The sequence below is a fragment of the Collinsella sp. TF06-26 genome, from assembly GCF_002232035.1.
In the GTDB taxonomy this organism is placed as follows: Bacteria; Actinomycetota; Coriobacteriia; order Coriobacteriales; family Coriobacteriaceae; genus Collinsella.
Genome location: NZ_NKXR01000003.1, coordinates 115,343 through 171,808 on the forward strand (window position 1 = coordinate 115,343; position 56,466 = coordinate 171,808).

Consider the following 56,466-nt stretch of genomic DNA (forward strand, 5'->3'; position numbering starts at 1 on the left):
CATCTTCGTCAACGGTTGCTTTTGGCACCGCTGCCCCAAGTGCAACCCAAGCCAGCCCAAGCGCAACGTTGAGTTTTGGGAGGCAAAGTTCCGTCGCAACGTCGAGCGCGACCGTGCTGCTGTGGCAGCGCTCACTCAAATGGGCTGGACGCCCATAACCATCTGGGAATGCGAACTCAAAAAAGACCGCATCGACGCCACGATGGAAAAGGTCATCGAGCAGGTGCGCGCCACAGAGCCGCAGCGCTAACAGCGAGCATTCACACGCTACGCACGTCCGCGCCACATCCACGTCACAAACCTTAGAAAGCCCTTAAGCTCAAAACCTTTCAAGAGTGTTACTCGATACCTCTGACCTGCAGTTTCATCGTAACACCAAACCAGGTTAAGCCTTTCTTTAGCGCTTCTTTGCGGCAGCCGCGGCATAATGTAGCCAGCGCACGGGACCTAGCAGCAAACCCCGAGCGCATCCTTTTGGTGGATATCGAGGAGGCCGCATAAGCATGCATTCTTCCAATGACGCAGCACAGCAGCCATCCCTAAAACATGCAAACCTTTTCTCCTTCCCCCCGACACAGAGAAACGGCCTCCTCGACTCCCCCACCACAAAAACCAAGCGCTCAGCCGATCAGAGCCTCAACTTACGAGCATCCTTCGAAAAGCTCCAAGCATCCCTAGACAAGGCGTTCCCCGAACAGGCAAGAGCAATCTAAGCCCATCGCGCTTTATACTGATGCCATGCGAAACATGGATCACATAGAATTGCACCGCGGAGGACGCGAGGAAGCGTTTCCCGAGACCGCCGAAGACTGGCCCTATATTGCCGAACGCGCAGAATTCGCTCGCTATCCGGGCAATTCCGTCCCCTGGCACTGGCATTCCGAAGTTGAGCTTTTCTACATGGAGCAGGGAGCGATTGACTATCGAACGCACGCGGCTCATGAGCACGTACGCTTTGAGGAAGGGTCCGCCGGCTTTATCAACGGCGGCGTTTTGCACAGCACGCTGCAATCACCCAATTCGGCGCCAGCCATTCAAATGCTGCATATCTTTCAGCCGTCGATGCTCGGCGATCCCGCGGGCCGTCTCCAAAAGCGCTACATCAACCCATTGCTTCAATGTCGAGGCGTCGATGTGCTCAAATGGTCGCCCACCAATCCCGACGATATGCCCTTTATCGATTTGCTGAAGAGCTCCTTTAGCCACGACCTTCAACGGCCGCAGAACGAGATGGCGCTTCGAAATAGTTTGTCAGAGCTCTGGATTCAGATTAACGCCAAGGCCGAACCGCTCTTTTCTTCCGACGGCGCCTCTTGGATGACCAGCCGCGACGTACAGTTCAAGGCAATCCTGGACTTTATCCGCGCAAACTATGCAGCCGCTATAGATGTGCCCCAGATGGCATCTGCAGCCGGCGTAAGCGAAAGAGAGTGCTACCGCATTATCAAAACTTGTGCAGGAACGACCCCGGCGGCATATCTACGCGCATACCGCATAAACCGTGTTTGCGAACTTTTGGCACACACCACGCGAACGGTACAGACAGTCGCGCGCCAATGCGGATTTATAACAGCAAGCCATCTTGGCCAGGTATTTAAAGAACAAATGGGGTGCACTCCTTCGAGCTATCGAGCAGCGAGGCAGAATCTCGATAGCACCAGGCAGAAATCCCGCTAACCCTTCTTCTGTCACTGCATCAAACTTGCAGGCAAACAACAGAGAGGAGTAATCATATGAAGCACTTTGACCATATTGTATTTGACGTTGATGGGACATTGGCAGATACAGAAGAAAGCGTTCTGTCATCGCTTGTCCAGATTGTCCAAGAAGAGACCAGCAAAACGCTTCCCCGACACGAGCTTGACTTTGCCCTCGGCATACCCGGCAAGGATGCCCTTGAGAAACTTGGGATCTACTCGCAGGCAACGTTGGATCGCTGGTGCCAAGTTGCCGCCAGCTTTAAAAGCACCATCAGCGTGTTTCCAGGTTTGCTTGAAGTCATCGCAACACTCGCCGATAGCGGCTGCAAACTTGGCATCGTCTCCTCACGTGCGCGCGACGAATACGCAAAAGAAATTGCACCCCTTGGTTTCGATAAGTATTTTGAGCACATCATCCTTGTCGAAGACACAACCGAACATAAACCCGCACCCGCACCCATGCTCGAATATCTCCGACGTGCGGGCGCGAATCCTGGCAACGTCGTCTACGTTGGCGACACCGTCTACGACGAACAATGCGCAACTTCAGCAGGGGTCAGTTTTGCCCGAGCAGCATGGGGATCACACCAAGATATCCCAAACGCCACCTACAACCTCAAAACCCCCAACGACCTACTAACCCTAACAACCAAATAACCCACGCGCCCCACCCTTTCAGCCCTAACGCCACAAGGGCGATTGAACAGGACAGCTTGGGCGGGCCCCCGCACTTAGTTTCCAAAATCATTCCGCAGCGCGAAGGCTTCTTATTATTTTCCGCCCTAACGCCACAAGGGCGACGACCTCGAGTAAGTCAACCTGGGAGGGACGAGGGCTTAGTTCCCCAATCTTTCCGCAGGGGGCAAAAAGCCTCGCCGCACGAAGTGCGCAGCGAGGCTTTTTGCATGCCCGAGGACGATTGGGGAACTAAGTTCTCGTCCCTCCCCGGGATATGTAGCGAGTCGGAGTACCCTTGCTGTTACTCTGCTTTGCCCACAGAGTTGAGGTTGGTCATGCGGATCTTAACCAGCTCGGTGATCTCGCGCATGCCCTCCTTGGCCGGCTTCTTAGGATCGAAGCAGGCGGGGTTCTCGGCCATGTAGGCCATGAAGCCCTTGGTGTAAGCCTGACGCAGCTCGGTGGCGTAGTTAACCTTGCAGATGCCGTTCTTCACAGCCTCGGCAACCTGCTCATCGGGCACACCGGAGGTGCCGTGCAGGACCAGCGGCACGTCGACGGCGTCGCGAATGGCCTTGACCACGGACTGCTCGATGTGAGGATCGCTCGTGTACACGCCGTGGCTGGTGCCAACGCCAATGGCCAGCGAGGTGCAGCCGGTGCGCTCAACAAACTCCTTGGCCTCGGCAGGATCGGTGTAGGGGCTCTCGCCCTCAACCGCGGGACCGTCGTCCTCCTTGCCGCCAACCTTACCGAGCTCGGCCTCGACGGGCACGCCCATGGCGCGGCCAGCATCGGCGACGGACTTGGTCAGAGCGATGTTGTCCTCGAAAGACTCGTGCGAACCGTCGATCATGACGGAGGTGTAGCCCGTGCGGAAAGCCTGCATGCAGCGGTCATAGCCATCGCCGTGATCGAGGTGCAGGGCAACGGGCACGGAAGCGCGCTCGGCGGCAGCCTTGACCATGCCGTAGAAGTAGTCCAGACCAGCGGTCTTGATGGTGCCCGGGGTGGTCTGCATGATGACGGGGGACTTGGTCTCCTCGGCAGCGGCCAGAACGGCCATAACGAACTCGAGGTTCTCGACGTTGAACGCGCCGACGGCGTAGTGGCCGGCCTGAGCGTCCTTGAGCATCTTTTCGGTGGTAACAAGTGCCATGAGCGTTTGCTCCTCTCCCTCGCCCGCATCTGGACATCGGGCGTAGTTGTTCACAAGGTGTTTTACCTTGCGTTTTGCTGCGCTCATTGTATGAAATTCAGCGGGTATGCATGTGCGAGATATTGTCATCGCGCGAGGTCCAACCTTCATTTTTGAAAAGCAAACGGAAGGGGTCGAACCCGAGCGTGCGTGTTCGATATTGAATTTTGGGCGTTAAGCGTCTTTCTTTTATAGAAAAGATAAGTAATCGAAAGGCGTTTTCTTACTCAAAAAGAAAATGAACGAAAATGGACTCAACACAATTCCTGCAAATTTCAGACGATGATGGAGCAGATATGGCCCACGCAACAACCCGAGCTTTCGCCGACGAGCGTCGTTCCGCCATCATGGAGATGCTCGATCATAATGCCTCGGTGCAGGTAGCAGAAATCGCCCAGACCTTTGGCGTGTCCTCCGTCACCGCCCGAGCCGACCTGGACGCGCTCGCGGAGTCCGGCAAGCTGCGCCGCACGCATGGCGGTGCCGTATCGCTCCACAAACGCCTGACCGTTTCCACGCAGGATCGCCGCATCAATGTCAACGTCGCCGCCAAGCAGGCCATCGCGCAAAGCGCCATTGAACTCGTCGGCAATGGTGACACTCTGCTCGTCGACTCGGGCACCACAGCGCTCGAGTTCGTCCGGCTCCTCGACCAGCGCGATGGCATCACCGTCATCACGGCCGACATTACCATTGCCGATTACATCGACGAGAGCATGCCCTTAGTCGATGTCGTCATGCCGGGCGGGGCGCTGCGCAAAGGCCATCGTTATCTGTACGGACCGCTCACTATGCAGGCGCTCCAAATGGTCCACGCCGATCTTGCCGTCATGTGCCCTGGAGCTTTTGTTCCCGGCTGCGGCTTTACGACCGACTTTCCGCAGATGGCCGAGACCAAAGCGGCTATGGTCGGTGCCGCCCGTCAAAGCGTCGCCCTTATGGACGCCAGCAAGGTTAACGGACGCGGCATGTACCGCTTTGCCGAGCTGACCGATGTCGACACCATCGTGATGGACCGTGATCCCGATGGCGCCGTCGCCACCTCAATCGCCGAGACCGCCGACGACGCCCGCCCAAATCTCGTCATCGCCGGCGCTTAAACAAAAACCACCACAAAGGTGCCTTTGTGGTGGTTTTCACATCAAAAGCTAACAAATCGCTACTTGGAAAGCTCGTCGGCGAGGGCCTCTATCTGAGCGCGCGAGGTGTCGTTGAGCGAACCCAGGACGGTCACTTTGTTCTGCGTCAGGGTGATGTCCTTCATGCCCTCGAGCTCCTTGGTCATAACCTTAGCGGCGGCAGGTGCCCAGGAGCCGGCCTCGACGAGTGCCACCGTACGGTTCTGATAGGCGTGCTCGGCAAGCGTGTGGATAAAGGTGCTCATGAACGGGAAGATCTCGCCCTGATAGGTGATGGAAGCGAGCACCAGACGGTCGTAGCGGAACGCATCCTCAACGGCCTCGGCCATGTCGTCGCGAGCCAGGTCAAAGACGGAGACCTTCTGACCGCGAGCCTCAAGCGCGGATGCGAACTCCTCAACGGCAGCCTTCAGATGGCCGTACACGCTCGCATAGGCAATCGTGATGCCCTCGTCCTCGGGCCGATAGCTCGACCAGGTGTTGTAGGTGTCGAGGTAGTAGCCCAGGTTCTCGGTCAGCACGGGGCCATGAAGCGGGCAGATGATCTGGATGTCCAGATCGGCGGCCTTCTTAAGCACGGCCTGCACGAACTTGCCGAACTTACCAACGATGCCAAAGTAGTAGCGGCGAGCTTCGCAAGCCCACCCTTCCGGATCCTCGATGTCGTTGGCGCCAAACTTGCCAAAGCCGTCGGCACTAAAGAGCACTTTGTCGGTGGCCTCGTAGGAGAAGAGCACCTCGGGCCAGTGAACGTTGGGAGCGCCAACAAAGGTCAGGCTGTGGCCGCCCAGGTCGAGCACATCGCCCTCTTTGACGACCATCTTGCGCTCGGGGAAATCGGTGCCAAAGAAGTTGACCATCATGCGGAAGGCGCCCATGCTGGCCACGATCTGTGCCTGGGGATAGCGCTCCATAAAGGCGGCGATACCGGCGGAGTGATCGGGCTCCATGTGATGGACGACCAGGTAGTCGGGCGTACGGCCGTCGAGCGCGGCCTCGAGGTTGCCGAGCCATTCGTCGACAAAGCCAGCGTCAACCGAATCGGCGACAGCGATTTTATCGCCCAAGATAACATAGCTGTTGTATGCCATGCCATTCTCGGACACGTCGTACTGGCCCTCGAACAGGTCAATGTCGTGATCGTCGACACCGATGTAGCGGATATCCTTGGTGATCTCCATCAGGCAAAGCCTCCTAGATAGACAAAAGAACCCGTCTATCATAACACTCGGTAGTATCCCAACTGTTATCTGCCGGCATCCATACCGATTGTTATTGAAATACGATAAATCGCCGTTTACCTGCGCAAACTATGAGCGTGGTATCGCCGTGCTATGTCGAATAATGAGCTGGCCGGGAATACGAATGGCAACGGTTTTGCCCGCCGTACCCGCCTCGGGAACCGCATGCTCGAATACCTCGCGTCCGCGCTGATGTAGATCGAACCGCACGGTCGTGAGCTCGTTATGCGCGACAAAATCATCGAGCGAGTCATCGACGCCCACCACGCTCACGTCCTCAGGCACGCACAGACCGCTATCACGCAGCGCGGCAATCGCGCCATTTGCCATCTGATCGTTTGCCGCATAGATCGCCGTCATGGTGCGATCGTGCTCGGCCAGGTACCTGCCGGCCTCGTAGCCGCTGTTAGCAGACCAGTCGCCCTCGAGCGGTTCTGCCGGCGCGATGTGTTTACGCTCGAGCGCATCCTGCCAACCGGCGCGACGAAATTGCTCGTCGACCGAGAACGACGGGCCGCCAATATAGCGAATCTGCTCGTGCCCCAGCTCAAACAGATGATCCATAAGCAATAGCGAGCAGCCGTAATGGTCGGAATCGACCGTGGTCACGCGCGGATGCGCGTACATGGTAACGATGACCGTTCCAATGCCCGGCAACGGATCGAACGTCTCAAAATCGGGCGCCATGCGACTCATGCCGATGATGATACCGTCCACGGGCAGCGCGGCCATACGACGCGTGGCCTCGGCAAGCGAAAACTCCTCGGTCTTGGACATCTCGACCAGCGTGATGGCGCAGCCGCGCTCGCGGGCCGCGCTGGCAATGCCGTCAATCATCGTAAGGTTGCCAAACTTGGTGACATCGTTGACGCACAGGCCGACCGAATGGTAACGGCCGTCGCGCAGCGAGCGACCGGCATAACTCGGACGAAAGCCAAGCTCTTGCATAGCGGCCTGCACGCGCTGGCGCGTCTGTTCGTTAACGTTGGGCAAGCCGTTGGCGACGCGCGAAACCGTCTGCTGCGAAACGCCAGCAGCGCGGGCGACGTCGGCCATGGAGACCGGACGCGAACTGGTATCGTTGGACGGGCGCCTTGCCACAGGATCACCTTCACCCTTGAGAGATCTGAATAGCGTGAATGCCGGCCCGGGCAGAAATACATCCCGCGCCGAGGCCCGCTATCGTCGGACGCATGTTAACGTACTCTACTTTTTCTATCTGCATCTCTTCTGCTTTATAAGTCCATACGGCAGTACCGTTCACGGCTGAATTTCTACCGATTACCAGATTCTCAAAAAGTGATAAGTGTTGTGTTATGAGTACGTTAACATAGCCCGTAACGTGCGGCATCGTAGATGCTGAGTTTATGCCGCTTCAGATTGTTAACGTACTCACTACGACGGAAAACTCGTCAGTATGCGCCAAGGAAAGGACCCTCATGACCACCCCCGACGAAAAGACACTCGCCACACTCACCAAGCTGTTTGAGGAGGAGTTTGGCCCCATCGGCGACCGCCAGGTGCTCTACGTGCACGCGCCCGGCCGTTCCGAGATCAGCGGCAACCACACCGACCACGAGGGTGGCCACGTTATCGCCGGCTCGCTCGATGTCGCCGTTGACGGCATCGCCGTGGCAACCGATTCCAACAAGGTCCGCGTTGCCGACGAGGGCTATCCCACGTTTGAGATCACGCTCGACACGCTGGATGTTCAGGAGTCCGAGAAGGGCACGTCCGCAAGCCTCGTGCGCGGTATGGCCCACGAAATCGCTGCTCTGGGCGTTGAGCCCCAAGGCTTCGACTTTGCCTTTACCTGCTCCGTCCCCTCGGGTGGCGGCCTTTCTAGCTCCGCCGCTGTCGAGGCGGCTTACGGCCGCGCCATGGAGACGCTCTGGGGCGCGCCCGCCATTGAGCCCGTCACGCTCGCCCAGATGAGCCAGCGCACCGAGAACAACTATTACGGCAAGCCCTGCGGTCTTATGGATCAGGCGGCTGTGTGCCTGGGCGGCCTCGCCTACATGGACTTTGAGGATCAGGCTCGACCTAAGACCCAGAAGCTCGAGCTCAACTTTGAGGATCACGGCTATGCGCTCGTGCTCGTTAAGGTCGGCGCCGACCACGTGGCGGCTACCGACGACTACGCCGCCGTTCCGCGCGAGATGCAGGACGTCGCCGCCGAGTTTGGCAAGGCACGCCTGTGCGAGGTCGACGTTGCCGACTTTGACGCCAAGCTCCCCGAGCTGCGCGCCAAGCTGGGCGACCGCGCCTGCCTGCGCGCCGTTCATTACTGGTACGAGAACGGCCTGGTCGATAAGCGCTGGGCGGCCCTCAACGCCGGCGACATTGATCGGTTCCTGGTCCTGACACGTGAGTCCGGTGCCAGTTCTGCCATGTACCTGCAGAATGTCGTCGCCAAGCTGGGTTCCGAGCAGCCTTCCATGTATGCCCTGGCACTGGCCGAGCACGTGCTCGACGGCCGCGGCGCCGTGCGTATCCACGGCGGCGGCTTTGGCGGCACCATCCAGGCCTTCGCGCCGCTCGACCTCGTCGACACCTTCATTGCCAAGATGAACGACTGGCTGGGCGAGGACTCTGCCCGCCACTACGCGATTTCTGACAAGGGGGCTTACGCGGCATGGCTGTAATGATTGATGTGCGCGAAGCCGCGCAGAACCTGATCGAGTACGCCATTCATCGATCGATGATCGGCCAGGACGATCGCATCTGGGCATACAACACCATTCTGGAGTGCATCGGCGCCACGGGCCCCGCACTCGACATGGCTTGGGCACTCAAGACCGAGAAGATTTCGCTCTTGCACCCCGATACACTCCCCAACTTTGACCTGGAGGGCACGCTTGCCGCGCTTGCCGAGGCCGCCGTTGCCAACGGTGCTGCCGAGGACACGGCATCGGGGCGCGACCGCATCGCCATGCGCATCATGGGCGCGCTCATGCCGAGGCCTTCGGTTGTAAACGAAGAGTTCAATGGGCGTATGGGCGTCAACGAGCCCCGCGCCGCGACCGACTGGTTCTACGGCCTGTGCTGCGATGCCGGCTATGTGCGCCGCGCCGCCATCGCACGCAACATCAAATGGAGCACCCCCACCAACTGGGGCGATCTTGAGATCACCATCAACCTGTCAAAGCCTGAGAAGGACCCGCGCGACATTGCCGCGGCCGGCGCCGCAAAGAACACGGGCGAGAAGTATCCCGCCTGCCAGCTCTGCATCGAAAACGAGGGCTATCCCGGACGCTCCGCCGCAGCCGACGGTGGCGCTCACCCCGCCCGTCAGAACCTACGCGTTATTCCCATTCAGCTTAATGGCGAGCGCTGGGGCTTCCAGTACAGCCCGTACGCATACTTTAACGAGCACTGCATTGCCATGAGCTCCGAGCATCGCCCGATGCACGTTGACCGCAAGGGCCTGACCTGCCTGCTCGACTTTGTGGACCTGTTCCCACACTACTTTATCGGCTCCAACGCCGACCTGCCCATCGTAGGCGGCTCAATCTTGTCGCACGACCACTTCCAGGGTGGCGCGCACGAGTTCCCCATGATGCACGCCGCCGAGGTCTCGCAGTTTAGCGTGCCCGGTTTTGACCAGGTCAGCGGCACCGTGCTGCAGTGGCCGCTCTCGGTGCTGCGCCTGCGCACGCATGACCGCGCTCAGCTGCTCGACGCTGCCGAGAAGATTATCCTCGCCTGGCGCGAGTGGACCGACGAGTCGGTGGGCGTCATCGCGCACACAGCCGATGGCATGGCGCACAACACCGTGACGCCCGTCATCCGCCGCGTGGACTCCCGCGGCAACGCCGGCGGCGAGATTTACGAGGCCTACCTGGCGCTTCGCTGCAACATCACGACCGACGAGCATCCGCTGGGCGTGTTCCACCCGCATGCCGAGTATCACCACATTAAGAAGGAGAACATAGGCCTGATCGAGGTCATGGGCCTGGCCATTCTGCCGCCGCGCCTGGTTCCCGAGCTCGGCGCTGTTCGCGAGCACCTGCTGGCGGCCAAAGCCGATGCCAGCTACGATCTTGCCGGCGCTCTCGAGAGCGACGACCTTTGCCGCAGCCACGCCGCATGGGCTGAGGACGTCTACGCCCGCCGTGCCGACGAGCTTACGGCGGACAACGCCATCGATATCCTGCACGAGGAGGTCGGCGTGGTGTTTGGCCACGTGCTCGACAACGCCGGCGTCTTTAAGTGGGACGAAGCCGGCCGCGCCGCCCAGCAGCGCTTTATCGACTCGCTGTAGCATACGAGTTCGAGCCTCATCAGCGGCCACGACACAACCGCCCACACGACAACGACGCCCGCCGGCAACATCGCCGACGGGCGCCGTTTTATTGGCTAGTCATTGGGGACGTTCTTAAACGACTAGTCAAACAAGAACGTCCCCAACGACTAATGACTCGAGCGTGGAAAATCTCCCACTTTGAGCTCGTATGGGCACCAAAAGCGGGAGATTATCCACGCTCATTCTATTAGAAGTCGCAACCGCTACAACTCTACGACCTCAACGTTGTTGTAGATCTCGTCCCAGCGGTCCATGACCAGGTGGCCGGTCTTGGGATCCATGGCGTTGAGCTTGCCGCAGGTATTGGCGGTCTTGAGCACCGTGACATCGTCGGCACCAGCAGCAATGGCATGCGCAAAGCCGGCGATGGTCGAGTCACCGGAGCCCGTCGCGTTCACAGCTGCAATCGCGGGTGTCTTGGCGCGGAACGCGCGACCCTCATGGAAGCCCACCGACCCGGCAGCGCCCATCGATACGACAACCCAGGGGATACCGGCAAAGCGGCCATCGGCGGCAAGCGCCTCGCGCAGGGCATCGACATCATCGGTCGTAAAGGACGTACCCAGTAGGCCGTTAATCTCGGTCAGGTTGGGCTTTACGAGCTCAGGCTTAGCGTCGGACTCCAGCGCGGCCTCCAGCGATGCACCCGAAGTGTCGAGCAGCACCTTGGCGCCCGCCTCCTCGGCAATCTTGACGAGCTCGGCATAGTAGCCAGCATCGACGCCACGCGGCAGCGAACCCGAAAGCGTCACGACGTCCGCCTTCGCTGCAAGCTCGGCGAACTTTGCCGTAAAGGCCTCGAGCTCGGCAGGCGCAATCTGCGGACCGCTCTCCAACAGCTCGGTCTGATTACCCTCGTGCAGAATATTCAGGCAAATGCGCGTCTCACCGGCGATGGGCACAAAGTCGTTCTTGACGCCGTCGGCATCCATAAGCTCGGCCATATAGGCACCCATGTGGCCGCCGAGCAGGCCGGTCGCGAGCACATCGTCGCCCAACTGCAGCAGCACGCGGCTCACGTTGAGGCCCTTGCCGCCAGCGGTCTTTTCGGGCGTCACGCGGTTCACGTCGTCGATGATCAGCTTGTCGAGTTGATAGCGCGTATCGATCGACGGGTTCATGGTAACGGTCAGAATCATGTTGAACTCCTGTTTCCGGGGGGCATGACCCACCCCAAACATACGATAGCTCGTTAAAGGATCTCGATCTCAAAGCCGCGGGTGACGGTCTCCCCCGGCTTGGCAACCAGGCAGCCACGCTTGTGCTCCAGAATATCGTCCTCGTCGGAGCAGGTAGACAGGCCACCCCACGGTTCCACGGCCACAAAGTCGCCCTCGGGCTTGCTCCACACAATCAGGTATGGCATATCGGGGAACGTCAGGCGCACGCCCTTGTCCTCGGTTTTCTTGGTCAGCGTAACCACGCGGCTCTCGAGCACGTCAAAGATGGTCTCCGCGAAGTCGAAGAGTTCGTGGGTCAGCGGCAGGTTCTGGTCGATCATAGGGTTCTTGCTGCGATCCTCAACATCAATCAAGCCCGTCGAGGGAACGGCAGTACAGAGCTCGGCGGCCTCACGCTGCTCAAAACGGAGCTCGTAATCGTCATAGGACTCGCCCTCGTCGAGCGGGCACTTAAAGCCGGGGTGACCACCCACAAAGAATGGCATATCCTCGGTACCCTCATTGGTCACCTCGTACGACACAGCCACCTTTTCCGAATCGATCGTGTAACGAGCAACGATCTTAAACGGATACGGGTACTGCTCGAGCAACTCGGCATGGTCGGCAGAGCTTAGGCTCAGCGCAACCATGTTATCGCCCTGCTCCTCGAGCTTCCACTCCTGCTTGCGGGCAAAGCCGTGGCGGGCGAGCTTGACCCCGCGGCCGCCCATGGTCATCGCGCGGCCGTCACGAAGGCCGCCGCAAATCGGAAAGCAAATGGGTGCCTGGCCCGACCAGACCGAAGGATCGCCCTGCCACAGGTACTCGCGACCGTTGGCTTTAATCGAAGTGAACGATCCGCCAGCCGTGCTCAGTGCCACGCGAACAGAACCGTTATCAAGAACAAACTCCATAGGAGCCTTCCCTTTCTTACGCCAGCCCGCCGAGTGAATAGGGCTGATAGAAAACCGGCCCGCGCCCCCTCACAGAAACGCGAGCCGTCAATTGAAAAGCTGCAGAATGCCGGGTACCGCCAAAACGAAGCGCACAAGCTCAGCAAGCAAACGTGTTATCGGAGCAACTTGCCATACCAGAACGCTTCGCAACAACAGCGGTAACCCCACAGGTCACTCAGACATCAGCGAGAAGCCAGCTGGCGAGGCAAGGTGCCGTGAAGCGAGACGGCATTGACCTTCTGGTCATGCCGTCGAAGCTGAGCGGCAGATTGCCCGCCAGATGGCTTCGCAGCGTCGACCGGTCCGGCGTTTGTTAAAACGCCGGAACCCCCTTAGTCATGGTATTCGCCGCGGTCCCACTTCTCGAGGAACTCGTCAAAGAAGTGCGGGTCAGCCTGAGCCTCGGCGTCGGCCTTATTGCAGGCATCGATCTTGGCGATCAGGGCATCGTGCTCGGAGGTCTTCTCGTAGGGCTCCTCCAGGAAGGCAAGCATGATATCGGCCATCAGGAACTCGCCGGTAATCTTGCCGCCAAAGCCCACGATGTTGGCGTTGAGCTCGCGACGGGCATACAGGGCAGAGGTCATGTCGCGAACCAGGGCGCAGCGGGCGCCGGGAACCTTGTTGACGGCGTTGGTGATGCCGATGCCGGTGCCGCACAGGGCCACGCCAAAGTCGGCCTTGCCGCTGGCAACGGCCTCGCCCACGGCCTTGCCGTAGATGGGATAGTGCGTACGGGTGTGGCTGTAGGTGCCGCAGTCGAGCACCTTGTAGCCAGCCTGCTCCAGGCGGTCGGCCAGATAGATCTTCTCGTCCGTAACGATATGGTCGCAACCGATTGCGATGGTCTTCTTCATCAGAACGTCCTTTCGTCTGAATTCACAAGTTGAGGTAGAAGTTCGAGTTCTCGGTGGCTCTCGTTAGGCCATCTTGTTGAGCATGTCGACACGGATCTGGTGACGGCCGCCGGCGTACTGGGCGCGCAGGAACTCGCGGGCGATCTTCTTGGCGACCTCGGTGCCCACAACGCCCGGGCCCATGGTGACCATGCGCGAGCCGTTGTGCTCGCGGGTCATGTAGGCGGAACGCTCGTCGGAAATGTTGGCGACGACCATGCCCTTGATCTTGACGGCGGACATATAGGAGCCGACGCCGTACTTATCGAATGCGAAGCCCTGGGAATCCTTGTGCTCCAGCAGGTCCTTGGCAACGGCAGTCGCGGAATCGACAAAGTCCGCAGCAGGGGTCTCGGAATAGTCGACGACCTCGTGACCGTCGGCGATGAGCATCTCCTTGATGGACTCCTTCATCGACATACCGTCGGCATCGGAAGCGATTACAACCCTCATGACATCCTCCTTGAGAGATACGCAGGTGCGTAGTTTCTGTTTGGAAGTGTTGAATCGCGCTCAGGTCCGGGCATCTGAATGTGCGGTTCTTCACTGTTCATGTTTATTTGAACACATTCGAACATAGGTTGCAACCATTATTTGTTTAACTTTGTTCTTTTTTGAACAAATACCGTTCACGGATGATTGCCGACCGTTTGAGCCCGGCGCAGACGTAGCGACCATGTGTTCAACAAACAAAAGGGCGGCCGAGAACGTGTCTCGGCCGCCCTTCGGCGGTATGCCCCAACAAATGCGGCTGTTTTAGTTACTCGGACTGCCCACCTTTTTGGTGTGCTTGGACGAAGTACTCAGAAAACGGCCCGTCAAATAGCTCGCTGGACCGGAAATATCGATTCCCAGCAACGTGTGTCCCAGCCACAAAAACGCTGCGAGCACCAGCAATGGGATAACGCACGAGGTCACGATCATCACGATGACGCCTTCGATCAAATCGGTCACCTGCTGCACGATCTCATCGGTCATCTGCTTGGCGCCGCTGGTCACCGACGCGACGAGACCCGAGGCGCCGTCGGCAAGCTGCTCAAGCACGTTCTTGGACTCTGTGGTCTCGGTCTTTTTCTTGCTTGCTTTGGAGCTATCGCTCTCTGCCGTATCCGCAGCGTCGGCTGCCTTTTGCTCGGCAGCCTCGATGCTCACTCGATACGTTTCGTCGACCTTTTGCGACACCCATACGCTTGCAGGCACCAACGCCATGCCGATCATGGCGACCACCAACACGCGAGTCGCCACGCGGCGCAGGACGGTACTCGTGCTCCAGCGCCCATGAATGCCAAGCGACACCGCAAAGAGCACCAACGCAAACGGGATTAAGATGCCTAGGCCAACCGACCACAAAATAGTCAGCAGATATTTCTCGAGATAGAGCACGGCAAGCACGATGCCCAAGTTGCCTGAAAGCTGCGCGAGCTGCTCGGCAACCGGCGTTCCCGTATCACCCGGCAGCGCGGTAATGCCCGCAGACAGCGCCACGCACGAGGTCGTGAGCGCCAAAACATTGCCCTTCTTTTGATCGATGACCTCGACGGTGGAGTCCCAAGTCTTGGTATCGGCAAAATGCGGACGAGCTACAAAGCCCGACAGCAGCGCCAGCACCACGAGCGCAACGATAAAGCCAATCTGCAGCTTTTTGTTTGCGCACACGACATCGGACAGGCTGGGCTGCAGCTCGGTTACCGTCGTATGCTCGGTTATCTGGACAGGACGCCCATGAGCCATCTCATACGCGTCTCTTTTTTGAATTGATCCGTTGTCCGGCATTTGGATACCTCCTCATTCCGGCCTGTATTGCGGATGGAAGTATACCCACCCATCGAAAAACCGAACGGCAGGAGGCGCAACAAGCTGCTGCATGATCCGCCCGCCATGAAATGGGCCCATCTACTACGTTTAACCGCCCATCCCCGACCATGCCACAAAGCGAAAAAACAAAACCGCAGGTAGAAGTCCTGCGATTTTTCATGAAACGCGGGTGTGTTCGAGGGTATCGGGTTAAACGTAGTAGATGAGCCAGTTTCGTGGCGAGCGCTGCCAACCGATCCTCCGGGGACGGGAAAAGCGGGTCATTTGGGGCTGTCGACCTCTATTTCGCCGCAACCTAGATAGGTGGGATACAGAAAAACCCTGCCGCGGATAGCGGCAGGGTTTTTGGAAGGGGACGAGGTTGTGCGAGCTCGTTAGGCGAGCTTAGCCTCGAGTGCGGCGATGCGCTTGTAGGCATCGATGGTAAAGCGGGTCTGCTTCTCCAAGATCATGGTGGTCATGAGGGTGTCCTGAGCGTGGGCCATGATGAAGGTCATCTCCATCTCGCCGCCGCCGGCCTCCTGCGAAAGCAGCTTGGTCTGCGTGTCGTGGGCGCCAATGAGTGCATCGCTCGCATCCTTGTGCAGCTGTTCGGCCTTCTCAAAATCACCCTCGCGAGCAGCATCGAGCGCTGCAAGCAGATCAGTCTGGGCGTCACCCGCGTATGCGACGATCTCGAATCCAACCATCGAGATTTCTTCTTTGGTTGCCATATTGCGTTCCTTTCACATATGAACCAATGGAGAGCATCGCGTCCGGGCATGCGCGCTGCGTTGTGTATGACAGAAACATTAACATTCAAACAAAACAGAACAATGCAAAACGCAATTTCGAGCTATGAACGGTCGATTTTCGCCCGTGAACGGTTTTTAAACCAATCTGAACAATATCGAACACAATTAGTGGCAACCCAAACAGGTCCACACCCTAGCGCAGGCAGCGTACCGTATCGCCCTCTACGAGCATACCGGGGATCAGCATGTGCTCCACGCCAGACGCACCCCCCCTCGGCGCCGGCAATCTTGTCGACCGCCCACATGCCGACACGCCTGTTGTTAAAGCGCACCGTGGTCAGGCGACGGTCGGGCACGATGTCGCCCAGGCTGTCGTCAACACCCACTACGCTCACGTCCTGGGGCACGCGTTTCCCGCGCGACTCGAGCCCGCGAATGCAGCCGTAGGCCATGGCATCGTTGGAAGCATAGATGGCGGTACAGGTCGGATCGTACGCTAGAGCCTGACCGGCAGCATATCCGCTCTGTGCCGTCCAATCGCCACGGACGAGTCGCGGCGGCTCAATACCATGTGCGCGCAGTGTCTCACGCCAGCCTTCCTCGCGCTGCATGCCCGAAAGCGAGCGCTCGGGGCATGAGATAAAGTGCACGGTCTTGTGCCCCTGCTCCAACAAGTACTCGACCACCTGGCGCGAGCAATCGAACTGGTCGTTATCGACCGTTGAACAGAGCGGGTGCTCCAGCATGGTAACGAGCACCGTCTGCATGCCGGGCAGCGGCTCGAAGGTGCCAAAGTCCGCCGGCATGCGATTCATGATCACAACCATGCCATCCACCGGCAGCGCGCTCATGCGCGACGATGCACTCTCGAGGGTATACGGATGCCCGTCTACTTTAGTTAGGGTGATGGCATAGCCATGTTTGTCGGCCGCGGCGGCAAAGCCCTCCATGCGGTCGAGGTTGCCGGTGCCGGTAATGTTGAACATGGCGACGCCGACGGTCTTAAACTTGCCGCGGCGCAGCGATCGACCGGCAAAATTGGGTCGATACCCCAGCTCGCGCATGGCGGCACGCACGCGCTCCTTGGTCTCGGGGCGCACGCTGGGCGAATCGTGCACGGTGCGCGAGACCGTCTGCTCCGAGACGCCCGCGAGACGCGCCACGTCCTTAACGGAAACCGATTTTTTAACAGCGGCCATAGGTCGATCTTTCTATGTCAACGATGCCATTGGCGGCACCCTACGCAGTCAAATGAACGCCTTCAAGTATATCCAACACCTCCCCCACAATACGTTTACCACCCAAAACCTACCGTTCACCGACAATCTTGCTTCCCCGAACGGCTTTTGTCGCCCAAATGTTAACGTTGCCATTGCGCAACCACAGAGCCACCGGGCGGCTCAAACGTTTACGCGTAAGGAATCGATGGTTCGCAGGCACAGGAACCACTGGTTCGCGTCTTTTTTTGTGTCGCAAAATGGCAACGTCAACATTTTGGCAACCGAACGCCAAAAGCTACCATCGTTGCTAACCCACCGACTCTTAGGAGCTTTGCATGGAGCAACTCATCGCCATCATCGAAAAGGGCCAGCCCTTTTTCAACGCGATCGCCCGCAACAAGTACCTCAAGGCGATCCGCGACGGCTTTATCTCCGTCATCCCCATCATCATCTTCTCGTCCATCTTCTGCCTGGTAGCCTCGGTCCCCAACATCTGGGGTTTCTATTGGCCCGATGACATCAACAACGCCCTGTGGAAGTGCTACAACTACTCCATGGGCATCCTGGCCATCGCCTGTGCCGCCACCACGGCCAAGCACTTCGCCGACGCCCAGAACCGCGACCTGCCCAAGAACAACCAGATCAACTTTATCTCGTGCATGTGCGCGGCCATCATCGGCTTCTTGCTCCTTTCGAGCGACACGATCGCCACGGACGCCGCCAGCGGCTTCAACACCACCTATCTTGGTTCCAAGGGCCTGCTAACCGCCTTCATCGCTGCGTTTGTGACCGGCATCATCTACAAGTTCTTCATCAAGCGCAACATCACCGTCAAGATGCCCGAGCAGGTTCCGCCCAACATCTCGCAGACCTTTAAGGACATCATCCCCTTCTCCGTCTGCATCACCGTCTTTTGGGTCTTTGATATCGTCTTCCGTGCTGCCTTTGGCTTCTGCTTTGCCCAGGGCGTCATCCAGGTGTTCCAGCCCCTGTTCACCGCCGCCGACGGCTACATCGGCCTCGCTGTGATCTACGGCGCTATGAGCCTCTTCTGGTTCGTGGGCGTCCACGGCCCCTCGATCGTCGAGCCCGCCATCGCCGCCGCCCTCGTCGCCAACATGACCGACAACCTGGCTGCGTTCCAGGCCGGCCAGCACGCTTCCGCTGTCCTGACCCAGGGTGCCCAGTACTTCGTCGTCTGCATGGGCGGCACCGGTGCCACGCTCGTCCTGGTCTTTATGTTCTGCTTCCTGGCCAAGTCTCAGGAGATGCGCGCCGTCGGTAAGGCAGCCATCGTCCCCGTGTGCTTTGCCGTCAACGAGCCGCTGCTGTTCGCCGCGCCTATCGTGCTCAACCCCGTCTTCTTTGTCCCGTTTGTTTTTGCCCCGATCGCCAACATCTGGATCCTCAAGATCTTTATCGACTTCTTGGGCATGAACGGCTTTATGTACACCCTGCCCTGGACCGTCCCCGGCCCCATCGGCACCATCATGGGCTTGGGCTTCCAGCCGCTCGCCTTTGTGATGCTCGCCCTCATCTTGGTCGTCGACTTTGTCCTGTACTACCCGTTCTTCCGTGCCTATGACGCCCAGAAGTGCGCCGAGGAGGCCGAGATCTCCCAGGAGGAGCTCGCCGCCAAGAACGCCGAGAAGGCCGCCAAGCTCAACGACGCCTTCCAGGGCAAGGCCGATGCCAAGAGCGTTGCCGCCGGCGCTGCTGCCGAGGCCGTGAAGGCCGACGCCCCTGCCGCTTCTGCAGCACCCGCTGCCGAGGCAGCGACCGCCAGCGACCTCAACGGTAAGCGCGTGCTCGTGCTCTGCCAGGGTGGCGGTACCTCGGGTCTGCTCGCCAACGCGCTGGCCAAGGCTGCCAAGGAGCGCGGTATTAACCTCGAAACCGCTGCCGAGGCCTATGGCAACCACGTGGACATGCTCCCCGACTTTGACCTAGTCGTCCTGGCCCCGCAGGCCGCAAGCTACCTGGCCGACCTGCAGAAAGACTGCGAACGCGTGGGCAACAAATGCGTCGCCTGCCGCGGTAAGCAGTACATTGAGCTCTCCCAGAACGGCGACAAGTCTCTCGCCTTCGTCTCCGAGCAGCTTTCGAAGTAAGTAACGCCCAGGGCCAGCCGACCATCAACAGCCGGTTGGCCCTTCGATTTAGACGATTGGATCATCATGTCCGTTAATCCTGCTAGCGTCACCAATCCGCCTGCGCAGTTTCCCGAGGACTTTGTCTTTGGCGGCGCCACTGCTGCCTACCAGGTAGAGGGCGAGACCCGCACTCACGGTAAGGGCAAGGTTGCCTGGGACGACTTTCTGGAAGCCCAAGGCCGTTTCTCCCCCGATCCCGCTTCGGACTTCTACAACCAGTACCCCGTCGACCTGGAGCTGTGCGAGGAGTTTGGCATCAACGGCATCCGCCTCTCCATCGCCTGGAGCCGCATCTTCCCCAACGGCACCGGCGAAATCAACCCCGAGGGTGTCCAGTTCTACCACGATCTCTTCGCCGAGTGCCACAAGCACCACGTTGAGCCGTTTGTCACGCTGCATCACTTTGACACGCCGCTGCCCCTCTTTGAGAAGGGTGACTTCCTCAACCGTGAGACCATCGACGCCTTTGTGGACTTTGCCACCTTCTGCTTTAAGGAGTACGCCGACCAGGTGACCTACTGGTTCACTTTTAACGAGATCTGGGCTGACGCCTCCAACACCTACATCGAGGGTACCTTCCCCGGCGGCGTCAAAGCTCATCTGGCCGAGGCCTTCCAGTGCGAGCACAACATGATGCTTGCCCACGCCAAGGCTGTGCTGGCCTTCCACAACGGCGGCTTTAAGGGCAAGATCGGCGTCATTCAGTCGTTGGAGTTCAAGTACCCGCTCAACGAGAACGACCCCGCCGACATCAAGGCCGCCAACAACGAGCACGTGCTGCAAAACCAGTTCCTGCTCGACGCCACCTTCCGCGGCGACTATGCCCCCGACACCCTCGAGTGCGCCAACCGCCTGGCTGCCGTCTCGGGCGGCACCATCGAGATCCTGGACAAGGACCTCGAGATTATGCGCGAGGCCGCGCTCTACAACGACTACCTGGGTGTCAACAACTACCAGTGCCGTTTCCTCAAGGCTTACGACGGCGAGAACGACCTGCACCACAACGGTACGGGCGAGAAGGGCACCGGCCGCTGGCGCGTTAAGGGTATTGGTGAGCATGTGAACAAGCCCGGCATCCCCACCACCGACTGGGACTGGATCATCTATCCCGAGGGTCTGTTCGATCTGCTCGTCTACATTAAGCAGCGCTACCCCAACTACAAGCAGATCTTCATCACCGAGAACGGCATGGGCTACAAGGACCCCTACAAGGACGGTTTTGTGGACGACCAGCCGCGCATCGACTACATCGAGCAGCACCTGCGCTGGTTGCTCAAGGCCATGGAGGTGGGCGTCAACGTGGGCGGCTACTTCCTGTGGAGCCTGCAGGATCAGTTCTCCTGGACCAATGGCTACAACAAGCGTTACGGCTTCTTCTACGTTGACTTTGAAACCCAGAAGCGCACGCCCAAGGCAAGCGCCTACTGGTACAAGCACGTGGCGCAGACCCGTCGTCTGGACTAGCGACTTGCGACGAGCGGCCAGCGGAATTGCCCCGCTCACATAACTTGTCCCCATTTCTCAACCGGGGGCGGCACGTCACACGGCGCGCCGCCCCCGGCCTTTTTGTGCAGGTCGGAAGCCGTTCGTCTCGATCTGTAATATTTAGCCGAGTTTTTCGGTCTTACCTGTTACAGATTGAGACAAACGTGAAGGCCGGGCCGAAATATCTCAATCTGTAACACTTAACCCGGTTTTGGACGTCTAGTTGTTACAGATTTAGATAAACGTGCGAGCCAATCCCTTCAATCTAAATCTGTAACAACTAGCTTGTGTTTTCGCCCCTAGCTGTTACAGATCGAGACAAATAAAATAGACCGGGCTGACAATCTCAGCCGCATGCCCCCTTTTTGGCCGCATTCCACCGATCAGATAAAGATCGTCATATACAGAGGTAGATATATCCTATGCCCTTCAGCCCTGAGCTGTTTTGGATGAAGAACTATCTCTTCTCCGACTCGTCGTTCGAATCGTCTGCCAAAATCGTCAAGCGAGATTGTTGAATACGATTTGGAGGATTTAACTTCAACAGGAGTGACCCGCGGTTTTCCAGCCGCGTCTTCAAAGCCGCGTGAAGCAAGAAAATCAATTTCACGCGTTCTGGGCCGACTCCCCTCCGTTTTGGAAGGCTCCTGCCAGCTGTAATAAAAAAGCGAATGCCCCAAACTCTTAAGCTGCTGCGCCACGATGTTCTCGATTAGCATTCCTTTATTAATTGAAATTCTTCCAAATTGAATGTCTCTATGGACGTCCATAAGGTCCGGACCATCATCAAACGCCAAGCTCACGAGCAATCCCGTGTCCGCCATATAGCATTTAAGCGAAGACGCGTCTTCGTGCAAGCGGTAACCCACGCTCGGATCACTGCACAAAAAGCAACGGTTAATTAGTCGCGCATCCTCAAGCCAAATTAACGCCGACTCATATGTCTCAAAACGGGACCCCTTCTCCAGGCTGTCAAATTTAAACCGTTTGTTTGCCGCAGATAATTGACCCGGAATGTCATCATAAACCGCCCGCGCACGTCTAGCGTCCGAACCTCCAAACTTGGCAATGTCCTCCCTGTACAGTGCGATAATCTGCCGTTTAACCCTGTCGCATCCTCTAAAATCATTCTCTGCCACAAAGGAGTCGACCGACTGAGGCATACCACCGACAAGCATATACTCATCAAATAATCTCATGCACGTCGCATGAACGCCGTCCGGAAGCGCGGTCCGAGATTCGCGCGCTTTACGGATCTCTTCTGCATAAAGATCTTTTCCGGTCGCCCAAAGATACTCCTCAAAATCGAGGGGCTCGAGAGGGATTCTTTCTTCCTCTGACGGTATGACAATGCTATCGACATTCTTTTTGATGGAGACAAGAGAGCCTGTCTCGATGTAATCAAATCTGCCGTCTTCTACAAGATGCTTTATGTATTCGCGCGCGATGGGAAACCGCTGCACTTCATCAAAAATGACCAGCGACTCTCTCGGTTCGAGGGCCTTACCATACTGCAGCTGAAGCATGCGTAAAAAAAGATCGACATCTTCACGATGGTTCAGAAATATATCGAGCGTGGCTTTGCTAGCAGCCGAAAAGTCAATGTACAGATAATCCTTGTATTCATTTTGCGCGAAGCACTTGACGAGCGTCGTTTTGCCAACGCGTCTTGCACCCTCAATAAGCACCGCAGTGCGCCCTTGCGAGCGTTCTTTCCACTCCTGCAGACGATCATATGCCTTCCGTTTAAACATAATCTCACCTCAGCATAATTTACGTGCTAGTTTACAAAAATACCGACCTTCAGATATATCTAATAATACAAAAATACCGAGCTTTAAATGAGCTTATAGTTACAAAAATACCGACCATTGCAATGGTTGAGACATACAGTAATACCGAGCTTTACGCATAACGGATGCTATGCCGCACCGTAAAACAGCTGCAACTCATCGCACAGGGAAACCTGCAATCTGCACGCGCACCTATTATGCGTCGTGATGATGTAAATGCTCCGCAATGGCAGGGGCAAAAGTATCTCCCACAACGCTGGCTAGCAGATGACCTGCGTGTGTTCCTCGATGGCAGCGCGGTCCTCGTCGGCAATATCCGGCTCGCACACCACGGCGTCCAAGCTGTCCAGGCGACAGAAGGTATAGAAATCGCGCTTGCCGATCTTGCTGGAGTCGGCGATCAGATAGCGCGAGTCCGCCTTGCTAAAGGCGAGCTGCTGGATACGGCCCTCGTCCATGTTGGACGTGGATACGTCACCGTCCAAGATACCGTTGGCGCCGATAAACGCCGCATCGATGCCCAGCGCACGTAGGGTATCCTCGGCCGTCGGCCCCACAAAAGCGGCAGTGCGGCGGCGGTACATACCGCCCACGAGGCACAGTTCGCAGTCTTCGCGCGCCTCGAGCAGGTTAAACACCGAAAGCGAATTGGTCACAATGCGCAGGCGAAACGTCGGCAGCATCGAGGCCATCTGCTCAACCGTGGTGCCCGTGCCCAAAAAGATGGTCGAGCCTTCCTCGATAAGCTCCACAGCGCGGCGCGCGATCTGCAGCTTTTCCTCGGCATGCTTAGTACGCTTTTCACTGTGCGAATACTCATGGCGCAGCATAGCGTGCGGACGGCCCTGTGCACTGCGGGCTCCGCCGTGCACGCGCTCGATCTCGCCTAGGCTCGCAAGTTCTTCGAGGTCGCGGCGGATCGTCATGTCCGATACGCCCAGCGCATCCGAGATCTCCTTGACCGAGACCGTGCCCTGCTCCTCGAGCAGCTGACGAACCTTATCCTGTCGCTCTGCCTTAATCACGATGAATCCTCGCTGTTCTTTGCGCGCATATCATTCAAACAGTAACGAACAAATTGTATCAGACTCGTACGCGTCAGAAATGAACGTCCACACAGCTCCAATCATCACTTTTTTGAGAAAAATACCCCCTGCTTTAGTGGGGTGTAGTGATAATTTCGCCTGTTCGCGCTACAGTTTGTGCGAAATACCTCGATGTTAGGAACCAAATGATCACTTCCGAGCTTTTCGGCACCGCGCCGTGCGGTACCCCCGTTCATCGCTACACCCTCAACGGTCCCGAGATCTCCGTTCGCATTATGGACTTTGGCGCCACCGTGCTGGGCATCGACGTGCCCGACATCCCCGGCAACGTGCGCGATGTGGTGCTGGGCTTTGATAAGCTCGAGGATTACTTTGACAACCCCGCCTGCTTTGGCGCGACCATCGGCCCCGTGGCAAACCGCACCGCAGGCGCCACGATCACCATCGACGGCACGGACTGGCATATGCCCGCCAACGAGGGCGCCAACAACCTGCACAGCGATCTTGAGCACGGTTTGCACAAGCGCGTATGGGATGTGGAGCTCGACGAGCTCCACAATGCCGTGCGCATGACTATCTCGCTCGAGGACGGCGAGCTGGGACTTCCCGGCAACCGCACGTTTACGGCCGTGTTTACCGTTACGCGCACCGGTGTCTTCCGCATCGAATATGGTTGCGAGAGCGACCGCGCCACCTATGTGTCCATGACCAACCACACGTACTTTAACCTTGCCGGTCATAACGCCGGTATGGACTGCGAGCACTTCTTTGTTGCTAACGCCGCCCACTACCTGCCCATCAACGAGCAGAATATCCCCACCGGCGAGATCGCTCCGGTCGAGGGCACGCCGTTTGACTTCCGCGAGCTGCGTCCCGTCGCGCCCGGCATGGAAGCCGACGACCCGCAGATCAAGCAGGCCCGCGGCTACGACCACTGCCTGTGCATCGATGACTATCAGTACGGTCGCAACCTGCGCCGCGCGATGCACGTCGAGGAGATGTGGACCGGTCGTGAGCTGGACTACTACACCACCGCCCCGGGCGTGCAGCTCTACACCGGCAACTGGCTGGGCGACGAGCACGCCAAGGACGATGCCAACTACGGCTGGGGCGCTGGCTTTGCCCTCGAGGCCGAGATGTACCCCGACACACCACACCAGCCGCTGTTCCCACAGGGCATTGTGGGCCCGGGTCACCCCTACAGCAACGTCATCGAGTACCACTTTATGAGGCACTAAGCCCACAACGCGACATATCGCACAGCAACGCCCGCCGGCACCACCGCCGACGGACGTTTTTCTACCTAGTCGCCTGCGACGTTCTTAAACGACTAATCGTTGTGGGCACTCTTTGTCGAATGTGGCCGCCGCATCATCGATGATGCCGTGTCCTCGCGCGCAATGGTGGCGTCCGTCCCGCTTCGACCGTCGCGTTACGGCGCGAGAACATCCAGCGGAACAACTTGGACGCCACGCTCGGTAACATAGGCTTGCGAACCAAACCCGATGATCACGACTTTCGAAACCGGCGGGTTGTTTCCGGCGGCAGCCATGCGTTTCTCGACAGCAACAAGGCTGTCAGACGCCTCTTCGATTTGAGCAGAGCTGAGTTTAACTTCGACCGGGATCCAGGTCCCACCAGGAGCCGCAATGACCGCATCGACCTCTAGATCACGAGAATCGTGATAGTGATAGAGGCCCATTCCGTTTGCTCGCGCATAAACCCACAAATCATGGAGTGCCAGCGATTCAAAAAGCAGTCCGAGCGTCTTGAAATCTAGCAGCAAGGTCTCCGGAGTCGCCCCGAGCGCAGCGGCCGCCAGCGACGGGTCAGCAAGATGATGCTTCTTTGATTCTCTTAAGTGCACCGGAGATCTCATTGCTGGATTCCACGCGGGAATATCGCGAACGAAGCTAACCCGTGCGAGAAGAGATATATACGATGCCGCCGTCTGTCTCGACACCTCTCCGCCAAGATCGGCCACGAGCGTCTTGAGTGTCGCCAAAGTGGATTCATTTCGCGCAAGCGATTCGATAACGGCTTTGACCTTCTCAGGGTCGCGGCGAGAGCCGTCGACACGGGACAAATCTTCTTCGGCAACTATGCCGATGTAACGTTTGGCCATCACGGACGCAGCCCGCGCATCGTGTCCGACCGCCGCGGGCCATCCGCCGCGAACAACGCACTCGGCAATCGAGGCAGAGTCCAACGACCCGAAGGCGCCACTGAACTTTTCGCCAGAAATAATGCCCGACAGCTTAACTGCACCGCTGGATTTCCCGAGTTCGAAAAGCGTCATGGTATCCATGCGCAGTTTGGCGAATCTTCCAGCGCCACTGTGCATCGGACGTTCGTCGTCTCGCGGTGTTGCCGATCCCGTAAATATGAACTGACCAGGCTCACCGCCGCGGTTGTCGCACTCAAACCGTGCCGCGTCCCAAAGTTTCGGAACCTCCTGCCACTCGTCAATCAGCCGCGGCACCTCGCCGGAAACGGCAAGAGCCGGATCCGTCTCGGCGCGTAAGCGATTCTCGAAGTTGCGGGACGGGTCCATGAGAAGGAGCCTGGACGCCGCACGGGTCTCGGCCGTGGTCGTCTTTCCACACCATTTCGGTCCTTCGATAAGAACGGCACCGAATATGCCCAGCAGCTGGTCGAGCTCATTTTCGACAATTCTGGTGTAGTACTTTTTTGGCATATTTATCACCATTGCTACCAGCGCGTTTAACCTAATTTACAGTTTACATTTAACCAAATTTCGGTTCTCTGATTAACCATGTTTACGCAATTCAATTAACGAAACAGATTTAGGAGCCATTTTTGCGAACGGCTTAAGCTGTGGTGCAGTCATTGACGTTCTAAAAGACTAGTCGAAAGGGACACTCTTTTCATAGCTCCGACACATGTGCCAACATGCCTGAAATCGGCGCGCTACAGATTGCGCCCATCTACTACTTTTACTCCCGCACCCCTGACCATACGCCCCTATTTTCAAAAATCGCACGTTCGCTACCTGCAGTTTTAATATTGCGATTTTCATCGTGCTTCGAGGTAAGCGACCAAAAGTAGTAGATGGCCCCAATTCCTGGCCGAGGGCATCTCGCCGCTCCTCCACGGGAAAATACGATCCGTTTTCCTCCGCCCCCAGGTAATCACGCGAGCAGGTTCTCGATGGGATCGGGGTCGGAGCTGGGGAGATAGCGGATTTCTAGTTCTATGCCGAGCTTTTGTAGCTCTCTGAGAGCAGCGACGTCTGCATCGCCTATGGCGACTGCGGGCGTTACAGAGCGCTTGCCCTCCCCTGCTTGCATATGGCCAATGCTAATCTTGGTGATCGGCACACCGCCCTTGACCAGCGTGAGTGCATCGGCGGGCGACGCCACCATGATGAGAATCCATTGGCGCGGCGTTGCAGTATGAATGATGTCGATAGTCCTTTGCACCGAGAAAAACCGTGTCCAAACGCCTTCTGGCGCCGCCACCCTCATGGGCGCCCACTGGCGCGAATCCGCCGCGATCTCGTCGTTGACGATTAGGACAAGGTTGGAACCCACGGCTTCGTTCCACAGCTCAACGTCTTGCCCGTAAATGAAACGGTCATCGATACGCGTGAGAAGGATCTTGGGTTGAGCCATGGCTGCCCCATTCTGTTTGAGACCCATACGAGCGGGACGTCGGCCACCAACTCAACAGCAGGTCAAGTAACAAATGGGCACTGCAGACATCACGCCTCTAATATTAGTGCATTTAAAGTGAGAAAAGCCGTCAGAACACTTGCGCGGATGTGCGATGTCCCGTATCATAGACAGCCGTTGACGCCTCAGTTGCGTCATCATATGGCCGCCAGCGTAGCTCAGTTGGTAGAGCACCGCTCTCGTAAAGCGGGGGTCACCGGTTCGAGCCCGGTCGCTGGCTCCATTGCACAAGATAGCCGCCTTCGGGCGGCTTTTTTGTTGCCGATTTTGAGTGCGTACGCCCATCCAGGCATCGCGACGTCAACAGCGGCCCACTCGGTGGACTTCAGGTTTAATGCTTAGGGGCGGGGATTTACCAAAGTGAAATCTTAATGAAAAGAAACCCAGCTGCAACAATTGCTATGGCGAGGGCTCGAATTGGCCATATAGATCTAAAATGGTCACAATATACAAATGTCGAGAGACATTGGCGATATAGATGAAAAGAACTAAGGGTTTTCTTTTGTTGGTATTGATGCTGCTCGGACTGTTCTGCCTGAGTGGCCCTTCTTGGGCCAAGGCTGCCTGTCCTGAAGGTGAGCCTTAGCAGTCTTATACGGGCAGCCTGCTGATAACTGCTAAGGAGGGCGATGCCGACTCTCAGTCTGGGGTAAATCCCCTTGCCACTTTTGAGGGGGACGGCGGAACGGTCAAGCTTGACCATATTGGTAGCGGGATTTTGAGGTGGCAAGTTCTTCCGGACAAAATTGCGAACGATCCCTTCTCTTTTGCTGGAACGATTTATCTATACAAGGTTGTGAGCGGAAAACAAAAATACGTCGATTGCTATCCGACAAACGGGTCTGGAATTGCATTCACCGGCATTTCGGGGCAGATTGATACACATGTACGAAAGGGAACCTATGTGGCGCGTTGGGTTGGAGCTGCTGCAGGTCCGATATGGATTGCGGTCTTGCGCCCCGATGTCCAAATAGGTTTCTCTCTCTAGACGGGAAGTTGCTCATGGACGCCATATATGACGGAGATGACTGGGTCGATCATTATACTTGGCGCCTGGTCGGCTCGAACGACAATGGGGATGTGGTGTTTGATGGACTATGTCCAAAGCATCTCCATCCTTTTGTCTCGTCGTTAATTGAGAGTTCCGCTCGTGTTGCCCCCTACAGCTCGGCATCGCTTCATGATACGGGCGTTTTGAAGACCATAAGGGAATCAATTGACGATGGCACGATGAGCGGCCCGCTGTTTTCTCGGCTTGTGGGGCTAGATGAGATTGGCTCGAAACGACTGCTTGCGGGCGAAAAAGTGGAACTCACTTATCGGTCGATGATTTCAATCCTGCGGCTAGCCGATGTTCTTCGCAAATAAATGAGGCTTCCCTATTCAAAAACAGAAAACCCCGCCAAACGTGATTTCCCTAGGGAAAACCCGTTTGGCGGGGTCCTAGCGTGATTTCCCTAGGGGAATCACGCCATCAGACGAACAGCTCAGCCGAGCAGCTCGCTACTCCTCCCAGTAGGCGTCGGCAAGCAACTTAAAGCAGATCTTCTTGACCGGCTGTGCGCCATCGCCCGGGAACTCGAGCGTGGGCATGTGGGGCTCGCCGGCAACGAACAGCGCGAATTTGTCGTCGGCAAGATCGCCGGCGATCGAAGCGTCGGAATCGACCAGATCGTAGTCGTCCTTCTCGTCAAACTCCTGGACCAGCGTCAGGCTGCCCGTAGCGACCTTGAAGGCCTCGCGACCCTCGACGTCGATCTGCAGGTCGTGATAGCGCTGATGCGTCTCATAGTGAGCCTCAGCCTCGGGACGCGTCGTGGGAGACATGACGTTCGCAAAGACCTTCTCACCCAAAATCGGATGGCTGCCGACCTCGAGCTGTGCCGGGTCGTTCTCCTCGAGCCAGTCGATCAGCACGTCGAGGCCCTTGAGCATTCCGCGGTATTCCTCGATATCGCCCAATGCACCGTAAATCATCTAAATCCCCTCTCGGATCGTTTATTTGGCAGCTACTCGGTAAATGCATTACCGACGCTGTTGCCACCCACATACGTCTCGACCAGGGTAAGGTCGGGATTGAACACGACAGCATCGGCGTCGCGCCCCGGCATAATGCTACCGCACTTGTCGTCGACTCTAACCACAAGCAAGCAACCGATGCCGGGGGCGGCGCACAGGCTCCTACAGCTCGGTCACGACAACGTCGTTGTAAACCTCGTCCCAACGATCCATAACCAAGTGGCCAGTCATGGGATCCATGGCATTGAGCTTGCCGCAGGTGTTGGCGGTACGCAGCACCGTCTCGTCATCCGCGCCAGCAGCAATCGCATGTGCGAAGCCGGCAATGGTCGAATCGCCAGAGCCCGTAGCGTTAACGGCGGGGATATCGGGGGTCTTGGCGCGGAATGCACGGCCATTATGGAATCCCACGGAGCCGGCAGCGCCCATGGACACGACGACCCAGGGGATATCGGAGAAGCGGGCATCAGAGGCGAGCGCGGCGCGGAGCTCGTCCACATCGTCGGTGGTAAAGCTCGTGCCCAGAAGGCCGTTAATCTCGGTCAGGTTAGGCTTGACCAGCTCGGGCTTAATTTCGGACTTAAGGGCGGCCTCGAGCGAAGCACCCGAGGTATCGAGCAGCACCTTGGCGCCGGCGTTCTCGGCAATACCCGTGATCTTGGCGTAGTAGCCCGCCTCGACACCACGGGGCAGCGAACCCGAGATGGTAACGACAGCGGCCTTGCTCGCAAGCTCGGCGAACTTGGCGGTAAAGGCATCGAGCTCCTCGGGGGCAATCGTCGGGCCGCTCTCGAGTAGCTCGGTCTGGTTGCCGGCGTGGAGGATGTTAAGGCAAATGCGAGTCTCGCCCTTGATGGGTACAAAATCATTCTTAATGCCGTTGGCATCCATGAGCTCGGCCATGTAGGCGCCCATGTGGCCGCCGAGTAGACCGGTTGCCACAACGTCGTCGCCCAGCTGACCCAGTACACGGGCCACGTTGAGACCCTTGCCGCCGGCGGTCTTTTCGGGCGTCACACGGTTAACGTCGTCGATAATGAGCTCATCGAGCTGATAGCGCGTATCGACGGACGGGTTCATCGTAACGGTGAGGATCATTTTTAGCTCCTTATCTCGCAGGCTCCTTATGCCTCGCGATACGAGTCGACAAAACGGAATTACAGAATCTCAATCGTGAACGAGCGAACGACGGTCTCCTTGGGCTTGGCGACAAGGCAGCCGCGCTTGTGCTCAAGCACGTCGTCCTCATCGGAGCAGGTCGAAAGGCCGCCCCAAGGCTCAACTGCCACAAAATCGCCCTCGGGCTTGCTCCACACAATGAGATATGGGAAGCCCTCAAAGCTCAGGCGAACGCCCTTGTCCTCGCCCTTTTTGGAAAGCGTGACCTGGCGGCTCTCGAGCACGTCAAAGATGGTCTCCGCAAAATCGAAGAGCTCGTGCGACAGGGGCAGCGTCTTTCCCACCATGGGGTTCTTGGAGCGCTTGTCCACGTCAATCAAGCCAGTCGAAGGGACAGCGGTGCAAAGCTCTGCAGCCTCTTCTTTCTCAAAGCGCAACTCGTAGTCCGTATAGGCCTCGCCCTCATCGAGCGGGCACCTAAAGCCGGGATGCCCACCGATAAAGAACGGCATGTCCTCGGTGCCCTCGTTGGTAACCTCATAGGAGACACGCACGGCGGCGTCCTCGAGCGTATAGCGGGCGACGAGCCTAAACGGATACGGATAATCGCTCAGCAGCGCGGCGTTATCCTCCGAAGCCAGGCACATAGCCAACTCGTTCTCGCCTTGGCTCAGCAGCTTCCACTCCTGCTTGCGCGCAAAGCCGTGGCGAGCGAGCTTTACATGATGCCCGGCAAACGTCATGGCGCTGTTGTCGCGCAAGCCTCCGCAAATCGGGAAGCAAATCGGCGCCTGGCCGGACCACACGGTGGGATCACCCTGCCACAAGTACTCGCGACCTCCGGCCTCAATCGAGGTAAACGAGCCACCAGCCGTGGAAACCTTAATAGAAATCGAATCGTTGGAGAGAGCGTATTCCATTGCCCATCCTTTCGAACAACTGCTTTTTGCTCGCAAGTACCCGTCTCGGCTCTGACCAATGGACAAACCCGCACGCTCATCGATGCGTCCGGTATCCCGGCCATGTAACGGGGTACCATACAGACATTGATGCAATTACAGCTGAAAGGCCTTCTTATGCGAACCATCATTCTTTATGCCTCACGCCACCACGGCAATACGAAAAAGCTCGTGGACGCCATCGTCGAGGCGCACCCCGAAATCGATACCCTCGACGTGAAAACACTCGGCAAAAACGAGTATCCCAACCTGCACGAATACCATCTGATTGGTGTCGCCACGGGCATCTATTACTCCGAGATCGACAAGGACATGGCACGCGTGCTCACTAACGTGTTGCAGCCGCAGGACAAGGTGTTTGGCCTTATGACCTACGGTGGCAAAAACAAGTGGTACGGCAAGGATATCGATGGCATCTGCCGCATGAGGCAGGCCATCTTTATGGGTGTCTACGGCTGCCCCGGCTTTGATACGTGGGGGCCGTTCAAACTCACCGGCGGTGTCCAAAAGGGGCACCCGACCGCTGAGGAAATTAAGGGTGCCGTCGACTTCTTCGACAAGATCGAAGACGAGTATGGAGACATCATCGTCGAAGAGTACGCCAAGCGCGAGAAGCGCCTAGCATACGAGAAGGAGCATCCTGCAGGAGGCCTGGTGGCCGGCGTTAAGCGTACGGCAAAGAAAATCGCTAGCAAGCTGTAACTGTAAAGGTGCTTTTGAGCGTTTAACCCGTACGGCGGGTCCGAGCAGATTCGGGCCCGCCGTCTTTTTCTTTCGTTACTCGGTAAAGGCGTTGCCGACGCTCTGGCCGCCAACATACGTCTCGACGAGGGTGAGCTCATGGTCGAACACGACAAAGTCGGCGTCGCGACCCGGCATGATGCTGCCGCACTTATCCTCGATGTGCGCGGAGCGTGCCGGCACCTCGGTTGCCATGCGAATGGCGATATCGGCGCTGGCGATGCCCCAGTCGACGATGTTCTTGACGCCCTGGGCAAGCGTGAGCACCGAACCGGCAATGCTCTTGCCATCGGCGAGCCAGCACAGGTTGTCCTTCATGATGACGTCCATGCCGCCGCTGGTGTAGCTGCCCTCGGGCATGCCGCCGCAGCCCAGGCAGTCGGTGATGAGTACCGTGTGCTGCCAGCCCTTGGCCTGCAGCAGCGCCTTGATGGCGGCAGGGTTTACGTGCTTGCCGTCACAGATGATCTCGGCGTAGGTCTCGGGCGTGGACATGGCAGCACCCACGACACCGGGCTCACGGTGATGCAGCCCGCGCTGGCCGTTATAGGTATGCGTAAAGCAGCTGGCACCGGCGTTGATGGCGGCGATGCACTCATCGTAGGTGGCGTCGGAGTGACCGATGCTGGTCACCACACCCTTGGCGTTCAGAGCAGCCGCATAAGCAGCGGCACCGTCGCGCTCGGCCGCCATGGCGCTCTTAACGATGCGACCACCCGCAGCCTCCTGCCACTGATCGAAGACCTCCTCGGAGGGATCGATAAGATAAGCGGGGTTCTGCGCGCCCACGTGCTTCATGGTAAAGAAGGGGCCCTCCAGGTAGATGCCCTGAATGCGAGCACCGCAGAAGTCGGGGCCGCGACCCTCGTCCGCCTGAGCGATGGCGGCGCAGGCGTCCTTGATCTGCTCAACGCCATCGGTGAACGTCGTGGGCAGCCAGCTGGTGGTACCGCGACGGGCGAGCTCAGTCGAGCTGATATCGATGCCCTCGGGATCGTTATCAGTAGTTGAGTGGTTGTAGAAGCCATGGATGTGAGTATCGACCATACCCGGTGCGATCCACGATCCCGTGTAGTCCTTAATCTCGCAAGAGGGCTCGTCGGCCTGCCAGGCGCCAAAGACGCCGTCCTCGACCATAAGATAGCCGCCCAGTTGCGGGCCTGCCGGCAAGAAGAACTTGTCAGCCTTAATTGCGTACGTGCTCATATGCACTCCTTGCTTCTAAAGCAGTTGACTGTGGTGATGCTTATACCCAGCTCACGTAAAACAAAAAGCGCCCGCCCGCCGTTATGAGCGGACGGGCGCCCTTACAGGGGGGACGCGATTAAGCGGTGAAGGGGTGAATCGTCACGCCCTTAACCACGCGGTTGACCGTGCCGGTGGGGCTCGGCGTATCGGGCGTGTTGCCCACGCGCACGGAGTTGAGCAGGCTGATAGCCTGGGCAAACATCACGAACGGCAGGGCAAGGTAGCCCTCGGGAAGTGCCTCGTAGCCCTTAAAGGTGAAGGACTCGCCCTCATAGACGGTGGCACCTTCCTGCTGAACGGCGATGGTGTGCTGAGCGATCTCGTCGCCACCGATCTCGTTGAGGATGTCGATATCGTACTGACGGGCGTAGGCATCGTTGTTGACGAACACGAACACGAGGGTCTTGTCGTCGACGAAGGACTTGGGTCCGTGACGATAACCCATAGAGGTGTCGTAGGAAGTAGCGACCAGACCGTGAGCGAGCTCGAGGATCTTGAGCTGGCTCTCCTGGGCAAGGCCACCGAAGGAGCCTGAACCCAAGTAGGTCACGCGGTTGAAGTCGCCAGCCAGGTAATCGGCAACCTCGGACTCGCGAGCGATGACCTCCTCGCCCATCTTGGCGATGGTCTCGACCCACTCGGCCTTCTGCTCGTCAGAGGCAGTGTCGAAAATAAGGGTGGAGAGCAGGGTCATGCAGGAATAAGAACCGGTCATGGCGAAGCCCTTGTCGTTGGCGCGCGGGATGAGCAGCGTCAGCGCATTGGGGTCATCAGCGGACTCGACAGCGAGCTTGCCCTCGGGAGCGCAGGTGATGTTGAGGAACTTGACGTTGTGGACGAGCTCCTTGGCAACGGCGACGGCGGCAAGGCTCTCGGGGCTGTTGCCAGAGCGGGCAAAGGAAACCACGAGCGTGGGATCCTCGGCGCGCAGGAAGTCGCGCGGGGCGCTCACGATATCGGTCGTGGCGATGGGCTTAAAGTCGTAGAGATCAGTGTTGCCAGCGTGACGCAGGTACGGGGCGCAGGTATCGCCAACATAGTCGGACGTACCGGCACCGGTGAAGACAACGGACAGACGGCCCTCGCCCATAGCGCGAGCCTCAGCCAGAAAGGCCTCGATGGCCTCCTTGTTCTCGCGATAGATGTTGAGCGTATCACGCCAAAGCTCGGGCTGCTGAGCAATCTCGGCCGTGGTGATCTGGGCGCCGAGCTCGGTGAGCTCCTCGACACTCTTCTCGAACATTTCTAATACCTCTCTCTAGAAGTAATCCTCTGACGTGCAATTATACACTTCGGTTGGTTATCTGGTAGTAACCAGTTAAATGCAAAGAATCACCATATGGAAACGATGCGGACACTAGTTGCTACGCTGGTGGTAAACCTTGTATTTAAACTGATCGGCACGAGCAACCGAGAGTGTATACTCCACAACCTCGTTTGACTCGTTATACGTAGTCCTGACCAAATCGAGCACAGGCGAGCCCTCGACAATTCCCAAAAGGTGGGCGTCGGTGGGACGGGCTATGCTCGCATAGAACTCCTCTTCGGCCACGCGTATCTTTTGCTGAAAGTCTTGCTCAATCACATCGTAAAGCGGCTTACGCTCCAGCAGCGGTCGCTTTAGGGACAGAAATTGACGAACCGGTAGATAGCTACGTTCGACCATCATGGGCATGTTGTCGGCAGAACGAAGGCGCTTGAGCTTAAAAATGCGATCACCGATACGTAATCCCATATGCTCGGCCAGATTCTTATCGGCCTCCATCTCGCAAAAATCGAGAATCGTGGTCTCGGGGTCGCGACCCATCGCGCGCATCTGCTCGGTAAAGCTGTAGGACTGCATAAGATTGGTTGCCTTTGCCGAACGGTCGGTCACAAAGGTACCGCGACCGTGCTGCCGAACCACCAGTCCTAAACGCTCCAGTTCCTGCAGAGCCAGGCGTACCGTAGTGCGCGAGAGACCATAGCGCTCCGAAAGCTCGCGTTCGGAAGGAATCATGTCACCGGCGCGATATTCATGGTCAATCTTTTCGGTCAGAATATCGACCAGCTGATCGTACAGCGGTTGCTTACGCGCTCCGATCGCCATCCTATCCTCCCTTTTGCTCGAATTCGGCTAACCACCTAGGGTGTTATACATTATCTGTCTGCCACACCCGAATCAACAAGAAAACAAAAGCCGCGCGCTCTTTCGAGCACGCGGCTTTTAACATACACATGGCTTAAGGGGTCGGGGTGTGAGCCGCGTAGGGACACACCCCTCAAGCTAGAGCCTTACCAGATGCTCGGCCAGAGACCAAGCGGGCCAGCGCCCAGGATGCCCAGGACGAAGAGCAGCAGAATGCCCTTGGTCGGGGTCCAGCTGTGCTTAGCGAACATGTAGTAAAGCAGCAGCGTAAGCATAAGCGGGACGAGCTTCGGGACGATGGTGTTGAGGGTGTCGGCAACAGAGAAGTTGACCGGATCCTCGGTGACGGTAGCGTAGGTCACGGACTCCATGCCGTTGCCCAGATCGGCGACGCCGCACTTGACCTCGTTGCCGTCGGCATCGACGGCGGTGAGGGCGTTGCCGTCCTCATCGGTCATGGCGATGGTACCGGCCTCAGCGGTCTCGGTATCGATGCCCTCCATACCGGTGAAGTTCTCGGCCTCCTTCTCGGAGACGATCACGGTAGTAGGGGCAAGGCCACGGGTGGTGCCGTTGGGGATCTGGAGGTTGATCTGGGTGCCACCCATGGTGACGACCAGGCAACCGACGACGAAGACGCCCATGATGGAAGCGGCACGCGTGAAGGCCTGCATGTTGGCGGTCAGAGCGTCAATAGCGCTGGTGCCAAGCTTGTAGGACCAGTTCATGAGCCAGAAGCGCAGTGCGAACTGGACGACGTTGAAGATCACCAGGAAGATGATCGGCGCAGCGGCGTTGCCGTTGATGGCCATGTTGGAGGTGATGCCGGCCGTGATAGGCACGAGCGTCAGCCAGAACAGGGCGTCACCGATACCACCGAGCGGGCCCATTGCGGCGACGCGGACGGCGCGGATCGTGGGGATGTCAACCTTGTTCTGCTCGAGCGAAAGCACGATGCCCATAACAAAGGTGACAAGGAACGGGTGGGTGTTGAAGAACTCCAGGTTGTGGCTCATGGAAGCCGCGAGGTCGTTCTTGTTGGTGTGGATCTTCTCCAGACCGGGGATGATGGAGTAGAGCCAGCCAGCGGCCTGCATACGCTCGTAGTTGAACGAGGCCTGCAGGAAGCAGGAGCGCCAAGCCATCTTGTTGAGGGTCTTCTGGTCGAGCTGCGGAGCAGGAGTGAGATCCTCGTAGTGCTCCGGGATTACATACTCATTAGATGCCATCTTCGAAGTCACCTCCGTCAGAAACAGCTGCACCCTTCAGCTCGGTCTGCTGCTGGAAGTCCCAGAAGGCGATGCCGAAGCCGATGAGAGCGAGGATGAGCAGAGCAGGGGTTGCCAGAGAATCGTTGGCAACGGTGATGAGCGCGAGGCCAAAGCCCATGAGGAAGAAGCCCCACATATCGCGGTTCATCATAACCTTGAGTAGGACGGCGAAGCCGACGAAGCGCATCATGCCGCCTGCAGCGGAAAGACCGGTCTGCAGCCAAGTCGGGATGGCGGAAGCGATGGTCTGACCGATGGTGGCGCCAGCGATGAAGAACAGGGTGACGACGACGGCGAAGATCAGGCCGAGCAGAGCCATGGCGAAGTAGTTCAGACGCTCGATACCCTTGGTGTCAGCGTTGTGAGCCATGTTGTCCGCGGAGGACATGAGCGGCGACATAAGCGTGAAGACCAGGGTAACGCCGAGCTGACCAAGCAGAGCGAACGGAATGGCAAGGCCGACTGCCGCGTTGGGCTCGAGGCCCGTGGCGATAGCGAGAATGGCTGCCATGATGCCGCCAATGACGGCGTTAGGCGGCTGAGCGCCTCCGATCGGCATGTTGCCGATCGTCATGAGCTGATAAGTACCACCCACGAGAAGACCGGTGTTGAGGTCGCCAAGGATAAGACCGATGACGGCGCCGGTGACGATGGGCTGATAGAGAGACTCGAGGAAGTTGAACTGGTCGATTGCCGCGACGAACGTGACGATGAAGACCAGAGCGACCTGGATGATCGAGTATTCCATCTTGCTCCTCCTTTCAAAATGTATGTACGCACTTTGGATTTCACGTACAGAATGTCAGGGTTTCATTCCTGACAGCGTGGATCATGAGGATTACGAGAAGAGCTTGCTCGTGTCCTCAACAGGCGTGCTCGGAACGCGCCTGATCTCCAACTCCACCCCCAATTCCTGCAGCTCTTTAAACGCAGCGACATCCTCGTCGTTAACTGCGACGGAGGTGGCGACTTGGCGCTTTCCTTCCGACATGTGCATGTTGCCGATGTTTACCTTCTTTATAGGCACACCGCCCTTGACGAGCGTAAGCACGTCTTCCGGTGTTTCGGCCACGATGAAGATCTTCTGGCGCGGGCTCGCCTTGCCAATGACGTCGATGGTCTTCTGCAGGGAGAAGAAACGCGTAGCGACGCCGGCGGGAGCGGCCATCTTCATGAGGTTCTGGCGCATGGTGTTGGTCGACACATCGTCGTTGGCGACGAGGATGAGGTTGGAGCCCAGGGTGGAGTTCCACTGGGTAGCGACCTGACCATGGACCAGTCGGTTATCGATGCGGGTAAGAAGAATGTTGGGTTCTGCCATGTTGATCAGCTTCCTTTCGTTATTTGCTGACGACAGTTACTTGATCTCCTGAATCGCGTAACGCGAAACATCTACGACGGCACCGGATCGGACTTTGATCTGGACCTTTTCGCCTTCGATGCCCTTGACGGTTCCGTAGATACCACCGGCGAAAAGAACCTCCTGACCCGGCTTGAGCTCGGTGTGCAGCTCCTTGAAGTACTTCTGCTTTTTCTTCATGTTGATTTGCGACCAGATGGTGTAAATCAAGCCCATGACGACAAGCAGGCCTAAAAGGGCAACCGAGGAGCTCAGGACGTTGGCTCCGAAATCGGCCATTAGATGCCGTCCTCGTCGCCGAAGATATCCTCTTCCTCGGAGCCGGCAACGGATGCGACCGTCTGGGCGGTGATGCCCGTCTGGCCAACGGTCACGGCCTGCTCGCCAAGCTCGGCGAGCGTGGCGTTGCCGCGGAGGAACAGAAGCTCAATAACCATGGGAAGGTTAGTTCCAGTCAGAATCTCGACGTTGTCGACATCCTGGGCAATCATCATTGCCTGGTTGAACGGGGTACCACCAAGCAGGTCGGTAAAGACGAGCACGCCATCGCACTCCTCGCGCATGGCGGTAATAGCGGCGCGGAGATCCTCACCGTAGGAAGCAGCCTGGTCGCCCTCAAAAGGAACGACGGTAAAAGCGGGCTGGTCGCCAGCGACCATAGCGATAGCGCTTGCGAGGCCGGGTGCGAACTGTCCATGACCGGTAAGAATAAAGCCAACCATTCAAATTTCCCTTCCGAAGGTGTGTACGATCTGAGTCCGATGATGTTCGGAAGCCAACGGGCAATCGCCCTTAAAGCTTCTTGGAAAGCGTTCTTTGAGAACCAGTGGTCTCTCAACTGGTAGTAACCACGTGACGTGTTGTTGTCACTATATCACCACAGAAGAGGTTGCTTTCGTTGATTCATACAGTAAAACGTTTTTGCACCGTTCACGGCGAAAAATCGACCGTTTACCGCTCATTAACACTTCTACCTGCGGTTTTGAAACCCTTTCGAAATGCTTTGGCAAAAGATCGGATCTTTTTCTGTGTCTAAACAACGTAGGGCGGCTAAAAATAGCATGTAGAAAAATTGCAGGTCATTGTGAAGATATGTGAATTGGTCTTTTTGACTTAATACCAGTTAGAACCAGTTTAGAAATTATCGGTGAACGGTAGTTTTCGACCGCTCAGCGGTTATTTCCAATCGTTTGCAGCTCCTTTTCCATATGAATTAGGGAGACCCGATGAAGCACTTGCGCGGTTGCGGGAAATTTCGATACTCGTCCATCCCCCACGTGCCAAACTCTCACTCCCTAAATATGCCATAAGCTCTCGCTATTCGTCTTACAAACATAACTTACTCTAATCTGTAATTGTTTATCGTTTATCATTAAGTATGTTATAAGATTTAAATATCATCCTAGACATTGGTTGGAGGAGCTATGATCCGCTGGAACGTATCCAAATCGAATGAACCCATCAACCGCGAACAGGCAATAGCCGATCTGAGGAAGCTCGCTCACATCTGCAAATGGGCCACAATCTGCACCGCCGTAGCGCTCGCTCTGGGACTCCTCGCAGTCATTGCAATCGAGCTTCTACTCATATTGCCTAGCCTCTCCCAAGGGTTCTGCCTCCAATCCGTAGAGCTTAATGCCGGCGAAGGGCCATCTCTCGCTCTCGTCGGCGCCAATGAACAGACCCCTCTTATGCTTGTCGCGCACGACGGTCATACTGCCATAGGGAGCGCCATGATGACATGCCTTGCGCTTGCCATTGTGCTAAGCGCATACAGGTTTTTCTCCGCCATTGAAAAGGCGGGCAGGCCCTTTGACCTCGAATGCATCCGCATACTACGTCAAGTAGGACATTTGTTCCTTATTGGCGGCGTTGCTGTGAAGCTTCTTGGTGCCATAGTCACGGGGCTGATACTCTCAGGATTTGGCGGCAACTTTACGGATGCGCTTGGCGGCCAGCACCTCGACCTCTCTATGGTCTTTGCAGGCCTGATTATTAGCCTGATTGCCAGCGTCTTCCAGTACGGGTGTATCCTGCAAATACAAGATGACGAGTTGCTCTAGGGGGAATCCATGATTATTCTGCGGCTCGACCGCATGCTCGCCGAACGCAAGATCTCATCCAAAGAGCTTGCGGAACGCGTGGGCATCTCCCAGGTCAATATGTCGCGCATCAAGACGGGCAAGGTTTCTGCCGTGCGCTTTTCAACTCTTGACGCGATATGCCGGGCACTCGACTGCCAACCGGGCGATGTACTGGAATATATATCCGACGATGAAGCCGATAGCCTTTTTGGACTTAAAGATGAATAGCCATAATTAAGCCGCCAATCACGCCCTCAACGCAAATTGCCCGCCAGAACGACGCGTTCTAGCGGGCTCAATCAGATATTTCGACTTCGCGCTCGAAAGCTCAGGCAGATCTTACGCAAACAGGCCGTAGATGCTGATGTTGGCCTTGGCGTACAGGCCGTTGGCATACTCAGTCCACTTGGAGCTGGCGCTCGAAGCCTGCGAAGAATACTGCTGGTAAGCGGTGTAATAGGCGGTCATGGCCTGCTTATAGGTGGCGCTATCGGCGGTAAAGGCATCGTTAGCGAAGGCCTTAGCGTAGGTGCTGTTCTCGTCCTTCCAGGTGCCCTTCGAGCTATCCCACTCGTCACCGGCAAGGTTGATGATGTAATCGGCGTAATCCTTGCTCGCGGTGTCCTCGTTGCCGTCAGAAGGCTCGGTCGGAGCGGTCGACATGCTCGCGGAAGCATCGCCCACCTTCTTCTTGTAGAGCTTCTGCAGCGTCGCGGACTGACGGACGATCTGCTTGGCCTGGTCCTTGGACACGCCATACTGCTTGGCCATGGTGTCGTAGTCCGAGGTGCCGATAGAATCCTCGGCGTACTTCTTCATCTCCTTAGAGGAGACGGTAATGCCCTCGTCCTCAGCAGCATCGAGCAGAATCTTGTTGCGCACGTAAGACAGGATGACGTCGGCAGAGGGGGCGGTGTAGTTGCCGTTGCTATCCTTGACGGTATCGAGGCTGTACTGGCTCTCAATGGCCTCGCGCGCGGTGATGTCGCTCTTCTCGCCGTTATAACTATAGCTTGCCACGGTCGAATCGAGCTGGTCCTCGGTCAGGGTCGACGAACCGACACCCTTGCCGCCAAAGCCGCCATTGCCAATAAAGAAGCCGACCACCGCAGCGATCACGACTGCAACCACAAAGGCGGCAATCATCGTCTTCTTGTGCTTGGATGCGTGGTCGTCCGCGTCGGAGTCGTCCTCGTCCTGCTCCTCGGGCATGAGGTTCTCGTCGGCGGCGTCCGCGGCGATCTTTGCCTCCAGGCGAGCATCCTCCTCCTCGGCCGTCGTGCCGGCGGCAATGTGCTCGGCAGACGTGCCGGCGACCAGGTCGATCTTCTCGTCCTCGTCACCGTCGGGGCCTTCGCCGCGCTCGATGATCTGGATACCGTCGATCTCGTCCTTCTCGTCCTTCTTTTGAATCAGACCCATATCAATTACTCCTTGTTAGGAAACATAGTCCCCAATAGAATACGCCCGACGAGGCGCCGGGCGTATTCATTCTTAGGTTATACGCAAACACTTAAGTACTATTTAGGCGTTTGCAGCGTGCGTGCCTTAGGCCAGGTGCGCGATAACGGCATCGGCAAAGGCCTGCGTGCCCACGGCCCCCTCGACGGAGCCGGTCTGAGCACGACGCACGTCACCGGTAACCTGCTCGCCCTCGTCAAGCGTGGCGGAGACGGCGGCGCGAATGCGGTTGGCGGCGTCGTTCTCGCCCAGGTGATCGAGCATCATCGCAGCAGAGAGAATCTCGGCCGTGGGGTTGGCGACATCCTGGCCAGCGATATCGGGCGCGGAGCCGTGCGTAGCCTCAAAGATTGCGCAGTCGGCACCGATGTTGGAGCCGGGTGCCATGCCCAGACCGCCCACCAGGCCGGCGCACAGGTCGCTCACGATGTCGCCGTACAGGTTGGGCAGCACCAGGACATCGAAGTCGTTGGGGTTTTGGACTAGGCCCATGCAGGTGGCGTCGACGATCTTGTCGTTGAACTCGATATCGGGATAGCTGGCGGCCACCTTGCGCGCCACGCGCAGGAACAGGCCGTCGGTCGCCTTCATGATGTTGGCCTTGTGCACGGCCGTCACCTTTTTGCGGCCGCAGCGGCGGGCGTACTCAAAGGCATACTCCACAATGCGACGGCTCTTGGCGATGGAGATCGGCTTGATCGAGATGGCGGAATCGGCGGCGAAGGTCTTTTGGCCCGAACGCTCGACGAGCTGTGAGAGCTCCTCGACCTCGGCAGCGCCCTCATCGAACTCGATGCCGGCGTAGAGGTCCTCGGTGTTCTCGCGCACGATGACCAGGTCGACGTCGCGGAAGCGCGAGCCGTCGCCCGGCTGCGACAGGCAGGGGCGCACGCAGGCGTACAGGTCGAAGTGCTTGCGCAGGGCGACGTTAACGCTGCGGAAGCCTGTGCCGACCGGCGTGGTGATGGGGCCCTTGATGGCAACCTTGGTCTCGGCGACCGCATCGAGCACATGTTGGGGCAGCGGCGTGCCAAACTCGTCCATGACGCCGGCACCGGCCTCCTGGACGTTCCAGTTGATCTGGACACCGGTGGCCTCGACCACGCGGCGCATGGCCTGCGTAATCTCGGGACCGATGCCGTCACCGGGAATCAGGACTACATCGTGCGCCATAATCTGTTACTCCTCGTCTTCGGCGTCGTCAGATTTTTTAACGCTAGCACGCTTCTTCTTTTTGGAGAGATCCAGGCCAAAACGTTTAACAAGCATTTCGCAAATCTCGCTCGAACGCGCCTTGAGATAGCTGCCCTTGCCGTTCTCGGCATCGAACTTAAGGCGCAGCGCAAGCTTCTCTGCAACCTCGGCGTCGATCTCGCCCTGGCCAAACTCGTACAGGCAACCGAGCATATCGCGATACTCAAGGTCGCCGTGGTAGCACTGGATGGCCTCGTCCAGGATGGGCCAAGCCTCGCGCGAACGCTCGACACTCGTGGCGCCCCATACGCACAGCAGGCGGAAGGCGGCATAGCGCAGCGTGGAGGAAATCTCGTCGAACAGCGCGGTCTCGGCGCCCTCAAAGGCGTCCTCCATCTGCTCGGGGCAGGTGGTGGCGAGCGCCGCCAGGGCATCGAGCGCCTCCCAGCGGGTCTGTGCCTCGGGGCGGTCGAGCGCCTCGATCAGCGCTGGCACGCAGGGCACGACGCGCTGCGGATCGCGCTCGGCAAGCAGGTGCAGCACACGGGCGGCAAACTGGCGGATGCGGCGCGTGGGGCAGCCGAGCTCTTGGACCAGGCGGTCGACGGCGTTCTCATTCTCCTCTGCCAGCTGAAGCTGTGCCAGCTCCTCGTCGGTGAGCTGTTCGTCTTTATTTTCTGCCATAGTTACCTCTTCTTACTATTTCTTAGCGTGCTTGCCAGCACCCTTGCTGTCATCGGTGACCGAGATGAGCTGCCGGTCGGCCGCGCCATTGCGACGTGCACGGCGGCGCTCCTCGGCGTCGCCCGCGTCGGCGGCGGCGCGATGAGCCTTGTTGACGTTAAAAACCTCGTCGTGCTTGCGCCATGGACCGACGGACTCGCCAAAGCTCATCTTAAGGCCGGCGATAAAGCCGCCGAGCCAGCCGATCGGCGCAAACTGCACCAGCGGGAACAGCGAGAACACCCAGGTCAGTAGGACGACCGCCGCCGCTCCTGCAAAGTTGGCAATCCAGTAGTCGCGCTTGGTGATGACACGCTTTTCGCACGCCCACTGGCCGCACAGAAAGCCGATGTAGATCGCAAAGAGAAAGAGTACCAGCGCAAGCACCACGAACGTCCAGCTCATGGGCGCTACTCCCCGTGATGGTGGCCGCAGCAGCACTCGTGGCCGTCGTCATGGCCGTGGCCGCCGCAGCACTCGTGGTCCTCGCCATGGTGATGGCCACAGCCGCACTCATGGTCCTCGCCGTGCTCGCCGCAACCGCAACCTTCCTCGTGAGCGCCATGCTCCTCGGGGCGATACTGCGACCAGTCCAGACCGGCGGCGATGGCGTCGGCCTCCTCCTTGTAGAGAACCGTGATGGCCTGGGTGCCCAGCTTGGCGCCACCGATGGCGTCGAGCATGTCGTAGAGCGTAAAAGCGACGTCGGCACCGGGCAGCGCGAGCTCGCGGTCATCGGCGTAAGCGAGCGCCAAGCGCAGGTCCTTAATGAAGTGCTCGACCATAAAGCCGGGCTTGTAGTCGCCGTCAAGCGCCTTGGGAGCCAGGCTCTCCATGGCGCCGGACTTGCCGGTACCGCCCAGGATCATCTGGCGGGTCTTCTCCAGGTCAAGGCCGCTCAGCTCGGCAAATGCCATGGCGTCTGCCATGCCGACCATGCAGGCGCCCAGCGACACCTGGTTGGCGAGCTTGGCAGCCTGGCCCTTGCCGGCGCCGTCGAAGCAGCAGATGTTGGCCGCAAAGGTGGCAAGGATGTCGCGGACCGGCGCGATGTCGTTCTCGGTAGCGCCCACGATAGCCGTGAGCGTACCGGCGATAGCGCCCGACTCGCCGCCGGTGACGGGGCAGTCAAACGCCATGCGGCCGGAAACCTGGGCGGCCTCGGCAATGTCACGGGCGAGCTCGGGCGAGCTCGTGGTGAGGTCGATCAGCACCGCGCCGGGCTTAGTGCAGGCCAACAGGCCGTCGCCCGCCAGGTAGAGCTCCTCGACCTCGGAGGGATAACCCACCATGGTAAAGACGACGTCGACGTTCGCCACGGCATCTGCCGGCGTATCGGCCCAAACGGCACCGCGCTCGATAAGCGCGGCGGCCTTGGACTTAGTGCGGTTGTTGACCGTGACGGGATAGCCGGCATCCAGGATGTGGCCGGCAATGGGGGCACCCATGATTCCGGTGCCGATAAATGCGACGGAGAGCTTGTTTGCCATGAAACCTTTCCTTTTGGGTTGGGTGTTATTACCAGGTTGAATACTCGGTGCCAGCGTTGGGCTGTGAGTCGAGGGCGATTACGGCCGCGTTACTTGCCTACTGACCGCGCACGCGGCGGGCGATGCGGTCGGAAAGCGACGCCTTGTCGGCGCGGTTCTTGCCCCAAAACGCGCAAGCCACCATGCCGGGGCCCACGTGCGAGCCAATGGTGGGGCCCACAGAGCTGCGGATGATGGTCACGTCGGCGCAGCCTTCCTCCTTGCGGATGGCGGCCTCGAGCCAGTCGCCGTCCTTTTCGGCATCGGCCGTCATAATGGCGATGGGCATGGTGCGATCGGGCACATAGTTCTCGCGGAACGACTTGAGAATGGACTTGAGCGCCTTCTTGCGACCGCGGTTGACGCCGATCAGCGACAGCGAGCCGGCCAGGTCGTAGGACAGCTCGGGTTTGACGTCGAGCTTTGCCGTGAGCTGTGCCGCCGCGGGCGGAATGCGGCCGCCGGCAGCCAGCGCGTCAAAGCTCTCGAGCGTAAAGTAACCGTGGACATAGGTCTTGGCCTCGTTTGCCCAGTCGACCAGCTGCTTGGCGGTCAGTCCCGCCGAACGCTGACGCACGGCCTCAAGCGCCAAGAGCTCGCCGGTCGCACAGGGCAGAGCGTTGTCGACCACGTACAGCTCAAAGTTGGGATACTCGGCGCGCACGGCGTCCGCCGCCTGGCACGCGGAGTTGTAGCTCGACGACAGCGCCGAGGTAAAGCACAGGTAGACCGTGGGCGTGCCCTCTTTGGCGCACTCGGTAAAGAACTCGATATAGCGACCGAGCGACACAGCCGAGGTGGACACGCGGGCACCGGCGCGCATGCGATCGTAAAACTCCTTGGGTGTGATGCTCGACCAGATGTCATCCGTGCGCTCCTCGCCATCGATAATGAAGGGGAAACCCAAGATATCGACATCGAGGTTCGCGGCGACCTCGGGGCTAAAGTCGCAGCAGGTATCGACGACGATGCGGCAACGGTCCGAATGACCGGCGGATGCGGCCTTGTCCATCAAAGCGACTCCTTACGTAAAAAGGCGGCCACCCGCATGGGATGGCCGCCAACCGTTAACTCATGCAAGTTAACGTATTTTACTCGTCAAGTGTTTCGATGCGGGGCTTGATGATGCCATATCCACCATTCTTACGGTGATACACCACATTGATGAGGCCAGTCGTCGCGTTCTCGAACACGTAGAAGTCGTGGCCGAGCAGATCGGTCTGCACCAGCGCCTGCTCCTCAGTCATCGGGGTGACATCGATGACTTTCTCGCGGACGAGCAGGTCGTCCTCCTCCTCGGGCAGCAGCAGGTCGGCCAGATCCTCGACGCGCTCGACCGGCGCGACATCCGCGGCGCTGGCACCGCCCTGGCGGTTGTCCACGACCTTAGTCTTGAACTTACGCAGCTGGCGGGTGACCTTATCGGCGGAGAGGTCGATGGCGGCGTACATATCTGCACCGTGCTCGGCAACGCGAATCACCGAACCGCGGGCACGAACCGTAACCTCGACGATTGCCGGGTTGGGGTTCGAGGGGTTCTTCTCATAGCGAAGTACAACGTCGACCGTCATGGGCTCGATATCGAAAACCTTGAGCGCCTCGCCGATCTTCTCATCCACATGCGCACGCAGAGCATCGGTTACCGTCGTCTTGCGTCCAGAAACCTTGATATCCATACGTGGCTCCAATCTGCCTCGGGGACTTACTGTACTGGCTATGTACCCATTGCCGTGCATTTAATCACGCGGATTCCCAAAGACCCGAATAACGATTGCTTGATACCGCATACCGAAGTCTCGCACTTTTCTGTGGCAAAGTGCGCTATAGGAGGGAGCCGGCGACTTTGTATTTGGTCCCGAAAATTGGCTTTGACCTGCTGGTTTTATAGAGATGAAAAAGCCGGGCTCCCCTATTGGGGAAGCCCGGCAGTGCGTGTTGAAACCGTGAAGGGACATCTCTCCTAGCGCATAGGAGACGCCACCCCTAGCAATAACTAGCTATTAAGCTTGTTAATGTCGTCGTCGGTGATGGTGTCTTCCTGGCTGGACGATTTGTCTTCGGAGGATGCGGTCTCATTGTTGGAATCGGAGGACTCGCTGCCGGAGGATGTGGTCTCGCTGGACTCAGAGTCGCCCGGCTGCACGTTAGCGCCCGAAACCGTCTTAGTGGTGAGGTCGTAGGGCATCGTGCCGTACCAGACGCAGTGGACCGCCTCGAGCGTGCCGTCGGCCGTAATACCGTCGAGGGCATCGCTCACGGCACGACACAGTTCGTCATTGGACGAAAGGCCTGCAACACCAAGCGTCGAGGGCGCCTCGAGCGCACCGACATAGGAGATCTCGCTCATCAGTCGCGCAAGGTAACCGCCAGCCGTGGAGTCGCAGATCACATAGTCGACCTCGCCGGACTCGAGCGCCTCAAAGCACTCGTTGATGTTGGAGTAAGTCTTTTGGTTGGCGGTGATGCTCTGCTTAGCAAGCGCCTCCTGCGAGGCCGAGGACATCTGGATACCCAGAGTAGACGTGTTAAGGGTATCGGTGGAAACGCTCAGCGACCCACCATCGCTGGTTTTACCGAACACGGAAGCGGCATCGTACAGGCACGTGCCGAGCGAGCTAACGTCCCCATCCGTGGAGTTGATCTCGCCGATAAAGATATCAGCCTTTTTGTCACCGAGCGCGGAACCTGCCGAGGACGCATCGACAAAGGCGACCTTAAGGCCCATGCGGCTTGCGAGGGCGCGGGCAGCGTCGACTGCATACCCCGTGAGCTCGCCGTCAGCGCCCTGCATGGCCTGCGGCGCATCGGAGGTATCGAGGGCAACCGTCAGGGTACCGGGAGTGACCAGGGCATCATCCGACACCGTGGGCGTGACGGTCTCGTACTCGATCTGGTCGATCGTGGGAGTCGTGAACGTAGACAGCGGGTTGAACGCGCATCCGCTCAGGCCCAAAACGGCGATGACCGCTGCGGTCCCAGCACCTAACCGAGCCGCGTGCATCAAGCTGCCCCTCACCATGTCCACTACCCTGCCTTCTGTGTCGTATACGATCCGTGCGTTGCGCGGAATATCAGATTGTTCCCACCAGCTGACCTGGTATTTGACCCCACACTTGCGCACCGGGGCGTTTGCTCGGGAGGCCGCAGCCACCTTCACGACTGGCCCGCTCGCCCGCGAGGCGGTATTGCCCCAAAAAAAGTAGAACGGACGGTGCGGCTTACATCTAGGACGCGCCATGATCGCGCCGCGCGCACGCGGTCGCTTACGTGGATCCCTTTGACCGCGTCTGTCTTGGACTAGGACGGGCATTTCGTCCGTCCGCAACCACAGCCTGGCAGGAACGTAGCGCATTATAGCTAAGTTCAAGCTAAAGTTTAAGGTTAGGGACGTTATTCGCATCGCGAGTACAGATTTCGCAGGTCGGAGTGGGCTATTCGTGCCTCTGTGAAGCCCGGAGCTCCCCTATGGGGAGCTCCGGGGCACCCTTCCTAGGGTGCCGTGGCCAAAAAATGGCAAATATGAGTACTGTTACCAATTTAGTAACAGGCAATTTTGGCCTCTCGGACAGATTTTGCGCTCAGTGTCGCCAACCTGATGCTTAGTTATTCCACATTTGTTTATTATCTTCTTACTTTATGCCGCCTCCGAGTCCTAAATGCCTTGATTTTGCTGTTACTGATTTAGTGACAGTACTCATATTTGCCATATTTTGGCCAGGGCATATGATTAACCCCCTATTTTCGACGTGAATTAGACCGGCTTAAGCCCAAAACACGCCCGCAGCGTGTTAAGCAACGCCTCTTGCTTCTTCCTGCGAGCATCGACACGATTCCGGTACCGCTTTCGCATACGCTGGTGCATGCGCCATGCGAGCGCTTCCATCGCTTCCATGTCACAGAGCATTTCGCTATTGACCGTCGCGACCTCGATTCCCATAGTAATCAAGCCCGTGTTGCGCTTTTCATCATGGATACGTCCCCTCCGAGAGGAATGGCCCAGCTCACCGTTGTATTCCAGGTCAAACCGGGCCGCTTCTTGATACGCATCGCAAACTGCATGAGGCATCCCCGAGATTGCCTGCGCACGGTCATCGAACTCGATCTTGTAGTCGGTCTTAAAAGGTCCGCAGGCAAACCCGCCATAGGAAAACGGAAGCGAAAACAGAGCGAGCATGATGCACTCCATGGGCGAGAGCAGGTTTTCTGACAAGTAGGGACACAGACGCTGCAATTGTTTGGCCGTGCTTCCCTTGCATGTCGTAAGGTAATCTGCCAGACGATCGGGCATCAGCACCGGCTCGACTTCAAAGTAGCCCACGTCTGCTGGCTGGTCCTTGTCCTTTGCAAGTTTATTCGTAACAGGCGAGGTGTAGGGAGGCAGATACTTCCCGCGATCGCTCAGTGAAATCTTGGAGCACAGCTCCTGGGCCAGGGCAAACGCCTGGATGCAGCCGACCTCGCGCGCAACGGCAACACAAAGGGCCTCGGGAGATAGGCTGTACACCCCCGGTTCCACCTCTAGAATCGAGCCAGCAGGCAACCCGGAGCATACGGACCAGCTCACGCCAAGAATGCGGCGGCGCTGTGCTGCAGACCCTACCAGCAAGCACAAATCCTCTTGTACCTCGCCGCTTGCGGCTCCAATTCGCACCAAGTCAGGAAGATAGATATCCTCGGTCGAGGGCGACGACGTGCGCAGCACACGGCGCTCTTCATCGAGATTAAGGTCCTTCCAGCTGATATAGCCCATCTGCCGGCGCTCGGCGCGCATCATGCGCAGCGCCGAGGCGCCTGTTAGGATTACGGAAGCCGCTAGCTGTTCGCCTGTCGGCTCGTTGCGCCGCTCAATCTTCACTGCCACAAAACCACCCCTACCAAACACGTGCGATAGCAAGGCCATCGACTGCCGCAGCGCCGGCACGCTTGAGCTCCGCCGAGGCTGCTGCCATGGTCGCGCCCGTGGTGATAACGTCATCGATAAGCAGTAAGCGGCGGCCGTGCACGTCCTCAACCGTCTCGTACATGCCTTGGGCACGCTCGCGACGCTCCTCACGACCGAGTTCGCGCTGGTCGCCATGCCCGTACTTGACGAGGGCATCGAGCAGGGGAACACCCGACAGCTCGCAAAATGGGCGCGCAATGGCCTCCATATGATCAAAGCCACGCCGCCGAAACGCTGCCGCCGTCGCAGGCACAAACACCACCGCATCCGCACCGGACAGCACACCTCCTAAGCGTTCGGGCGCTACGACCTGGGCATGCAGGGCGGTGTCGTAGAGCAGCTCCGCCAGATACGGAGCCAGGCGTCGCTCGCCCGCGTCCTTGTACGCTTTAATGATGCGCGGCAGCGGATGCGCATAGACGGAGCACGCCAGGCAGCGGTCGAGCGTCTCCGCCATTGCCGAGGACGTGCCCTCGACCGAACACTCAGTGCACAGCAAATCCCCAAACGGGGCTCCGCATCGGGTACAGCTATGACGTGGGTCGATGAGCGTGAGCGCGGCCAGGCAGTCTTGGCAAATAAGCGCACCGGCGCGCTCGCAGCCGGCACATCGTGTTGGCGACAATGCCTCGAGTGCCTCGCGTGCCGCCCGCTCGGCAAACGGCAGCAATTCGTCCGCAAACGGTAGGGCGCCGGCACCCTGCAGACGGCTCAATTTGTTCAGATGGCTCTTCAAGACACAACCCTCCCTACGTTCGGTCGCAGGGAGGGTTGTTGATTCAGCGCTATGATACCCCGATGCCCTCGGGGCAAGGCGGGCTAAATCCGCTCGCGGGCGTTATTCGCCGGCGGGCGGTTGTGGTGCGGACGAAGACGGGGTCGAGCCCTCGCCACCATCCTGGCGCGGCTTGCGGGAACGGCGACGACGACGGCGCTTTTGACCCTGGTCGGCCGAGCCCTCGCCACCACGATCTTCGCGCGGCTCGCACTCGTCGCGAGCGGCACCACGCGAAGCCTTGGCAGCCGCTCCCCCGCCATCTCCGGGACGACGGCGCGTGACCTTGACCTCGCCATCCGAGACCTGATCGGCAACGGAGGGCACTGAGGGCTTCTGTTGCGCGCCCGAGGAATGGCGACGGCGCGGACGCGGCGCGCGCTCCTCCTCGCCACGTGACTTGCCGCCCTTGTCGACAGGCGCATCGGAGGCCGAGGGACCCTTGGAAGCGGCACCAGCCTCGCGAGCAGCTGCGGCGCGGAAGGCGTCCTCGCGCTCCTCGCTCGACAGATGACGACGGCGACGGCGCGTGGGGTTCATGCCACCGCCGCGGTTTTGCTGCTGGGGCTGCTGAGCCTCGCGCTCGCGAGAGGCGTTCTTGCCCGCGGCTGCAGCCTCGGCAGCATCGCCCGAGCCTGCGCGCTTGCGACGACGACGGCCACCGGCGGCCTCCTCGGCCTCAGGCGTTGCGGCATTGCCACGGCCCTTTCCGCGGCCACGACCCTCGCCCTGCCCCTGACCGGCGCGAGCATCGGATTCAGCATCGCGACGACGGCGCTTGGGCATCGACGTACCGGCCAGACGGTCGGCGCTCGACAGGCCATCGCCCACGTCGACGCCGTTCTCGCGGTCGAGCTCCATAAGCGCCAGACGCATCTCGGGCGACTCGATGCGCTCGAGCACGTCGCGCGTCACGCAGTCGGGGCGGCAGTTGCAGCCCTGCTCGGCGGCCTTCTTTTTGCAGCCCTCCGAGCAGGTCATATCGGCCAGGTTGACCTTAAAGACCTTGCCGTTCTCCAGGCGCAGCACCAGCTGCTCACGCGGCGTGTCATATTCCTGAATACGCGCCTTGCCGAGCGGCGTATCGATGAGCGTCTTCTTTTTGGGCGCACGGCTCTTAAAGTCCTTGTACGCTTCGAACTCATAGCGCAGGCAGCACATCAGGCGGCCGCAAACGCCGCTGATCTTGGAGGAATTGAGCGGCAGGTCCTGCTCTTTTGCCATGCGGATCGAGACGGGCTCAAACTGTCCGCCAAAGCGCGTGCAACAGAGCTCCTGGCCGCACTGGGCATAGCCGCCCACCAGGCGAGTCTCGTCGCGCACGCCGATCTGGCGCATGTCGACGCGAATGTGCAGCGTCGAGGACAGATCCTTGACGAGCTGGCGAAAATCGACGCGCTCCTCGGCCGCAAAGTAGAACACGGCCTTCTCGCCGCCAAACAGGTACTCGACGCCGACCGGCTTCATCTCGAGGTCGAGTTCTTTGACCAGACGGCGGAAATCGACCATGGCCTCGTCGCCCTGGATGGCAAGATCGTCGGCAAGCTGCAGGTCAATGTCGCTCGCCACGCGCAGTACGGGCTTGAGCGGCTGACCGATCTCGTCTTGCGGCACCTCGAAGGGATCGGCCGTAACCAAGCCGATCTCGGTTCCGCGCTCGGTGGAGCAAATGGCATAATCGGCCTCGAGGATATCCAGGTCCTGCGGGTCAAACCACAGGTCGCGCGAGGCGTAGGTAAACTTAACGGGTACGACTAACGGCATTTCAGTGCCTTCCTGATATCGAACAGCATGACCTCGATGGCCAGCTGGGGAGTAACGTTTCTGGCGATGTTGCGCTCGGCGGTCGCGACCGCCTCGAGCGCCTGGGTGGCACCCGCAACATTGGTCGCGGCGGCAAGCCGACCGATCGTGTCGCGCACGTCCTCGTTCACCACGTCGGCTGCCTCGTCCTGAAGTGTCAGCAGCACGTCGCGCATGAGCGTCCGCGCGCTCGCCAGCGCTTCCATGATACCCGAACGCTCGCGCGCGTTGAGTTCGCGCTTGTTGCGGTCCTCAAGCTGCTTCAATGCTCCACGCGACAGGTAATCGGCGTTTTGCTCGAGCACCTTTTCCTGCGTGGACTTGACCTCGGCGAGCGGCGCCTTAACGGCGACGATGAGCGACTTGGCGCGGCTGAGCACATCGGCCTCGTCGGCGGCGATGAGCGAATCGATGGCACGGACCATCTGGCGGCGAGCATCCTGGCGCTCGGCGCTCTTGAGGAACTCGATGCCACGCGTGGGGCTTCCCGCTACGGCGACGGCTATGCGGCAACGCGCAGGGTCCTGACCGGTGGCGCGACTCACGGCACGCGCGGCCACGGCGGGCGACACCAGCCGAAACGGCACGCACTGGCAGCGGCTCACGATGGTGGGCAACATCACGTCTGCCGAGGTGCCCAGCAAGATGAACATGACGCCCTCGGGCGGCTCCTCGAGTGTTTTGAGCAGCGCGTTAGCGGTGTTGGCGCGCAGCTGCTCGGCACGGTCGATGATGTAGACCTTGGCCTTGGCACGGATGGGCGCCAGGGGCACGTCGTCGAGCAGCTCGCGGGTCTGGGCGATGAGGTAGCCCGTGGCGCTCTCGGGCGTGTAATAGTGCACGTCGGGATGCGTATGGCGCGCGACGCGCACGCAGCTGTCGCATGCGCCGCAGCCATCCTGCTCGCACAGGAAGGCTTGGGCGAGCGCCCACGCGGCGTCGAGCTTGCCCGCGCCGGGCGCTCCCAAGAACAGATAGGCGTGCGATGCGCGACCGCTGGCGACGGCGTTGGTCAAAAAGTCGCGCACGCGCTCTTGGGTGTCGAGCTTGGCCAGCAGGCTTGCCTGAGCGGGGGCCATGTTACTCGGCCTCCTGGGCAAGCGCAGCGGTGACGGCGTCCTGGGAAATATCGAGGCCGTAGGCGCGAACCTGCTCGACCGTCTTCTCGAAGACTTCCTCGATGGTCGCGGTGGCGTCGATGAGCTTTACGCGGTTTGGCTCCTCGGCGGCAATTGCGCAAAAGCCCTGGTAGACACGCTCTTGGAATGCCATGCCCTTTGCCTCCATGCGATCTGCCGCACCACGGGCCGCCATGCGCAGCGCCGCCTGCTCGGGCGTGATGTGGTAGACGAGTGTGAGCGCCGGGTGCGTACCCGCGACGGCCAGGTTGTTGGCATCTCGCACCATCTGGCGGTCGAGCCCATCGGCAAATGCCTGGTAGCAGGTCGTGGAATCGTAGAAGCGATCGCACAGGACCACCTTGCCGGCAGCGAGGGCGGGCGCGATGACCTCGTGCACCAGCTGGGCACGCGCAGCCTCGTAGAGCAACAGCTCGCAGGTATCGCCCATCGTCGTGTTGGCAGGGTCGAGCAGCAGGGCGCGGATCTTTTCGCTGATGGCGGTGCCGCCCGGTTCGCGCAGGCTCACAACCTGGTGGCCAGCGAGCTCGAGCGCGCGGGCAAGCAGGCGCGCCTGCGTGGACTTGCCGGCACCGTCGACGCCCTCGAGCGTGATAAAGCTATGTTGAGCAGGCTCAAAAGCCATGGGCGCAGCCCCTTCCTACAAGGCGCGTAAATGCAGATATATCAACCAAGCCATGATACCCCAGCGTCCGGCGCACCCCAAATCGAACCTAGTCATTAGGGCGGCAGTTAGGGACGATCCTAAACTGCCGGCAGAAAAGGAACGTCCCCAACTGCCGGCTAAAGTTGCGGTGAAATAGGGACTGATTGAAGCCCTGAGACCGCCAAACAGTCCCTATTTCACCGCAACGTATGATGGGGAATTTTGAATGCTGGGTATAATCGTCGTATTGCATTGAAATGTGGCGAAAGGAGTGGCAATGTCTCGGTATTGCGCCTCGTGCGGCAAGCGTCTTGCAGATGATGCCAAGTTCTGCACCTCGTGCGGTGCACCCGTTGAGCAAACAGCCGCGAGCGATAGCCAGCCCGCTTTTGAGCAGACCGGCTCCCTTGATGCGCCGCAAGCCAAGGCGGACGACCCCCTCGCCTATAGCCCCGACCCCGCCGCAAGGACCGAGGCCGTCGAGACCACGCAGCGCATACCCGTCGCGAGCGGCTCGCCCCAACAGCAGCCGGCTCCCGCATACGCGCCCGCTTCGCCACAGACCCCCGCTTCCAAAAAGAGCGGCACCGGGCCGCTTATCGCCGTTATCGTTGTGCTGGTGGCGATCATCATCGCCCTGGTCATTTTCTTTGTGATCAAGCCTTTCGACAACGCCGGTACGCAGACGACCGCCGAGGTTACCAAGCTGCACCACGATGTTGACGATGATGACCTTGAGCCTCTCGGCGATCCCAATAGCCTTTACGACGATGACGATGATGACGACGAGGATGGCGGCGAAGCAACGCTCTCTGAGCAGAACCTCTACCGCCGACTGAGCGAATACTACGACCTGCTCGAAGATCTCGACAGCCAGGTCCGTGGCTGCGCGCAGAACTTCAACGGCAACTATCTGGAAGAGGATCGAACCACCCGTCAAAATCTCGCCGACGTCGCCGAGCGCACGGAGGACACCATCGAGCAGTATTACGACATCGTCGAGGACCTGGACGTCCCGACGAGCTCCAAGAACTACAGCTCCTGGAAGGACATCATCGCCCTGTACGACGACCTGGATCACCGCATTGACGCAATCTGTGATGCCTGGGAGATCAGCCTGAAATACGCCAAGCCTGCGGACCACAAGAATGAGATCGTGGCGCCGCTGTCGCGCGACAACGTGGCGGGCACCAATGACAATAAGTACCGCCTAGACTTTGAGGAGCGCTATCCCGGCGCCAAGCCTGTCGAGGTGAACTAGCGCTTTGTCGTTCCCGAGCCGGCAGTTAGGGACGTTCCTAAACTGCCGGCAGAAAAAGAACATCCCTAACTGCCGGTCAAAAAAACGAGCGAGGATCGCGGGGTCCTCGCTCGTTTTTTTGGGCAATGTTTCGACTGCGCCGTTACTTGTCGGCGGCTGTTTTCTTGGCAGTCGACTTCTTCGCGGTCGTCTTCTTGGCGGCAGTGGCTTTCTTAGCCGTCGTCTTCTTGGCCGCCGTCGTCTTCTTTGCCGTGCTCGCCTTGGTTGTGGTCTTGCGACCGCGGGCGGGCTTCTTCTCCTTGGTCGGGCAGTCCATGTTGACGCAGATACGCCACGGACCGCGCGCCGTGTTGACCACCACGATGGGGGCGCCGCACTCGGGACAGGTCTCGCCCGTCGCCTCGAGCTTGCCACGCGCCGGCAGCGGATAGCTCACGCCGCAGTCATCGTAGTTGGTGCAGCGGATAAAGCGCTTGCCGCTCTTCTCGCTCTTGTGCGCGATCAGGTCGCCATGGCGTCCGGCCTCGGCACACACCTTGCACTCGCCCACCTTAAGGTCGGGCTCGTAGTTGGTGGGGCACGTCGGGTTCACGCAGATCTCGAAAGCCTTCTGGCGGAACGGCTGACACTTAATGCGCGGCGCACCGCATTCGGGGCATACGGCGGCCTCGCCCTCGAGCGGGCTCACCTTGACGCCGCTCGGCACCGGATAGGTCACGTCGCAGTCGGGCCAGCCCATGCAGCCGATAAAGCTGCCGCGGGTCTTGGCGCTCGTCTTCATAACCAGGTCCTTGCCGCACTTGGGGCAGGCGCCCACGCGCGCATCGGCCGTGACGGCGTCGCTGATGG

General features: G+C 58.8%; 53 protein-coding genes and 1 tRNA gene (2 of these 54 only partly in view). 15 read left to right on the forward strand and 39 right to left on the reverse strand.

Annotated elements, in window-relative coordinates:
* The 3 genes from vsr to CHY22_RS03055 all read left to right on the forward strand — a co-directional run.
* Nucleotides 1-250 carry the 3' portion of a DNA mismatch endonuclease Vsr gene (vsr, locus tag CHY22_RS10175; protein ID WP_233502818.1) on the forward strand. The gene continues 737 nt to the left of window position 1, outside the view, so only the last 250 of its 987 coding nucleotides appear in the window; its start codon lies beyond the left edge, outside the window; its stop codon occupies nucleotides 248-250.
* Nucleotides 251-747: 497 nt separating this feature from the next.
* Entirely contained in the window at nucleotides 748-1,677 is a 930-nt protein-coding gene (locus tag CHY22_RS03050) for an AraC family transcriptional regulator (RefSeq protein ID WP_158551162.1), read from the forward strand.
* A 56-nt stretch (nucleotides 1,678-1,733) separates the two neighbouring features.
* Nucleotides 1,734-2,357 carry an HAD family hydrolase gene (locus CHY22_RS03055; RefSeq protein ID WP_089572377.1) on the forward strand — a complete coding sequence of 208 codons (624 nt, stop codon included), beginning with the start codon at nucleotides 1,734-1,736 and terminating at the stop codon, nucleotides 2,355-2,357.
* A 322-nt stretch (nucleotides 2,358-2,679) separates the two neighbouring features.
* Here the strand turns inward: CHY22_RS03055 and CHY22_RS03060 are convergent, their stop codons facing one another.
* The gene (locus tag CHY22_RS03060) at nucleotides 2,680-3,537 is read right to left on the reverse strand and encodes a class II fructose-bisphosphate aldolase (protein ID WP_022095149.1); all 858 of its coding nucleotides are present in this window, start codon (nucleotides 3,535-3,537) and stop codon (nucleotides 2,680-2,682) included.
* 335 nt (nucleotides 3,538-3,872) lie between these two features.
* On the opposite strand from CHY22_RS03060, the gene CHY22_RS03065 reads away from it, so the two are divergent.
* Complete coding sequence (locus CHY22_RS03065; protein WP_089572378.1) at nucleotides 3,873-4,676, forward strand: DeoR/GlpR family DNA-binding transcription regulator; 804 nt, start codon at nucleotides 3,873-3,875, stop codon at nucleotides 4,674-4,676.
* A 59-nt stretch (nucleotides 4,677-4,735) separates the two neighbouring features.
* Here CHY22_RS03065 and CHY22_RS03070 read toward each other — a convergent pair whose 3' ends face one another.
* Both CHY22_RS03070 and CHY22_RS03075 read right to left on the reverse strand, forming a co-directional pair.
* Entirely contained in the window at nucleotides 4,736-5,896 is a 1,161-nt protein-coding gene (locus CHY22_RS03070; protein ID WP_168170415.1) for an MBL fold metallo-hydrolase, read from the reverse strand.
* Between the two features lie 129 nt (nucleotides 5,897-6,025).
* The gene (locus CHY22_RS03075; protein WP_089572455.1) at nucleotides 6,026-7,012 is read right to left on the reverse strand and encodes a LacI family DNA-binding transcriptional regulator; all 987 of its coding nucleotides are present in this window, start codon (nucleotides 7,010-7,012) and stop codon (nucleotides 6,026-6,028) included.
* A gap of 383 nt (nucleotides 7,013-7,395) precedes the next feature.
* On the opposite strand from CHY22_RS03075, the gene CHY22_RS03080 reads away from it, so the two are divergent.
* Both CHY22_RS03080 and CHY22_RS03085 read left to right on the forward strand, forming a co-directional pair.
* Nucleotides 7,396-8,601 (forward strand): galactokinase family protein, encoded by a 1,206-nt coding sequence (locus CHY22_RS03080; RefSeq protein WP_089572380.1) that lies wholly within the window; start codon nucleotides 7,396-7,398, stop codon nucleotides 8,599-8,601.
* Complete coding sequence (locus tag CHY22_RS03085) at nucleotides 8,601-10,220, forward strand: UDP-glucose--hexose-1-phosphate uridylyltransferase (RefSeq protein ID WP_089572381.1); 1,620 nt, start codon at nucleotides 8,601-8,603, stop codon at nucleotides 10,218-10,220. The genes CHY22_RS03080 and CHY22_RS03085 overlap by 1 nt, the downstream gene beginning before the upstream one ends.
* Nucleotides 10,221-10,465: 245 nt before the next feature.
* On the opposite strand, the gene CHY22_RS03090 is transcribed toward CHY22_RS03085, so the two are convergent.
* The 7 genes from CHY22_RS03090 to CHY22_RS03120 form a co-directional block, all read right to left on the reverse strand.
* A complete protein-coding gene (locus tag CHY22_RS03090) occupies nucleotides 10,466-11,401 on the reverse strand; it encodes a hexose kinase (protein ID WP_089572382.1) in 936 nt (311 codons plus the stop codon).
* Between the two features lie 53 nt (nucleotides 11,402-11,454).
* Entirely contained in the window at nucleotides 11,455-12,336 is an 882-nt protein-coding gene (locus tag CHY22_RS03095) for an aldose 1-epimerase family protein (protein ID WP_089572383.1), read from the reverse strand.
* 374 nt (nucleotides 12,337-12,710) lie between these two features.
* Nucleotides 12,711-13,235, reverse strand: a complete 525-nt coding sequence (gene lacB / locus CHY22_RS03100; RefSeq protein ID WP_089572384.1) for a galactose-6-phosphate isomerase subunit LacB — start codon at nucleotides 13,233-13,235, stop codon at nucleotides 12,711-12,713.
* Between the two features lie 63 nt (nucleotides 13,236-13,298).
* Nucleotides 13,299-13,727 carry a galactose-6-phosphate isomerase subunit LacA gene (gene lacA / locus CHY22_RS03105; RefSeq protein WP_089572385.1) on the reverse strand — a complete coding sequence of 143 codons (429 nt, stop codon included), beginning with the start codon at nucleotides 13,725-13,727 and terminating at the stop codon, nucleotides 13,299-13,301.
* 303 nt (nucleotides 13,728-14,030) lie between these two features.
* Nucleotides 14,031-15,047, reverse strand: coding sequence for a hypothetical protein (locus tag CHY22_RS03110; protein WP_147328324.1), 1,017 nt, complete (start codon nucleotides 15,045-15,047; stop codon nucleotides 14,031-14,033).
* 416 nt (nucleotides 15,048-15,463) lie between these two features.
* The gene (locus tag CHY22_RS03115; RefSeq protein WP_089572387.1) at nucleotides 15,464-15,802 is read right to left on the reverse strand and encodes a PTS lactose/cellobiose transporter subunit IIA; all 339 of its coding nucleotides are present in this window, start codon (nucleotides 15,800-15,802) and stop codon (nucleotides 15,464-15,466) included.
* A 122-nt stretch (nucleotides 15,803-15,924) separates the two neighbouring features.
* Nucleotides 15,925-17,022, reverse strand: a complete 1,098-nt coding sequence (locus tag CHY22_RS03120; RefSeq protein WP_089572388.1) for a LacI family DNA-binding transcriptional regulator — start codon at nucleotides 17,020-17,022, stop codon at nucleotides 15,925-15,927.
* Nucleotides 17,023-17,378: 356 nt separating this feature from the next.
* Between CHY22_RS03120 and CHY22_RS03125 the strand changes: the two genes are divergently transcribed.
* Nucleotides 17,379-19,154, forward strand: coding sequence for a lactose/cellobiose PTS transporter subunit IIB (locus tag CHY22_RS03125; RefSeq protein ID WP_089572389.1), 1,776 nt, complete (start codon nucleotides 17,379-17,381; stop codon nucleotides 19,152-19,154).
* Nucleotides 19,155-19,220: 66 nt separating this feature from the next.
* The gene (lacG, locus tag CHY22_RS03130; RefSeq protein WP_089572390.1) at nucleotides 19,221-20,660 is read left to right on the forward strand and encodes a 6-phospho-beta-galactosidase; all 1,440 of its coding nucleotides are present in this window, start codon (nucleotides 19,221-19,223) and stop codon (nucleotides 20,658-20,660) included.
* A gap of 404 nt (nucleotides 20,661-21,064) precedes the next feature.
* On the opposite strand, the gene CHY22_RS03135 is transcribed toward lacG, so the two are convergent.
* Nucleotides 21,065-22,435 (reverse strand): AAA family ATPase, encoded by a 1,371-nt coding sequence (locus CHY22_RS03135; protein WP_089572391.1) that lies wholly within the window; start codon nucleotides 22,433-22,435, stop codon nucleotides 21,065-21,067.
* A 299-nt stretch (nucleotides 22,436-22,734) separates the two neighbouring features.
* Nucleotides 22,735-23,499, reverse strand: coding sequence for a DeoR/GlpR family DNA-binding transcription regulator (locus CHY22_RS03140; protein ID WP_117716302.1), 765 nt, complete (start codon nucleotides 23,497-23,499; stop codon nucleotides 22,735-22,737).
* Nucleotides 23,500-23,705: 206 nt separating this feature from the next.
* Between CHY22_RS03140 and CHY22_RS03145 the strand changes: the two genes are divergently transcribed.
* A complete protein-coding gene (locus CHY22_RS03145; RefSeq protein ID WP_089572392.1) occupies nucleotides 23,706-24,758 on the forward strand; it encodes an aldose epimerase family protein in 1,053 nt (350 codons plus the stop codon).
* Nucleotides 24,759-24,952: 194 nt separating this feature from the next.
* Here CHY22_RS03145 and CHY22_RS03150 read toward each other — a convergent pair whose 3' ends face one another.
* Entirely contained in the window at nucleotides 24,953-26,218 is a 1,266-nt protein-coding gene (locus tag CHY22_RS03150; protein ID WP_158551163.1) for a DUF4143 domain-containing protein, read from the reverse strand.
* Nucleotides 26,219-26,672: 454 nt separating this feature from the next.
* Complete coding sequence (locus tag CHY22_RS03155) at nucleotides 26,673-27,155, reverse strand: PTS sugar transporter subunit IIB (RefSeq protein WP_089572394.1); 483 nt, start codon at nucleotides 27,153-27,155, stop codon at nucleotides 26,673-26,675.
* A 207-nt stretch (nucleotides 27,156-27,362) separates the two neighbouring features.
* Here CHY22_RS03155 and CHY22_RS03160 point away from each other — a divergent pair.
* Nucleotides 27,363-27,438 (forward strand) — tRNA-Thr (locus tag CHY22_RS03160).
* Between the two features lie 779 nt (nucleotides 27,439-28,217).
* Entirely contained in the window at nucleotides 28,218-28,583 is a 366-nt protein-coding gene (locus CHY22_RS03165) for a hypothetical protein (RefSeq protein WP_089572395.1), read from the forward strand.
* A gap of 135 nt (nucleotides 28,584-28,718) precedes the next feature.
* Here the strand turns inward: CHY22_RS03165 and CHY22_RS03170 are convergent, their stop codons facing one another.
* From CHY22_RS03170 to CHY22_RS03180, 3 genes are all read right to left on the reverse strand, one after another.
* The gene (locus CHY22_RS03170; RefSeq protein ID WP_089572396.1) at nucleotides 28,719-29,192 is read right to left on the reverse strand and encodes a YhcH/YjgK/YiaL family protein; all 474 of its coding nucleotides are present in this window, start codon (nucleotides 29,190-29,192) and stop codon (nucleotides 28,719-28,721) included.
* A gap of 204 nt (nucleotides 29,193-29,396) precedes the next feature.
* The gene (locus CHY22_RS03175; RefSeq protein ID WP_089572397.1) at nucleotides 29,397-30,332 is read right to left on the reverse strand and encodes a hexose kinase; all 936 of its coding nucleotides are present in this window, start codon (nucleotides 30,330-30,332) and stop codon (nucleotides 29,397-29,399) included.
* A 59-nt stretch (nucleotides 30,333-30,391) separates the two neighbouring features.
* Complete coding sequence (locus tag CHY22_RS03180; RefSeq protein WP_089572398.1) at nucleotides 30,392-31,273, reverse strand: aldose 1-epimerase family protein; 882 nt, start codon at nucleotides 31,271-31,273, stop codon at nucleotides 30,392-30,394.
* Between the two features lie 156 nt (nucleotides 31,274-31,429).
* Here CHY22_RS03180 and CHY22_RS03185 point away from each other — a divergent pair, with 156 nt between their 5' ends.
* Complete coding sequence (locus CHY22_RS03185) at nucleotides 31,430-32,014, forward strand: hypothetical protein (protein WP_089572399.1); 585 nt, start codon at nucleotides 31,430-31,432, stop codon at nucleotides 32,012-32,014.
* 75 nt (nucleotides 32,015-32,089) lie between these two features.
* On the opposite strand, the gene nagA is transcribed toward CHY22_RS03185, so the two are convergent.
* The 8 genes from nagA to CHY22_RS03225 form a co-directional block, all read right to left on the reverse strand.
* Nucleotides 32,090-33,259: an N-acetylglucosamine-6-phosphate deacetylase gene (gene nagA / locus CHY22_RS03190; RefSeq protein WP_022094606.1), complete on the reverse strand. Its 1,170-nt coding sequence runs from the start codon at nucleotides 33,257-33,259 to the stop codon at nucleotides 32,090-32,092.
* 118 nt (nucleotides 33,260-33,377) lie between these two features.
* Nucleotides 33,378-34,544: an SIS domain-containing protein gene (locus CHY22_RS03195; RefSeq protein ID WP_089572400.1), complete on the reverse strand. Its 1,167-nt coding sequence runs from the start codon at nucleotides 34,542-34,544 to the stop codon at nucleotides 33,378-33,380.
* A gap of 114 nt (nucleotides 34,545-34,658) precedes the next feature.
* Nucleotides 34,659-35,390 (reverse strand): GntR family transcriptional regulator, encoded by a 732-nt coding sequence (locus tag CHY22_RS03200; RefSeq protein ID WP_089572401.1) that lies wholly within the window; start codon nucleotides 35,388-35,390, stop codon nucleotides 34,659-34,661.
* Between the two features lie 185 nt (nucleotides 35,391-35,575).
* On the reverse strand, nucleotides 35,576-36,658 hold the full coding sequence (locus CHY22_RS03205) for a PTS system mannose/fructose/sorbose family transporter subunit IID (protein WP_089572402.1): 1,083 nt from the start codon (nucleotides 36,656-36,658) through the stop codon (nucleotides 35,576-35,578).
* Nucleotides 36,648-37,448, reverse strand: a complete 801-nt coding sequence (locus CHY22_RS03210) for a PTS sugar transporter subunit IIC (RefSeq protein ID WP_089572403.1) — start codon at nucleotides 37,446-37,448, stop codon at nucleotides 36,648-36,650. The genes CHY22_RS03205 and CHY22_RS03210 overlap by 11 nt, the downstream gene beginning before the upstream one ends.
* A 90-nt stretch (nucleotides 37,449-37,538) precedes the next feature.
* Nucleotides 37,539-38,021, reverse strand: a complete 483-nt coding sequence (agaV, locus tag CHY22_RS03215) for a PTS N-acetylgalactosamine transporter subunit IIB (RefSeq protein WP_089572404.1) — start codon at nucleotides 38,019-38,021, stop codon at nucleotides 37,539-37,541.
* Between the two features lie 36 nt (nucleotides 38,022-38,057).
* A complete protein-coding gene (gene yajC / locus CHY22_RS03220; RefSeq protein WP_089572405.1) occupies nucleotides 38,058-38,339 on the reverse strand; it encodes a preprotein translocase subunit YajC in 282 nt (93 codons plus the stop codon).
* Nucleotides 38,339-38,782 (reverse strand): PTS sugar transporter subunit IIA, encoded by a 444-nt coding sequence (locus CHY22_RS03225; RefSeq protein ID WP_089572406.1) that lies wholly within the window; start codon nucleotides 38,780-38,782, stop codon nucleotides 38,339-38,341. The genes yajC and CHY22_RS03225 overlap by 1 nt, the downstream gene beginning before the upstream one ends.
* A 702-nt stretch (nucleotides 38,783-39,484) precedes the next feature.
* Between CHY22_RS03225 and CHY22_RS03230 the strand changes: the two genes are divergently transcribed.
* Entirely contained in the window at nucleotides 39,485-40,123 is a 639-nt protein-coding gene (locus CHY22_RS03230; RefSeq protein ID WP_089572407.1) for a DUF2975 domain-containing protein, read from the forward strand.
* Nucleotides 40,124-40,156: 33 nt separating this feature from the next.
* Nucleotides 40,157-40,372, forward strand: a complete 216-nt coding sequence (locus CHY22_RS03235) for a helix-turn-helix transcriptional regulator (protein ID WP_255413283.1) — start codon at nucleotides 40,157-40,159, stop codon at nucleotides 40,370-40,372.
* A gap of 111 nt (nucleotides 40,373-40,483) precedes the next feature.
* Here the strand turns inward: CHY22_RS03235 and CHY22_RS03240 are convergent, their stop codons facing one another.
* The 13 genes from CHY22_RS03240 to tmk form a co-directional block, all read right to left on the reverse strand.
* Nucleotides 40,484-41,566, reverse strand: a complete 1,083-nt coding sequence (locus CHY22_RS03240) for a hypothetical protein (RefSeq protein ID WP_089572409.1) — start codon at nucleotides 41,564-41,566, stop codon at nucleotides 40,484-40,486.
* A 126-nt stretch (nucleotides 41,567-41,692) separates the two neighbouring features.
* Nucleotides 41,693-42,778 carry an isocitrate/isopropylmalate family dehydrogenase gene (locus tag CHY22_RS03245; protein ID WP_089572410.1) on the reverse strand — a complete coding sequence of 362 codons (1,086 nt, stop codon included), beginning with the start codon at nucleotides 42,776-42,778 and terminating at the stop codon, nucleotides 41,693-41,695.
* 6 nt (nucleotides 42,779-42,784) lie between these two features.
* A complete protein-coding gene (locus CHY22_RS03250; RefSeq protein WP_089572411.1) occupies nucleotides 42,785-43,483 on the reverse strand; it encodes a hypothetical protein in 699 nt (232 codons plus the stop codon).
* Nucleotides 43,484-43,498: 15 nt separating this feature from the next.
* The gene (locus CHY22_RS03255; protein ID WP_055310425.1) at nucleotides 43,499-43,927 is read right to left on the reverse strand and encodes a hypothetical protein; all 429 of its coding nucleotides are present in this window, start codon (nucleotides 43,925-43,927) and stop codon (nucleotides 43,499-43,501) included.
* Nucleotides 43,928-43,932: 5 nt separating this feature from the next.
* Nucleotides 43,933-45,012 carry an NAD(P)-dependent oxidoreductase gene (locus tag CHY22_RS03260; protein ID WP_089572412.1) on the reverse strand — a complete coding sequence of 360 codons (1,080 nt, stop codon included), beginning with the start codon at nucleotides 45,010-45,012 and terminating at the stop codon, nucleotides 43,933-43,935.
* A 97-nt stretch (nucleotides 45,013-45,109) separates the two neighbouring features.
* Entirely contained in the window at nucleotides 45,110-46,063 is a 954-nt protein-coding gene (locus CHY22_RS03265) for a DegV family protein (RefSeq protein ID WP_089572413.1), read from the reverse strand.
* A gap of 79 nt (nucleotides 46,064-46,142) precedes the next feature.
* Nucleotides 46,143-46,727, reverse strand: a complete 585-nt coding sequence (gene raiA / locus CHY22_RS03270; protein WP_035137685.1) for a ribosome-associated translation inhibitor RaiA — start codon at nucleotides 46,725-46,727, stop codon at nucleotides 46,143-46,145.
* Between the two features lie 317 nt (nucleotides 46,728-47,044).
* Nucleotides 47,045-48,052, reverse strand: a complete 1,008-nt coding sequence (locus CHY22_RS03275; protein ID WP_158551164.1) for a transporter substrate-binding domain-containing protein — start codon at nucleotides 48,050-48,052, stop codon at nucleotides 47,045-47,047.
* A gap of 750 nt (nucleotides 48,053-48,802) precedes the next feature.
* Nucleotides 48,803-49,912, reverse strand: a complete 1,110-nt coding sequence (locus CHY22_RS03280) for a hypothetical protein (protein WP_089572415.1) — start codon at nucleotides 49,910-49,912, stop codon at nucleotides 48,803-48,805.
* 10 nt (nucleotides 49,913-49,922) lie between these two features.
* Nucleotides 49,923-50,729: a double zinc ribbon domain-containing protein gene (locus CHY22_RS03285; RefSeq protein ID WP_233502873.1), complete on the reverse strand. Its 807-nt coding sequence runs from the start codon at nucleotides 50,727-50,729 to the stop codon at nucleotides 49,923-49,925.
* A gap of 102 nt (nucleotides 50,730-50,831) precedes the next feature.
* A complete protein-coding gene (gene ricT / locus CHY22_RS03290; RefSeq protein WP_089572416.1) occupies nucleotides 50,832-52,532 on the reverse strand; it encodes a regulatory iron-sulfur-containing complex subunit RicT in 1,701 nt (566 codons plus the stop codon).
* The gene (locus tag CHY22_RS03295; protein WP_089572417.1) at nucleotides 52,523-53,650 is read right to left on the reverse strand and encodes a DNA polymerase III subunit delta'; all 1,128 of its coding nucleotides are present in this window, start codon (nucleotides 53,648-53,650) and stop codon (nucleotides 52,523-52,525) included. The genes ricT and CHY22_RS03295 overlap by 10 nt, the downstream gene beginning before the upstream one ends.
* 1 nt (nucleotide 53,651) lies before the next feature.
* Nucleotides 53,652-54,335 carry a dTMP kinase gene (gene tmk, locus CHY22_RS03300; protein WP_089572418.1) on the reverse strand — a complete coding sequence of 228 codons (684 nt, stop codon included), beginning with the start codon at nucleotides 54,333-54,335 and terminating at the stop codon, nucleotides 53,652-53,654.
* A gap of 298 nt (nucleotides 54,336-54,633) precedes the next feature.
* On the opposite strand from tmk, the gene CHY22_RS03305 reads away from it, so the two are divergent.
* Nucleotides 54,634-55,617 (forward strand): zinc ribbon domain-containing protein, encoded by a 984-nt coding sequence (locus CHY22_RS03305; protein ID WP_089572419.1) that lies wholly within the window; start codon nucleotides 54,634-54,636, stop codon nucleotides 55,615-55,617.
* Between the two features lie 142 nt (nucleotides 55,618-55,759).
* Here CHY22_RS03305 and CHY22_RS03310 read toward each other — a convergent pair whose 3' ends face one another.
* A protein-coding gene (locus CHY22_RS03310; RefSeq protein ID WP_089572420.1) for a DNA topoisomerase I crosses the window boundary here: on the reverse strand, nucleotides 55,760-56,466 show its final stretch. The gene runs 1,888 nt beyond the window's last position; 707 of the gene's 2,595 nt are visible here — the last part of the coding sequence; its start codon lies beyond the right edge, outside the window; its stop codon occupies nucleotides 55,760-55,762.

What these genes read in the sequence shown, in the direction of transcription:
- tmk (WP_089572418.1), bottom strand. Translation starts at nt 54,335, where the DNA reads ATGGCTTTTGAGCCTGCTCAACATAGCTTTATCACGCTCGAGGGCGTC.
- CHY22_RS03135 (WP_089572391.1), bottom strand. Translation starts at nt 22,435, where the DNA reads ATGTTTAAACGGAAGGCATATGATCGTCTGCAGGAGTGGAAAGAACGC.
- CHY22_RS03110 (WP_147328324.1), bottom strand. Translation starts at nt 15,047, where the DNA reads ATGCCGGACAACGGATCAATTCAAAAAAGAGACGCGTATGAGATGGCT.
- CHY22_RS03255 (WP_055310425.1), bottom strand. Translation starts at nt 43,927, where the DNA reads ATGAGCTGGACGTTCGTGGTGCTTGCGCTGGTACTCTTTCTCTTTGCG.
- CHY22_RS03050 (WP_158551162.1), top strand. Translation starts at nt 748, where the DNA reads ATGGATCACATAGAATTGCACCGCGGAGGACGCGAGGAAGCGTTTCCC.
- ricT (WP_089572416.1), bottom strand. Translation starts at nt 52,532, where the DNA reads ATGCCGTTAGTCGTACCCGTTAAGTTTACCTACGCCTCGCGCGACCTG.
- CHY22_RS03165 (WP_089572395.1), top strand. Translation starts at nt 28,218, where the DNA reads ATGGACGCCATATATGACGGAGATGACTGGGTCGATCATTATACTTGG.
- CHY22_RS03200 (WP_089572401.1), bottom strand. Translation starts at nt 35,390, where the DNA reads ATGGCGATCGGAGCGCGTAAGCAACCGCTGTACGATCAGCTGGTCGAT.
- CHY22_RS03175 (WP_089572397.1), bottom strand. Translation starts at nt 30,332, where the DNA reads ATGATCCTCACCGTTACGATGAACCCGTCCGTCGATACGCGCTATCAG.
- CHY22_RS03150 (WP_158551163.1), bottom strand. Translation starts at nt 26,218, where the DNA reads ATGCCAAAAAAGTACTACACCAGAATTGTCGAAAATGAGCTCGACCAG.
- CHY22_RS03260 (WP_089572412.1), bottom strand. Translation starts at nt 45,012, where the DNA reads ATGGCAAACAAGCTCTCCGTCGCATTTATCGGCACCGGAATCATGGGT.
- agaV (WP_089572404.1), bottom strand. Translation starts at nt 38,021, where the DNA reads ATGGCAGAACCCAACATTCTTCTTACCCGCATCGATAACCGACTGGTC.
- CHY22_RS03095 (WP_089572383.1), bottom strand. Translation starts at nt 12,336, where the DNA reads ATGGAGTTTGTTCTTGATAACGGTTCTGTTCGCGTGGCACTGAGCACG.
- nagA (WP_022094606.1), bottom strand. Translation starts at nt 33,259, where the DNA reads ATGAGCACGTACGCAATTAAGGCTGACAAGTTCTTCTTGCCGGCAGGC.
- CHY22_RS03205 (WP_089572402.1), bottom strand. Translation starts at nt 36,658, where the DNA reads ATGGCATCTAATGAGTATGTAATCCCGGAGCACTACGAGGATCTCACT.
- CHY22_RS03185 (WP_089572399.1), top strand. Translation starts at nt 31,430, where the DNA reads ATGCGAACCATCATTCTTTATGCCTCACGCCACCACGGCAATACGAAA.
- CHY22_RS03295 (WP_089572417.1), bottom strand. Translation starts at nt 53,650, where the DNA reads ATGGCCCCCGCTCAGGCAAGCCTGCTGGCCAAGCTCGACACCCAAGAG.
- CHY22_RS03180 (WP_089572398.1), bottom strand. Translation starts at nt 31,273, where the DNA reads ATGGAATACGCTCTCTCCAACGATTCGATTTCTATTAAGGTTTCCACG.
- CHY22_RS03120 (WP_089572388.1), bottom strand. Translation starts at nt 17,022, where the DNA reads ATGGCCGCTGTTAAAAAATCGGTTTCCGTTAAGGACGTGGCGCGTCTC.
- CHY22_RS03085 (WP_089572381.1), top strand. Translation starts at nt 8,601, where the DNA reads ATGATTGATGTGCGCGAAGCCGCGCAGAACCTGATCGAGTACGCCATT.
- CHY22_RS03065 (WP_089572378.1), top strand. Translation starts at nt 3,873, where the DNA reads ATGGCCCACGCAACAACCCGAGCTTTCGCCGACGAGCGTCGTTCCGCC.
- yajC (WP_089572405.1), bottom strand. Translation starts at nt 38,339, where the DNA reads ATGGCCGATTTCGGAGCCAACGTCCTGAGCTCCTCGGTTGCCCTTTTA.
- CHY22_RS03125 (WP_089572389.1), top strand. Translation starts at nt 17,379, where the DNA reads ATGGAGCAACTCATCGCCATCATCGAAAAGGGCCAGCCCTTTTTCAAC.
- CHY22_RS03240 (WP_089572409.1), bottom strand. Translation starts at nt 41,566, where the DNA reads ATGGGTCTGATTCAAAAGAAGGACGAGAAGGACGAGATCGACGGTATC.
- CHY22_RS03075 (WP_089572455.1), bottom strand. Translation starts at nt 7,012, where the DNA reads ATGGCCGACGTCGCCCGCGCTGCTGGCGTTTCGCAGCAGACGGTTTCG.
- CHY22_RS03305 (WP_089572419.1), top strand. Translation starts at nt 54,634, where the DNA reads ATGTCTCGGTATTGCGCCTCGTGCGGCAAGCGTCTTGCAGATGATGCC.
- CHY22_RS03245 (WP_089572410.1), bottom strand. Translation starts at nt 42,778, where the DNA reads ATGGCGCACGATGTAGTCCTGATTCCCGGTGACGGCATCGGTCCCGAG.
- CHY22_RS03080 (WP_089572380.1), top strand. Translation starts at nt 7,396, where the DNA reads ATGACCACCCCCGACGAAAAGACACTCGCCACACTCACCAAGCTGTTT.
- lacB (WP_089572384.1), bottom strand. Translation starts at nt 13,235, where the DNA reads ATGAAGAAGACCATCGCAATCGGTTGCGACCATATCGTTACGGACGAG.
- CHY22_RS03250 (WP_089572411.1), bottom strand. Translation starts at nt 43,483, where the DNA reads ATGGCAGAAAATAAAGACGAACAGCTCACCGACGAGGAGCTGGCACAG.
- CHY22_RS03275 (WP_158551164.1), bottom strand. Translation starts at nt 48,052, where the DNA reads ATGCACGCGGCTCGGTTAGGTGCTGGGACCGCAGCGGTCATCGCCGTT.
- lacG (WP_089572390.1), top strand. Translation starts at nt 19,221, where the DNA reads ATGTCCGTTAATCCTGCTAGCGTCACCAATCCGCCTGCGCAGTTTCCC.
- raiA (WP_035137685.1), bottom strand. Translation starts at nt 46,727, where the DNA reads ATGGATATCAAGGTTTCTGGACGCAAGACGACGGTAACCGATGCTCTG.
- CHY22_RS03235 (WP_255413283.1), top strand. Translation starts at nt 40,157, where the DNA reads ATGCTCGCCGAACGCAAGATCTCATCCAAAGAGCTTGCGGAACGCGTG.
- CHY22_RS03155 (WP_089572394.1), bottom strand. Translation starts at nt 27,155, where the DNA reads ATGGCTCAACCCAAGATCCTTCTCACGCGTATCGATGACCGTTTCATT.
- CHY22_RS03195 (WP_089572400.1), bottom strand. Translation starts at nt 34,544, where the DNA reads ATGTTCGAGAAGAGTGTCGAGGAGCTCACCGAGCTCGGCGCCCAGATC.
- CHY22_RS03060 (WP_022095149.1), bottom strand. Translation starts at nt 3,537, where the DNA reads ATGGCACTTGTTACCACCGAAAAGATGCTCAAGGACGCTCAGGCCGGC.
- CHY22_RS03090 (WP_089572382.1), bottom strand. Translation starts at nt 11,401, where the DNA reads ATGATTCTGACCGTTACCATGAACCCGTCGATCGATACGCGCTATCAA.
- CHY22_RS03210 (WP_089572403.1), bottom strand. Translation starts at nt 37,448, where the DNA reads ATGGAATACTCGATCATCCAGGTCGCTCTGGTCTTCATCGTCACGTTC.
- CHY22_RS03145 (WP_089572392.1), top strand. Translation starts at nt 23,706, where the DNA reads ATGATCACTTCCGAGCTTTTCGGCACCGCGCCGTGCGGTACCCCCGTT.
- CHY22_RS03115 (WP_089572387.1), bottom strand. Translation starts at nt 15,802, where the DNA reads ATGGCAACCAAAGAAGAAATCTCGATGGTTGGATTCGAGATCGTCGCA.
- CHY22_RS03230 (WP_089572407.1), top strand. Translation starts at nt 39,485, where the DNA reads ATGATCCGCTGGAACGTATCCAAATCGAATGAACCCATCAACCGCGAA.
- CHY22_RS03070 (WP_168170415.1), bottom strand. Translation starts at nt 5,896, where the DNA reads ATGGAGATCACCAAGGATATCCGCTACATCGGTGTCGACGATCACGAC.
- CHY22_RS03170 (WP_089572396.1), bottom strand. Translation starts at nt 29,192, where the DNA reads ATGATTTACGGTGCATTGGGCGATATCGAGGAATACCGCGGAATGCTC.
- CHY22_RS03225 (WP_089572406.1), bottom strand. Translation starts at nt 38,782, where the DNA reads ATGGTTGGCTTTATTCTTACCGGTCATGGACAGTTCGCACCCGGCCTC.
- CHY22_RS03265 (WP_089572413.1), bottom strand. Translation starts at nt 46,063, where the DNA reads ATGGACAAGGCCGCATCCGCCGGTCATTCGGACCGTTGCCGCATCGTC.
- CHY22_RS03055 (WP_089572377.1), top strand. Translation starts at nt 1,734, where the DNA reads ATGAAGCACTTTGACCATATTGTATTTGACGTTGATGGGACATTGGCA.
- lacA (WP_089572385.1), bottom strand. Translation starts at nt 13,727, where the DNA reads ATGAGGGTTGTAATCGCTTCCGATGCCGACGGTATGTCGATGAAGGAG.